The organism is Paenibacillus sp. FSL P2-0173 (assembly GCF_038008045.1).
Taxonomy (GTDB): Bacteria; Bacillota; Bacilli; order Paenibacillales; family Paenibacillaceae; genus Paenibacillus; species Paenibacillus polymyxa_B.
Genome location: NZ_JBBOYK010000001.1, coordinates 1,726,569 through 1,784,239, shown reverse-complemented (window position 1 = coordinate 1,784,239; position 57,671 = coordinate 1,726,569). Strand labels below are relative to the sequence as shown.

The 57,671-nt window shown below is 46.9% G+C and carries 43 protein-coding genes and 1 riboswitch (2 of these 44 cut by a window edge); of the genes, 35 read left to right on the top strand and 8 right to left on the bottom strand.

Going from position 1 to position 57,671, the window contains the following annotated elements:
• The 6 genes from MKX30_RS07805 to MKX30_RS07780 all read left to right on the top strand — a co-directional run.
• Positions 1–213: the 3' portion of a DUF1292 domain-containing protein gene (locus tag MKX30_RS07805; protein ID WP_013311522.1), read on the top strand. 93 nt of this gene lie to the left of the window's left edge; 213 of the gene's 306 nt are visible here — the last part of the coding sequence; its start codon lies beyond the left edge, outside the window; its stop codon occupies positions 211–213.
• Positions 214–307: 94 nt separating this feature from the next.
• Complete coding sequence (gene mltG / locus MKX30_RS07800; RefSeq protein WP_069079958.1) at positions 308–1,336, top strand: endolytic transglycosylase MltG; 1,029 nt, start codon at positions 308–310, stop codon at positions 1,334–1,336.
• Positions 1,337–1,347: 11 nt separating this feature from the next.
• On the top strand, positions 1,348–2,277 hold the full coding sequence (locus MKX30_RS07795) for a peptidase U32 family protein (protein WP_023989901.1): 930 nt from the start codon (positions 1,348–1,350) through the stop codon (positions 2,275–2,277).
• Positions 2,278–2,309: 32 nt separating this feature from the next.
• The gene (locus tag MKX30_RS07790) at positions 2,310–3,641 is read left to right on the top strand and encodes a peptidase U32 family protein (RefSeq protein WP_013311519.1); all 1,332 of its coding nucleotides are present in this window, start codon (positions 2,310–2,312) and stop codon (positions 3,639–3,641) included.
• Between the two features lie 224 nt (positions 3,642–3,865).
• Entirely contained in the window at positions 3,866–6,115 is a 2,250-nt protein-coding gene (locus MKX30_RS07785; protein ID WP_341062705.1) for a methyl-accepting chemotaxis protein, read from the top strand.
• Between the two features lie 310 nt (positions 6,116–6,425).
• Complete coding sequence (locus MKX30_RS07780) at positions 6,426–8,201, top strand: peptidoglycan D,D-transpeptidase FtsI family protein (protein ID WP_339200719.1); 1,776 nt, start codon at positions 6,426–6,428, stop codon at positions 8,199–8,201.
• Here MKX30_RS07780 and MKX30_RS07775 read toward each other — a convergent pair.
• Positions 8,189–9,343, bottom strand: coding sequence for an AI-2E family transporter (locus tag MKX30_RS07775; RefSeq protein ID WP_023989897.1), 1,155 nt, complete (start codon positions 9,341–9,343; stop codon positions 8,189–8,191). The two genes, MKX30_RS07780 and MKX30_RS07775, sit on opposite strands and share 13 nt — an antisense overlap.
• Before the next feature lie 179 nt (positions 9,344–9,522).
• Here MKX30_RS07775 and MKX30_RS07770 point away from each other — a divergent pair, with 179 nt between their 5' ends.
• Positions 9,523–10,908, top strand: a complete 1,386-nt coding sequence (locus tag MKX30_RS07770) for a polysaccharide deacetylase family protein (protein ID WP_068941984.1) — start codon at positions 9,523–9,525, stop codon at positions 10,906–10,908.
• Positions 10,909–11,007: 99 nt separating this feature from the next.
• On the opposite strand, the gene ilvD is transcribed toward MKX30_RS07770, so the two are convergent.
• The 3 genes from ilvD to MKX30_RS07755 all read right to left on the bottom strand — a co-directional run bounded on the left by ilvD (position 11,008) and on the right by MKX30_RS07755 (position 14,499).
• Positions 11,008–12,696 carry a dihydroxy-acid dehydratase gene (gene ilvD, locus MKX30_RS07765; protein WP_023989895.1) on the bottom strand — a complete coding sequence of 563 codons (1,689 nt, stop codon included), beginning with the start codon at positions 12,694–12,696 and terminating at the stop codon, positions 11,008–11,010.
• Positions 12,697–13,039: 343 nt separating this feature from the next.
• On the bottom strand, positions 13,040–13,288 hold the full coding sequence (locus MKX30_RS07760) for a KGG domain-containing protein (protein ID WP_023989894.1): 249 nt from the start codon (positions 13,286–13,288) through the stop codon (positions 13,040–13,042).
• A 176-nt stretch (positions 13,289–13,464) separates the two neighbouring features.
• Positions 13,465–14,499 carry an acyltransferase family protein gene (locus MKX30_RS07755; RefSeq protein ID WP_071558366.1) on the bottom strand — a complete coding sequence of 345 codons (1,035 nt, stop codon included), beginning with the start codon at positions 14,497–14,499 and terminating at the stop codon, positions 13,465–13,467.
• A 312-nt stretch (positions 14,500–14,811) separates the two neighbouring features.
• On the opposite strand from MKX30_RS07755, the gene MKX30_RS07750 reads away from it, so the two are divergent.
• The 4 genes from MKX30_RS07750 (at position 14,812) to mgrA (ending at position 18,223) form a co-directional block, all read left to right on the top strand.
• Positions 14,812–15,618: an alpha/beta fold hydrolase gene (locus tag MKX30_RS07750; protein ID WP_023989892.1), complete on the top strand. Its 807-nt coding sequence runs from the start codon at positions 14,812–14,814 to the stop codon at positions 15,616–15,618.
• Positions 15,619–15,632: 14 nt separating this feature from the next.
• Complete coding sequence (locus tag MKX30_RS07745) at positions 15,633–16,403, top strand: HAD family hydrolase (RefSeq protein WP_069079961.1); 771 nt, start codon at positions 15,633–15,635, stop codon at positions 16,401–16,403.
• Positions 16,400–17,140 (top strand): NAD-dependent protein deacylase, encoded by a 741-nt coding sequence (locus MKX30_RS07740; RefSeq protein ID WP_134902635.1) that lies wholly within the window; start codon positions 16,400–16,402, stop codon positions 17,138–17,140. Before MKX30_RS07745 ends, MKX30_RS07740 begins: the two co-directional genes overlap by 4 nt.
• Positions 17,141–17,224: 84 nt before the next feature.
• Complete coding sequence (mgrA, locus tag MKX30_RS07735) at positions 17,225–18,223, top strand: L-glyceraldehyde 3-phosphate reductase (RefSeq protein WP_028542446.1); 999 nt, start codon at positions 17,225–17,227, stop codon at positions 18,221–18,223.
• Positions 18,224–18,350: 127 nt separating this feature from the next.
• On the opposite strand, the gene MKX30_RS07730 is transcribed toward mgrA, so the two are convergent.
• Positions 18,351–19,217, bottom strand: a complete 867-nt coding sequence (locus tag MKX30_RS07730; RefSeq protein WP_023989889.1) for an AraC family transcriptional regulator — start codon at positions 19,215–19,217, stop codon at positions 18,351–18,353.
• Between the two features lie 220 nt (positions 19,218–19,437).
• Between MKX30_RS07730 and MKX30_RS07725 the strand changes: the two genes are divergently transcribed.
• The 10 genes from MKX30_RS07725 (at position 19,438) to ptsP (ending at position 32,333) form a co-directional block, all read left to right on the top strand.
• The gene (locus tag MKX30_RS07725) at positions 19,438–20,616 is read left to right on the top strand and encodes a galactokinase (protein WP_341062704.1); all 1,179 of its coding nucleotides are present in this window, start codon (positions 19,438–19,440) and stop codon (positions 20,614–20,616) included.
• Between the two features lies 1 nt (position 20,617).
• Positions 20,618–21,607: a UDP-glucose 4-epimerase GalE gene (gene galE / locus MKX30_RS07720; RefSeq protein WP_023989887.1), complete on the top strand. Its 990-nt coding sequence runs from the start codon at positions 20,618–20,620 to the stop codon at positions 21,605–21,607.
• Positions 21,608–21,624: 17 nt separating this feature from the next.
• Positions 21,625–23,268 (top strand): UDP-glucose--hexose-1-phosphate uridylyltransferase, encoded by a 1,644-nt coding sequence (locus MKX30_RS07715; RefSeq protein WP_028542450.1) that lies wholly within the window; start codon positions 21,625–21,627, stop codon positions 23,266–23,268.
• A gap of 184 nt (positions 23,269–23,452) precedes the next feature.
• On the top strand, positions 23,453–24,616 hold the full coding sequence (locus tag MKX30_RS07710) for an iron-containing alcohol dehydrogenase (RefSeq protein ID WP_028542451.1): 1,164 nt from the start codon (positions 23,453–23,455) through the stop codon (positions 24,614–24,616).
• A gap of 174 nt (positions 24,617–24,790) precedes the next feature.
• The gene (locus MKX30_RS07705) at positions 24,791–25,309 is read left to right on the top strand and encodes a membrane protease regulatory membrane protein (RefSeq protein WP_023989884.1); all 519 of its coding nucleotides are present in this window, start codon (positions 24,791–24,793) and stop codon (positions 25,307–25,309) included.
• A 48-nt stretch (positions 25,310–25,357) separates the two neighbouring features.
• The gene (locus MKX30_RS07700; protein WP_028542452.1) at positions 25,358–26,893 is read left to right on the top strand and encodes a flotillin family protein; all 1,536 of its coding nucleotides are present in this window, start codon (positions 25,358–25,360) and stop codon (positions 26,891–26,893) included.
• Between the two features lie 190 nt (positions 26,894–27,083).
• A complete protein-coding gene (gene glcT / locus MKX30_RS07695; protein ID WP_023989882.1) occupies positions 27,084–27,944 on the top strand; it encodes a glucose PTS transporter transcription antiterminator GlcT in 861 nt (286 codons plus the stop codon).
• A 252-nt stretch (positions 27,945–28,196) separates the two neighbouring features.
• Entirely contained in the window at positions 28,197–30,242 is a 2,046-nt protein-coding gene (gene ptsG / locus MKX30_RS07690) for a glucose-specific PTS transporter subunit IIBC (RefSeq protein ID WP_023989881.1), read from the top strand.
• Between the two features lie 110 nt (positions 30,243–30,352).
• The gene (locus tag MKX30_RS07685; protein ID WP_013372579.1) at positions 30,353–30,628 is read left to right on the top strand and encodes an HPr family phosphocarrier protein; all 276 of its coding nucleotides are present in this window, start codon (positions 30,353–30,355) and stop codon (positions 30,626–30,628) included.
• Entirely contained in the window at positions 30,621–32,333 is a 1,713-nt protein-coding gene (gene ptsP / locus MKX30_RS07680) for a phosphoenolpyruvate--protein phosphotransferase (RefSeq protein ID WP_023989880.1), read from the top strand. Before MKX30_RS07685 ends, ptsP begins: the two co-directional genes overlap by 8 nt.
• A gap of 118 nt (positions 32,334–32,451) precedes the next feature.
• Here ptsP and gcvPB read toward each other — a convergent pair whose 3' ends face one another.
• The 3 genes from gcvPB to gcvT all read right to left on the bottom strand — a co-directional run bounded on the left by gcvPB (position 32,452) and on the right by gcvT (position 36,529).
• On the bottom strand, positions 32,452–33,948 hold the full coding sequence (gene gcvPB / locus MKX30_RS07675) for an aminomethyl-transferring glycine dehydrogenase subunit GcvPB (RefSeq protein ID WP_341062703.1): 1,497 nt from the start codon (positions 33,946–33,948) through the stop codon (positions 32,452–32,454).
• Positions 33,945–35,300 (bottom strand): aminomethyl-transferring glycine dehydrogenase subunit GcvPA, encoded by a 1,356-nt coding sequence (gene gcvPA, locus MKX30_RS07670; RefSeq protein WP_023989878.1) that lies wholly within the window; start codon positions 35,298–35,300, stop codon positions 33,945–33,947. The genes gcvPB and gcvPA overlap by 4 nt, the downstream gene beginning before the upstream one ends.
• Before the next feature lie 128 nt (positions 35,301–35,428).
• Complete coding sequence (gene gcvT / locus MKX30_RS07665) at positions 35,429–36,529, bottom strand: glycine cleavage system aminomethyltransferase GcvT (RefSeq protein WP_069079966.1); 1,101 nt, start codon at positions 36,527–36,529, stop codon at positions 35,429–35,431.
• A 177-nt stretch (positions 36,530–36,706) separates the two neighbouring features.
• A riboswitch (glycine riboswitch) is annotated at positions 36,707–36,805 on the bottom strand.
• 393 nt (positions 36,806–37,198) lie between these two features.
• Here gcvT and gcvH point away from each other — a divergent pair.
• From gcvH to MKX30_RS07595, 14 genes are all read left to right on the top strand, one after another.
• Positions 37,199–37,597, top strand: a complete 399-nt coding sequence (gene gcvH, locus MKX30_RS07660) for a glycine cleavage system protein GcvH (protein WP_023989876.1) — start codon at positions 37,199–37,201, stop codon at positions 37,595–37,597.
• 377 nt (positions 37,598–37,974) lie between these two features.
• Positions 37,975–39,453 (top strand): PTS mannitol transporter subunit IICB, encoded by a 1,479-nt coding sequence (locus MKX30_RS07655; protein WP_023989875.1) that lies wholly within the window; start codon positions 37,975–37,977, stop codon positions 39,451–39,453.
• Positions 39,454–39,519: 66 nt separating this feature from the next.
• Positions 39,520–41,598: a BglG family transcription antiterminator gene (locus tag MKX30_RS07650; protein WP_023989874.1), complete on the top strand. Its 2,079-nt coding sequence runs from the start codon at positions 39,520–39,522 to the stop codon at positions 41,596–41,598.
• Positions 41,595–42,029 (top strand): PTS sugar transporter subunit IIA, encoded by a 435-nt coding sequence (locus MKX30_RS07645; protein ID WP_028542458.1) that lies wholly within the window; start codon positions 41,595–41,597, stop codon positions 42,027–42,029. Before MKX30_RS07650 ends, MKX30_RS07645 begins: the two co-directional genes overlap by 4 nt.
• Positions 42,026–43,171: a mannitol-1-phosphate 5-dehydrogenase gene (locus MKX30_RS07640; protein WP_028542459.1), complete on the top strand. Its 1,146-nt coding sequence runs from the start codon at positions 42,026–42,028 to the stop codon at positions 43,169–43,171. The genes MKX30_RS07645 and MKX30_RS07640 overlap by 4 nt, the downstream gene beginning before the upstream one ends.
• Positions 43,172–43,385: 214 nt before the next feature.
• The gene (locus tag MKX30_RS07635; protein ID WP_081047498.1) at positions 43,386–45,539 is read left to right on the top strand and encodes a DUF454 family protein; all 2,154 of its coding nucleotides are present in this window, start codon (positions 43,386–43,388) and stop codon (positions 45,537–45,539) included.
• Complete coding sequence (gene cydC / locus MKX30_RS07630; protein ID WP_053325946.1) at positions 45,532–47,187, top strand: thiol reductant ABC exporter subunit CydC; 1,656 nt, start codon at positions 45,532–45,534, stop codon at positions 47,185–47,187. Before MKX30_RS07635 ends, cydC begins: the two co-directional genes overlap by 8 nt.
• A gap of 303 nt (positions 47,188–47,490) precedes the next feature.
• Positions 47,491–50,025, top strand: a complete 2,535-nt coding sequence (pulA, locus tag MKX30_RS07625; protein WP_341062701.1) for a type I pullulanase — start codon at positions 47,491–47,493, stop codon at positions 50,023–50,025.
• 231 nt (positions 50,026–50,256) lie between these two features.
• Positions 50,257–50,898 carry a 50S ribosomal protein L25 gene (locus MKX30_RS07620; RefSeq protein WP_028542463.1) on the top strand — a complete coding sequence of 214 codons (642 nt, stop codon included), beginning with the start codon at positions 50,257–50,259 and terminating at the stop codon, positions 50,896–50,898.
• A gap of 287 nt (positions 50,899–51,185) precedes the next feature.
• The gene (locus tag MKX30_RS07615; RefSeq protein ID WP_053325944.1) at positions 51,186–52,682 is read left to right on the top strand and encodes a methyl-accepting chemotaxis protein; all 1,497 of its coding nucleotides are present in this window, start codon (positions 51,186–51,188) and stop codon (positions 52,680–52,682) included.
• 182 nt (positions 52,683–52,864) lie between these two features.
• The gene (locus MKX30_RS07610) at positions 52,865–53,851 is read left to right on the top strand and encodes a S66 family peptidase (RefSeq protein WP_053325943.1); all 987 of its coding nucleotides are present in this window, start codon (positions 52,865–52,867) and stop codon (positions 53,849–53,851) included.
• Between the two features lie 49 nt (positions 53,852–53,900).
• Entirely contained in the window at positions 53,901–55,562 is a 1,662-nt protein-coding gene (locus MKX30_RS07605; RefSeq protein WP_175405291.1) for a sensor histidine kinase, read from the top strand.
• Positions 55,559–56,323: a LytR/AlgR family response regulator transcription factor gene (locus MKX30_RS07600; RefSeq protein WP_013311480.1), complete on the top strand. Its 765-nt coding sequence runs from the start codon at positions 55,559–55,561 to the stop codon at positions 56,321–56,323. The genes MKX30_RS07605 and MKX30_RS07600 overlap by 4 nt, the downstream gene beginning before the upstream one ends.
• 190 nt (positions 56,324–56,513) lie before the next feature.
• A protein-coding gene (locus tag MKX30_RS07595) for an L-lactate MFS transporter (protein WP_023989863.1) crosses the window boundary here: on the top strand, positions 56,514–57,671 show its 5' portion. Its footprint extends 96 nt past the window's final position; the window shows 1,158 of its 1,254 coding nt (coding positions 1–1,158); its start codon is at positions 56,514–56,516; its stop codon lies off the right edge, out of view.

The following is a 57,671-nucleotide window of genomic DNA, read 5'->3' as shown; positions in this document are numbered from 1 at the left end:
GCGATTCGCATGGAATTGGAAGCAGAGTTCAAGGTAGGTGAGCAACGGTACGCCGTATTGCGTAGACCTGGGGCTGCTGTTGGCGAACATGAACTTTACCATGTAAGCTCATCCACAGACGGCGAAATTTCCATCACCACCATTGAAGATGATGATGAGTGGGAAGATATTTCCGAGCTGTACGACGAATGTACGTTGCCGGAAGAACTGTAAGTCTGGATAACGATGAGATCAAACCTGAAAGGGCGGACCAGTCCGCCCTTTTTGGCTGTGAAGGAGTTGGGTGGATGTGAAGCGAAGGACAAGGATGTTTACGTTATTTCTACTGCTTATCATTATAGCAGGAGGTGCAGCCCTCTATATCTGGAATGCCATGCAGCCTGTTCAGCCCCAAACACAACCCGTTGCTTTTACGGTGGTGCAGGGAACAGGAACATCGGCTATTGCAGATACGCTGGAGCAAAAGGGACTTATACGTAATGCGCTCGTGTTTAAGGCTTATGTAAAATTCAAACAGCAAGGAAGCGGATTTCAGGCCGGAAAATATGAGGCGAAGCCTGGCGCAACCTTTGATCAGTTGATTACTAAGTTATCGGCTGGAGATGTTGTCAAAGAGGAAATGATTCGTTTTACAATCCCGGAAGGTTTTACGATTAGACAGATGGCTGATAAGCTGCAAAAGGAAGGACTGGCAGACCGGCAGCAATTTTTGCAGCTGGCCAACGATCCGTCCGCTTTTGACGTCGCGCTAGTGCGGGACATTCCAAAGCAGGCGGGGCTTCGCTATGCGCTGGAGGGCTATCTTTTCCCGGAAACCTATGAGCTGAAAAAGGGTAGTACGGCCAAAGATATTATACAGGTGATGCTAGAACAGACACAAAAGCGGTTGGAAACTGTTTCCGATTTGGATGCGAAGCTGAAACAGCGGGGTGAAACGCTGCATCAACTGCTGACAGTTGCTTCTCTCGTAGAGCGCGAAGTGGTTGTGGAAGATGAGCGGTCTGTAGTAGCTGGCGTCATTTATAACCGACTCAAACAGGATAAGAAGCTGGAAATTGATGCTACAGTTCAATATATGCTGGATAAGCAAAAGGAACGGCTGTATTACAAGGATTTGGCTGTGGAAAGCCCTTATAATACGTATATGCATCAGGGACTTCCACCAGGGCCGATTGCAAGTCCCAGTCTGAAATCAGTGATAGCGGCTTTACAGCCGAAAGCTACAGATTATTTGTTTTACGTGACCAAAAAAGATGGGACACATGAACATTTGTTTGCCAAAACGTATAAAGAACATTTGCATAACATTCAGGTAAGTAACCGTAAGACAAATTAGGAGGTGAGCCTATGGCTTACAAACCCGAACTACTGGCAACTGCCAGCTCTCCGGAGGATGCCCGCCATATGCTGGAGGCTGGAGCTACTGCATTACTTATTGGAGATGACCGCTTTGGAATGCGGCTGCCGGGACATTTTACACCGGACCAAATCCGTGAAGTGGTGGAAGAGGCACGGAAGCATACGGCGCAGGTATACGTATCCATGACGAATTTGATGACGAACGAGCTATTACCACTCCTTCCCGAATATGTGCAGACCCTAGCTGGATGCGGCATAGACGCCATTGAGTTTAATGATCCCGCAGTGCTCATGGCCGTGAAGGAGTACGCCCCGCATCTTAAGCTGTTCTGGAACGGTGAGATGATCTCCACCAACTTCGCAACCGCCAACTATTGGGGTGAAAAAGGAGCTTCCCGGGTCATTTTGGCTCGTGAGCTCAGTATGGATGAAATTACCGAAATGATACCAAAGTTAAACATAGAAGCACAGGTTCAGGTACATGGCATGACCAATATTTATCACTCCAAGCGTAAGCTTGTTCAAAGTTATATGCTGCACCAGGGACGTAATGTAGAAGGCGATTTGGGTAGAGGGCGCGGCTTGTTTCTGATTGAAGCAGAGCGGAAGGAAGAGAAGTTCCCCATCTACGAGGATATTAATGGGACACATATTATGAGTTCAGATGATTTTTGTATCATGGAGGACCTGCATATTCTGATGGAGGCGGGCGTGCATAGCTTTAAGATCGAGGGCTTATTGAAACCTACGGCTTACAATGAGGCGGTTGTTCGTGCTTATCGTAAAGCCATAGATAATTATACAGCTGACCCGGATGCTTATGCTTATGATGAAAGCTGGCTGGATGAAGTTCGCCGTCTTCAAGATCCGGAACGGGAACTTTCCTTCGGATTTTTCTATAAAGAGCAGGTTTATTAATTTTAAAATGAATTCACAGAGGGGGGAACGTCATGGGGACGATAACCAAAACGAGAAAATATATAGGTAAACGGAATCGTCTGGATAAGCCGGAGCTATTGGCTCCTGCCGGAAATCTGGAAAAGCTGAAGTTTGCCGTTCACTATGGCGCGGATGCTGTATATATTGGTGGACAAAAATATGGTCTGCGTTCTAACGCCGATAATTTCAGTTTTGAAGAAATGCGCGAAGGTGTAGAATTTGCTAACAAGTACGGTGCTAAGGTGCTTGTAGCCACCAATATCTATGCCCATAATGAGGATATTGCCGGAATCGAAGAATACTTGCGCAATCTGTACGAGGCAGGAATTCATGCCGTTATCGTCGCTGATCCGGCTATTGTATCCGTGGCATTGCGTGCTGTTCCTGGATTGGAAGTGCATTTGAGTACACAGCAGTCCACACTGAACTGGCAAGCGGTAAAGTTTTGGAAAAACGAGGGACTACCGCGTGTGGTACTGGGACGTGAGACCAGTTTGGAGGAAATCGAAGAAATTAAAAAGCATGTGGACATCGAAATCGAAGCATTCGTCCATGGTGCGATGTGCTCTTCATTTTCCGGCCGCTGCGTGTTGTCCAATCACTTTACAGACCGTGATTCCAATCGTGGGGGATGTTGTCAGTCTTGCCGCTGGAAATACGATTTGTTTGAGGATGCCCGCCCAGGTGAGGTTTGGATATCTGAGGAAGAGGCACAGGAGAGCAATGCACTGAAACAGTTCCAGCTCGGTGTTAACCAGCTTCCACTGTTCGAAGAGAGCGATAATGCCTTTTCTATGGGTTCCAAGGATCTGTGTATGATTGAAAATGTCCCTGATCTGATTGATGTAGGTGTAGACAGCTTTAAAGTGGAGGGACGTATGAAGTCCATTCACTATGTGGCTACCGTCGTGAATGTCTATCGTCAAGCGATTGATTCCTATATGGCTGATCCTGAAAATTATGTGCTCAAACCAGAATGGATTGAAGAAATTAACAAGGCAGCCAATCGTCCGTTGAATACAGGTTTTTTCTACGATACACCGGATCATGAAGATCATATTTATGAGCCGGAAGAAAAGGCAGTCCCTTATGATTTTGCCGGACTGGTCATGGACTACGATGCCGCGAGTGGCATTGCAACCATTCAACAACGGAACCATTTTAAACCAGGGCATGAAATCGAATTTTTCGGTCCGAACGGAACATTCTTTAAACAAACGGTCGGAACGATCTGGGATGAGGAAGGCAACGAATTGGATGCTGCTCGTCACCCGCTTCAACGAATTAGAATGAAGGTAGATCAGCCCGTATCGTATTTTGATATGATGCGTAAAAAGAAGTAAATAAGCCTTAAGTCACAGGTGAAAAGATTCAAAAGCCTCTCCTATCGGTTGGAGAGGCTTTTTTTTGAATAGTTTTCTAGGAAAAAAGTTTCACAAAATTTAGTTGATACTCAAAGGAAAGCTACATTCCTTGTCGAATAGTTCCGATAGAAGTTATATAGATAATAGATACATAATGGATGACGTGGAATTAGAAACTAATTATATGGTGGTAGGTGAGAGAAATGGGTTTACGGAAAAAAGAGGGGAATACAGCAAAAAGGCAACCCAAGAAAACGGATCAAATGCAGGGTTTGAAAGGCAGTAAAGTGACAACGGATAAAGAGGAACAAAAGGTTGCGGTGTCTTCGAAGGTTGCCCCCTGGGTAGCTGAGGCGACTCGTAAAGGTACACACAATTTAAAGCGTTTACTTAAGCCAGAAAGGTACAGTAAAGATTTCATGCATTTGGTCAAAAACTATAATCCGATACGTTCGGTTGGAATGAAGTTGTTTCTGATCTTTTTTGCGGCAATTATGTTATTTGTGGTCAGCTTGGGGATGCTCTCATACTACAAGGCTAAAAGTACGATTGAGCAAAATGCAGCTACGGCTTATCAGCAGACCGTCCAGCAAACTTCAGAAAAGCTTGATATTATTCTAGAGCGCTTTCAAGACACGTCGACACAGGTATTTTTCGATACTGAATTAAGTGATCAGTTGCAAAAGGCAGTAAAGCAAGATAAAAATCCCTTTGCATCTTTTGTTGCTATGGGCGAAGTGAATAAGAAGCTAACGAATCTTGCTTTTACGAATAAAGCGATTGATTCAATGTACTTGTACCCGGAAGAAACCAATTTAGCTGCTATGGGCACCGGAACACAAAAGGATGTACGGCAGGAAGAGTGGTTTAAGGATATTTTGAAAAACAAAGGAATTGTTTGGCTACCTACGCAGGTGAATGACAATGGTAGCAAGACCTTTCGTCTGGCACGCTCCATGAACAGCATGTCCGGGTTGGGAGGGACTTATGTTCTGGTTATGGATTTAAAGTCCAGTGCGGTGGAGGACGAGTTAAAAGGTATTAATTTGGGTTCAGGCAGTATGATTAGTCTTGTGACAGACAAGGGTGAGTTTGTAGGTTCTAACAATGAGGGCTTGGCAGGAGGAAAGACAAAGCTGGATTACGTGTCCAAGCTTGAAGGGATCGAAGGAAATCAAATTATGGAGCAGGAAGCAGACGGCAAAAAGCAAAGTGTGCTTGCGGTTCATAATACACTGGGAACTTCCAAGTGGATTCTCGTGGGTGTAGTACCTGTATCTGAGCTGGTGAAAGACGCTAAGGGGATACTAACTACAACCTGGATATTTGCCGCAGTGGCTGCACTCATTGCATTGTTCATTGGCCTGTGGATCGTGCGTCTCGTGGCTCGTCCATTGACACATCTGAAGGATTTAATGGTCGAAGGCGCCAAAGGCAACTTGCAAATCCGAACGAACTATAAGGCTCAGGATGAAATTGGGCAGTTGTCAGAAAGCTTTGATACGATGATGGAGCAAATTACATTGCTGGTAGAACAGACGAATGCCTCAGCTCAGGAGGTTCTGAATACAGCGACGGAACTAGGCGATGCCTCGAAGAAGACAGCCATTTCAGCCAAAGAAATTGCAGCAGCAACGGAAGAGATTGCTCATGGCGCCGCCAGTTTGGCAACAGAGGCTGAACGTGGCAGCGGACTTACCGGGAATATATCTCAGCAAATGGATACGGTTATGGCTTCCAATCATGAAATGAGTCTGGTCGCACAAGAAGTTGAACAATCCAGTGAACAAGGGACCATTCAGCTGAAAAATCTATTGAGCAAGACTAAGGTTACGGAAGAAACTACGCATGCTCTGGTGGGCAAAGTAGATGAACTGAAGAAGACAACTTCCGATGTCTTTAAGGTGCTGGACGTATTACAGGATATTGCTAAACAAACGAACATTCTATCACTGAATGCGACGATTGAAGCAGCACGAGCGGGGACGGCTGGGCGTGGTTTTATGGTGGTAGCTAATGAGGTTCGGCAGTTGGCTGAACAATCACGTCAAGCTATTCGTACGGCTACAGGCATTACTAACAACATCGTCAATGAAATGAATGAAACGGTACAGGCATTATCTGAGGTGTACCCGCTGTTCCGGGAACAGATGGGAGCCGTGCAGGAAACAACGGACATTTTCCAATCGGTTCAGCAGCAAATGGGAGAGTTCGCGCTACGATTGGGAACGGTCACTGCCTCCATTCATCATCTGAGTGAATCGCAGACCACTTTGTCCGAGGCAATGACCAATGTAAGTGCGGTAGCCGAGCAATCCTCAGCTACTTCGCAGGAAGTCGCTTCGCTCAGCACTGAACAGGCTAATATTGGTAATCAACTGGTAGGTTTGTCGGATAAGCTGGAAGGAGTATCAGTGAACTTGAAGGAACAGCTTTCGCGGTTTACGGTGTAGATATAACAAAACCATGGAAATCAGGATTGTCACTGATCTCCGTGGTTTTGTACTTTTTATTAGTAGATGTGCTTAAAAATCCCTCAAGAAGGAAAGCAAAAGATGAATACAAACACAAAGGTAGCTTGGGTTGTACTGGCCATTACCATTTTTATTACGGTTTTTTATTCGTTAGACGAGTTTTTAAATTGGAGCCCAGAAGCAGACATCACAAGATACAAATAAATTCGGAAACCCATTCACGTTAAAAGTTGAGTGGGTTTTCTTTTTCAACTACAGGACATACTACTGGAAAAAAGATGAAAGAAGGATGGGTGTGCCGAGGCGTGGTAGCAGTTTCATACGAAAACGTCGAATTGCATATATGGGCTTGGGGGTGATGGCGCTACTGCTGATTTTATTATTCCGACTGGCTTGGATTCAGGGGACAGCGGGCATTCATATGTCCGTCTATGGGGGGCATTCGCTTAAGGAAATGTCAGCACGTCAGCGACAGGAGGGCATTTCTATCGACTCTGGACGTGGACAGTTTACGGACCGGCATGGGCAACCCTTGACTGGCGGAGTCGTATGGGCGCCAGTGCTTTTTCCCGATGTAGATGGCAAAGCGGCTTTACATGGCGAAGAACTGGCCAAGCTACTGCGTACGAATAAAAAGCAACTACTGACACGATGGAAAGGGCTGCAATCCCCGCTCATATGGCGAGATGGGCGCGGAGAGCCCGTACAAATCAATCCGAATGAAGCAGGCAAGCTGCTGAAGCTAGCCCCTTCGCTTATTGAGCTTGTACCTTATGCGAAACGTTACAGGGATTTGCCCAATGGCAGGCAATGGCTTGGCTTTCTGTATGAACGTGCCGACCGAGCGAGTGAACTGCCGATGGGGGCAGCCGGGCTGGAAAGAACGCTGGAGCCGCTGCTGAGCGGCGTCGGTGAAACGTTCGTCTCCCGATTTGTAGATGCGCAGCGTCGTCCATTGACTCATATACCGTTGCGTGTCAGTGCTCCATCCAATGGTCACTATCCTTTACAAGTGCAGACTACAATTGATCTACCTATACAGGAACAGATTGAAAAGCTGACGGAATCTAGTCATTTGGCAGAAGGGGCGGTGGTAGTGCTCGATGCAGGCAACGCGGATTTACTGGCGATGGTGTCTCGCCCTTTTTATAATCCCGGTCATGTTGATCCGCAGAAAAAAACAGACTGGTCTAATCGTGCCCTCAAGGCGATAACGCCTGGATCCATTTTTAAGTTGGTTACGGCTGCTGCTGCACTTGAATCAGGTGTTGTCCAACCGCAGGAACAATTCCATTGTCATGGAACTTATGGCAAGTACGGTTTGGCTTGCTGGAAAAAAGAAGGACACGGTACCCTGAACCTGGAGGAAGGGCTTGCCGTATCCTGTAATAGTGTATTCGCTCATCTCGGCGAACGGCTTAATCCTGAGCAAATTCAGGCCACAGCCTCTGCACTGGGATTGAGCCGAACTGTGGGCTGGCAGGAGCGGAATCTTGCAGGACTACCTCAATTCAGACCGCTGGATCACGAAGAAAAGGGAGCCGTATTCGGCTCCCATACGAACGCGTATGATCCGGGCGTACGTGTACAGACAGCTATCGGTCAGCGCGATGTGCTGGTAACGCCTCTCCAAGCTGCCAATCTCATCGTCACCTTGCTGCACGAGGGTCAAGTACATGCACCACGCATTGTCAAACGCATTAGCTACGCAGACGGTAGCACCTTACTGGAACTACCTGCTCATGCTGCATCTTCACCCGAGGGCAGCCGCTCGATTCACACATCGACGGCTCGCACGCTTCGTGAAGCAATGGAAAAGGTTGTGACACAGGGAACTGGTGCCTCCTTGCGTAATAAATCATGGATTCTGGCCGGCAAATCGGGTACGGCCCAAGCTTTAAAGAACGGTCAACCTATCAATCACCAGTGGTTTATAGGCTATGGTCCGATAGAGCGGCCTCGTTATGCGGTCGCCGTCCTTGTGCAAAATGCTTCAACACATTCTGCAAATCAAGCTACAGCACTGTTTGGTCAAGTAATGGATCTGTTAGCTCAATCCTCTTGAGTACCACGAGTAGCTTCACGATCTTCCTCCTGGATTTTTACGATAAACGGGGGCTCGTCAAATTCCTCTGTCGGAAACCGAATCCATTTCTGCAGATAGCCTTGCTGCCACAATTCCTTGAGCAAAATGATCAGAATGGGAGACAGGATTAATCCGGCCAGTCCAAAGATGGACAACGATATAATGGCAAAGGAAAGCATCAGATAGGCAGATGAAACACCGATGGAATTACCAGTGATTTTAGGCTCTGCCAGCTGGCGGACGATCACCGTCACAGCCATGACAATAAGCAGGCCTACAGCCAGGCCGGTATTGCCTGTGATGAACAGATACACGGCCCACGGAATAAAAATAACAGGCACACCCAGCAAGGGCAGAATATCAAACAAAGCTGCCACGAGCGCCAATGAGAGGGCATTATCCACTTGCAAAATGAGTAAACCTATAAATACGAGAACAAAGGTAATCCCTACCAGTAGAGCTTGAGCCTTGAGAAAAGCGGAGATAGCTTTAAGTACGTGATTTTTTAGAAAAAGGTAAGCAGTTTTTAGTGTCTTGGGTGTTTTACTACGAGCAATGCCCTTCCAAAGATTAATTTCCATACTTAAAAAGAACGCTAAAATGATGGCAATGGCAAAGTTGCCCATAAAAACAGTGAAAGAACTGAGGAACTGTATGAAAAAGGATAATCCTAGCTGTGCCCACTTCGTAGCAATGGTGGTGGCAGTCGCAAAATAATCATTCACACGTTCAGTAACACTCGGAGGTAAAGCAGCGATTTTATCTTGAGAAAGATGAAGATATCGCGTGAATTCCGCTTGGATAATCTGAGTATATTGTGGGAGGTTTTGCGCGACTTTCGTAAATTGCGTAACCAGAATCAGGCCCAATCCGAAAAAAATAGCAAGTAAGAGGATGATAAATAGCAATACGGAGAGTGCGGAGGCAAAAGGCTTTTTCATTCCTTTCCGATGAAAATAACGGGCAGCAGGTTCAATGCACCAGAACACGACGAACGAAAGGAACACAGGTGCGGCAAGTTGATACAGTTTGCTGGATACGAACATAATTAAATACACGGTTAATACGATCAAACCGATATCAAAAACGGTACGCCAATATTTTTTGTACAAGGGAAGCATATGTATACAACGACTCCTTTTAGATTTTTATTTATTGTACACTAAATTGGACCTCAATGCTGACCATATGCAATAGCGAAATCTCGGCATGTTTGCTTCATTGTGATAATATATAAGTAAGTGAGTTTTCCTCAGGAAGCCTGCTTGGGGAGTTCAGAATAGAAAAGTGGGGATAAAACGTGCAGACTTTGCTGTTATGGATGTTTTACATTTCAACTTTTTATGCTTTTATTCCGGCGCTGGTTAGTCGTATATTTGGTTTCCGGGTGTTCAGGCGCGGCAAAAGTGAGCAAGAATATGCACTCACCTTTGATGATGGCCCTGATCCAGTGTATACATCACAGCTGCTTGATTTACTGAAGCGTTTTGATGCCAAGGCTACTTTTTTTGTTGTTGGGATAAATGCAGAAAAACACCCTGAGCTTCTGAAACGCATGCATGATGAAGGTCATCTAATCGGTATTCATAATTATGTGCACAAATCGAATTGGCTTATGAGGCCTGTTACCGTCAGAAGACAAATTGCTCAGACAGAGTCAGTCATTCGTCGAGTAACTGGCGAGGGAACGACCTTTTATCGCCCACCTTGGGGGATAGTGAACTTTTTTGATATTTCCAACACCCATGGTCGTCGAATCGTATTATGGTCCTCCATGTTCGGGGACTGGAAGGCCAGCATCGGAGCGAAACAATTAGCGGAGAGAATGCTCAAAAAGCTGAGGGGTGGCGAAGTGATGCTGCTCCATGACTGTGGTACGACATTGGGGGCAGACGTGGAAGCGCCCCAGAATATGCTAATCGCACTGGAGAAGCTGCTGAGGGTCGCCCAAGAACGACAATTACGCAGCGTACGGGTGGATACCTTGTTTTGCCGTCAGTCTGTCAATAAACCTACTGCCTCCGAGATGTCCAGTACGGGCTGGTTAAAAAGAACGCTGGTATTTGGATGGCTCCAGTATGAGCGGCTATTCCATGTTTTGTTTCGTCTTCGTCCCGTAAGCAAGGAGGATACGATCTTTTATTATCGTCGCCGTATCTATCATGGGCCAAATGTAAATATGGAGAACAGCAGGTGGTTAGAAAAAGGGGACCCGATAATTGAGCTTCATTTTGATAATAGAAAGTTATTTCAATTGGGTTCGACGGCAAAGTCGATGGTACATCTAGCTATTCAATTAATTCGGATTGTAAAAAAACAACTTCCTGATCTGGCCCAACGCATTGTACATGATTCTGAAATGAAGGGTGTAAAGGCGATATACGCAGTAAGTATGATTCATCGGGGACCAGAGAAGTTGGGATTTCAAGTTCGGGAGCTTCCCAAAGGACTGTTTAAGCATGTGTCCACTGTATATCTAAAGCTGTTATTTCGTGTTATCCATCCTTTGGGTTCAGAGCAATTGAGTGAAAAAAAAGATGTAATGGTACCGAAACTGATTGTGATGCCAATGGATACCTTGTTTGACCGTTTTCATCAGGGAGGCTTACACCGCTCAGACGAAGCTCTTGAGCAAACAGCACAGCGAGATGATGTCCATACACTCAACAGCGAAATGACTGAATAGGCTAACCCTAATGACCTAATAAAAAAATCCTCTCGATCCTTTGTTAGGGTCGAGAGGATTTTTAGCTGTTTATAAAGTAATCCTATCTTGGCAACGCATTTAGATTTTCATAATTCCGCCGTTACTTGCGTTCGTTACCAGCTTGGAATAACGTGCCAGGTAACCCGTTTTTACCTTCGGCTCGAAGCCTTTCCAGTTGGCGCGACGACGTTCGAATTCTTCGTCCGTAATGTGGAGCTCAATCTTACGATTGTTCAAGTCCAGCTCAATGATATCGCCGTCCTCAACAAAAGCGATAGGTCCGCCTTCTGCTGCTTCGGGGGAAATATGACCGATGGAGATACCACGGGAAGCACCTGAGAAGCGTCCGTCTGTAATCAGACCCACCTTGGCACCAAGCCCCATGCCCACGATTTGTGAAGTTGGAGCGAGCATTTCAGGCATACCAGGTCCGCCCTTTGGACCTTCATAACGGATAACAACAACGTGTCCTTCATTAATTTTACCGTTGGCGATACCTGCCAGTGCATCTTCCTGTGAATCAAAGCAGATAGCAGGACCTTTGTGATAACCACCAACCGAAGGATCAACTGCACCGACTTTAATGATGGAGCCTTGCGGTGCCAGATTACCGAATAATACAGCTAGGCCGCCACGTTCAGAATAAGGGTTGTCCAGTTTATGGATGACGTTAGTATCCAGAATTTCCTGACCTTCTACGTTTTCACGAATGGTTTTTCCGGTCACAGTAATACAGTCTCCATGCAGTGCGCCCGGTTTCTTCAACAATTCATTCAGCACTGCGCTTACGCCGCCTGCATTATGGACATCCTCAATATGATAGTCGGAAGCAGGTGCCAATTTGGACAAATGAGGTACGCGGTTTGCGACTTCATTAATACGTTCGATAGGGTAGTCAACTTCTGCTTCATGGGCAAGTGCCAATGTATGCAATACTGTATTCGTGGAACCGCCCATTGCCATATCCAATGCAAATGCATTATCAATAGCCTCTTTAGTCACGATATCACGTGGTTTAAGATCAAGCTTAATCAATTCCATCAATTGGCGTGCAGATTGTTTAACGAATTCTTTACGTTCTTCTGCTACTGCGAGAATGGTGCCGTTACCCGGCATAGCCAGACCCATCGCTTCTGCGAGACAGTTCATGGAATTCGCTGTGAACATCCCTGAACAGGAGCCACATGTCGGACAGCCATATTGTTCTAATTCAAGCAAGCTTTGATCGTCGATTTTACCAGCCTGATATGCACCTACGCCTTCGAAGACGGAGGTCAGGGAAATAGAGCGTCCGTTCTTGTCTTTACCAGCTTTCATAGGACCGCCGCTGACGAAAATAGTTGGAATGTTAACGCGCAATGCGCCCATCATCATGCCAGGGGTAATTTTATCACAGTTAGGAATACAAACCATGCCATCAAACCAGTGAGCGGAAACGACAGTTTCCAGAGAGTCAGCTATAATTTCGCGGCTTGGCAGAGAATAACGCATACCGATGTGACCCATGGCAATGCCGTCATCTACACCGATGGTGTTAAACTCGAAAGGTACACCGCCTGCCTCACGAATGGCTTGCTTGACAATTTTTCCGAATTCCTGCAAATGGACGTGGCCCGGTACGATATCAATATACGAGTTGCATACCGCAATAAACGGTTTGTCAAAATCTTCTTCCTTGACACCCGCTGCGCGCAGCAAGCTGCGGTGAGGAGCGCGGTCAAAGCCTTTTTTAATCATATCGGAACGCATTTTCGTCTTAGCTGTCATGATGCTGGTTTCCCCCCAAAGTATAAAAATAGTATGGCGTTCAATGGACGCCGTAATAGCGCAGATGTTTTCTAAAGAGTCTATCATAGATGTGAGCTTTTTTCTACATATATGAAGATTTTGAAAAAGTACTAGTAGGGTTCTGTAATCAACAATATATAGACATGAGCAGTTTTATTTGTCTATATATTGCATTTAGAAGAGTTAGAATTTGATTATATTAGAAATATGTATACTGACATGTTTGCGTATCAGGTAAAATATGAAAGAGCCCATTCCGCAATAAAGCGAATGGGCTCAAGCTTGTTTTATGTTAAAGGAGGGCGGAGGATGACATTACACCTTAATTTCTGCCGCCTTTACGACCGATGTCTCTGTAGAAATTTTTGTCATGCGACTCAGCTGTAGCATCGCCGCCTTTTTTGCCGATTTCCTGATAAAATTCTTTATCGTGAGAGTTTGCGGTTGCTTCCCCGCCCTTTTTACCAATCTCCTGATAAAATTCCTTATTGTGCTTCTTGGAAGTAGCTTCTCCACCCATACGACCTGCTTCTTCGCGACTCATTTTCCCCTGATTTTGATTACGTGCCATTACAAATCACTCCTTAATAAAAAAGTTGTTTTTTGTTGCGCGCATCCTTTACTTACCACATCACGCCTGTATGAAACAGGCTCCAAGTGGAGTAAAGAGGGGGTAGACTCGCTTACATGTTCGTCTGTGAGTGGGTTGTCGCGTGTTCAATGTTAAATAAAAAATGGATAAAAAGATTACGCGGACCGTCTAAAAGGATAAGGAGCTGGCTTTAGCATCCACTCTACCTGTGGCTCAATCAGAGGTCGTGTTGCAGTTCGAACCCAAGGCATGGTCAACATACAGCACAGACCTGCAGCACACACTACAATCAACATGACTTCCACTGGAGTATCTATATATTCGTAGACTCCCTTTGCAACGACGGTACGGACGATCAAGCCATGGAGTAAAAAGACATATAGTGTCCGTCTTCCCATCTCGGTTATTCGTCCTGTGACAGCTGGAACAAAGCTTAGGAACGCCATGGATGCTATCCATTGAACTCCATAAATGCCGATGCGGTAAATTCCTGCGTACCATTCGGTATGGCCCAATTCACTGTAAGTCATGTTGCCATACAGCCAGCCTGCTGGGATGCCGAAATACGACGTTCCCGCCAGTACCATAAGCAGAAGAGATACAACGCCAGCGATTATGCGGACTGGAGCTGTGAAGAACCGCCGAACGTCTGCATAATCCAAATGATAACCTGCTACAAAGTAAGGCAAATAAACAAAGGTTCTGCATACGCTCAGCCATATACCATCCACAGGGAGATACCCGACGAGGATACCCAGCAGCACGGATATACCCAATTGGAGGACAGGTGGTATTTTCTGAAAAGACAGCATCAGCAGTCTCCAACAGATATGGCTGGCAAGGAACCAGAGTAGCAGATAAGGAGCAAAGAACGAATGATGGATATGGGGAACGTGGAAGAGTGCAACATCCAAGATCGAATAGAGCGATTGAAAAATAAGATATTGCATACCGATCTGAAGCAGAACTTTTCGGCCTGCTGATCCGGTCAAAGAAGTTTGGGCAAAGTAGCCTGTAACGAGTACAAACAACGGCATATGAAACATGAATATCCAGCTGAACCATTGTTGGGCAATATGAAGTGAACCGACTAGAGGCTCCAGAGCATTCCCTGCAAATACGCATATGATCAACAGAAATCGCAAATTGAGAAAGAAGCTTTCCCCTTGTACATCATGGCTTGTCGTCATGTGTTTCCCTCCGAACGGCTTCTGCCGACTAAACTATTTAAAAAATAATTCTTTACAAGGAACAAGGTACGATACTCTGGACATTATCATTGTGATTTTATTCACATTAGTAAGCGTTATCATAACCTTATTGTGTGGCGAAAGCTTGAACACCGGACAAAGATGGGCTAAGACGTGGAAATGTATACTGATTTGACCCTGTATGTGCAACGATGTTACCCTAACAAGGCTAGTTACGCTGATGAATACAGCGGTACATTTTATATTCAAATTACGAATTACGAGGTACGAAAGGCGAAAGGAACTTTTACAATGAGAAGAAGAACAAGAAGATCATACAATTCATATGGGACACGTGGTCCTCGGAAAATATGGAAAGTTCTCTTAGGCATCCTGATTGTTATTGCACTGATCGCAGGGTGGGGAGCATGGAAGGTATTTACGCCTTATCAGCCTGACGAGACGGCTGCTGCTGCATTAGCTGAAGTAGCGGATGCTGTGAAAGTAAATGAACAAGAACATTGGGTCGGTTTTGAGCCTGCAAAAAGAAGCGGAGCCGGAGTCATTTTGTATCCAGGTGCGTTGGTGAAGCCCGAAAGTTATGCGCCCTTGGCACGCCGTCTGGCGGAAAAGGGTCATCATGTGATCATTGCAAAAATGCCACTCAACCTTGCATTGATCTCCCCGGATTTAGCGAATGAAGTGCTAAAGGCATATCCGAAAGAAGCGTTTGTTATTGGAGGCCATTCGTTAGGCGGTGTGATGGCGGCCCGATATGCAGCTGCACATCCTGATCAGGTCAAAGGTGTATTTTTCCTTGCTTCCTACCCAGATAACAAGGGTAATTTAAAGGATAAAAATCTGCCCGTTATTTCTCTACTAGGAAGTGATGATGGAGTCGTCCAGATGGAAAATGTTCAAAGTGGAAGAACTTATTTACCAGCCAACACGCTGTATTTTACAGTCGAAGGGGGGAATCATGCCCAATTCGGCAGTTATGGTGTCCAAAAAGGGGATAACCCTGCGAAAATTAGCGCTGTCGAGCAATGGAATCAGACGGTAACGGCTTTACAGGACTGGATGAAAGAGAGTGTGGATGGGGCTCCTAAGAACCAGTAAAGGAGGTGTGCTGCATGTCTGAGCTGATCGTGCAGGGGGAGCGGTACCCATGCCGTGGTATTTTATTGGATAAAGATGGAACGTTGCTGGATTTTATTCAGTTGTGGGGCCCCTGGGCTCGTTCTATACTGGATATGATGGAGCAGCATCTTACCGTGGCGGGTGCCGGTTTTACGGTGGAAAAAGGTACCGTTCTAGGTACTGTTCACGATCTAGAGGGACGTGTGATCGGTTACGATCCTTCTGGCCCACTAGCCATGGGGACGGTGGACGAAAGTACGGGGGTACTGGCTTGGCAGCTTTATACTGCTGGTGTACCGTGGAATGAGGCTGTGCGGATTGTCCGCGACTTTAATAAAACGGCGATGGCTGATATTCGGCGACATCGGGCAGCGAAGGTGTTTCCAGGATTGCGGACGTTGCTTGAGCAAAGCCGCCATGCCGGGCTGAAGCTGGCGGTTGTGACCTCTGACAGTACAGAGGCTGCACAGGAGCATTTGGAGTGGATGGGGCTGACATCCTATTTTGACGAGATTATCGGACATGATAGGGTTACATACGGCAAGCCTGACCCGGAAATGGCTGAAAAAGCCTGCGCGTTACTAGGATTGTCGCCGGCGGACGTGGTAGTCATCGGAGACAGCAATGGGGATATGCAGATGGGCAAGCGTGCCGGAGTACGGCTCGCTATTGGATTTGCGCCAGAAGCAGAACGTTCTGGTCATTTGCTGGATGCGGATAAGGTTGTTCGTGGATATGAAGAGCTGGAGGTGCGTAGGGTATGAAAGTTAATACGTTGGCGGAATGGATACAGCAATCGCAGAATATTGTTTTTTTCGGCGGAGCAGGGACATCGACGGAAAGCGGTATTCCGGATTTTCGTTCGGCAGCAGGCCTGTATCAAAGTGAGGAGAAATTGCCTTATTCCCCTGAGGTTATGCTTAGCCGTTCATTTTTTGTGAAGCATCCTGAAGTGTTCTTCGACTTCTATCGTAGCAAAATGCTGCATCCCGATGCGGAGCCGAACGGTTGCCATCATTTCCTCGCGTTATTGGAAAAGCAAGGCCTCCTTAAAGCGGTTGTGACACAAAATATTGACGGATTACACCAGGCGGCAGGTAGTGTGAATGTACTAGAACTTCATGGCTCGGTGCATCGCAACCACTGTATGGAATGCGGACGCTTTTACAGTCTAGATGAAGTGATGAACAGCTCTGAGGTTGTACCCAAATGTCCGATAGATGGAGGAATTATCAAACCGGATGTCGTTTTATATGAGGAGGAGCTGAATCAGGATACCATTATTCAATCCGTTCAGGCTATTTCGCAGGCTGATTTGCTGTTAATTGGAGGAACGTCGCTGACAGTACATCCTGCTGCGGGCTTGATTACTTATTTTCGTGGTAAACATACGGTGCTGCTGAATACAGATCCCACCTCGTATGATCATAAGGCGGATCTTTTGATCACCGATCCAATCGGTAAAGTTATGGAAAAACTTGCTCATCAATTAGGTCTGTAATCGTTTTCTTGTCAACGCCTGGATAAAAGCGCTATGATGATGTTGTGATGGACATTACAATGTTTCGAGAGAGGCTGGGATAGCATGGTTTATTTAGCTGGCGAAGATCGTTATGAAAGTATGAAATATAACCGTACAGGGAGATCAGGTCTAAAACTGCCCGCTATTTCGCTGGGCTTGTGGCATAATTTTGGCGGGATTAACAACGCGGAGAATGGCCGTAGCATGATTACTCGCTCCTTTGATCTAGGAATTACGCATTTTGATTTAGCTAATAACTATGGCCCTCCTGCGGGATCAGCTGAGGAATTTTTTGGACAAGTCCTAGCCAGTGATATGAAACCGTACCGGGATGAGTTGGTCATCTCCACCAAAGCGGGCTACAATATGTGGGCAGGGCCTTATGGTGACTGGGGATCTCGCAAGTATATGATATCTAGTCTGGATCAGAGCCTGAAGCGGATGGGGCTGGACTATGTCGATATATTCTACTCTCACCGATTTGATCCTAATACGCCGCTGGAAGAAACGATGGGAGCACTGGATCATATCGTACGTTCAGGCAAAGCGCTGTATGTGGGTGTGTCCAATTATAGTGCGGAGCAAACAGCAGAAGCAGCTCGCATTCTGAAGGAGCTGGGAACACCGCTTCTGATTCATCAGCCGAAATACTCCTTGCTCGACCGCTGGATTGAAAACGGATTACAAGATGTACTGGACGAAAACGGGGTAGGCAGCATTGCCTTTTGTCCGCTGGCTCAGGGATTGCTGACCAATAAATATTTGAACGGAATCCCCGAGGATTCACGTGCAGCGAGTACATCGGTTTTCCTGAATGAGAACCATGTAACGCCAGAGACACTTCGCAAGGTACGCGCCCTGAATCAGATGGCTGCTGCACGCGGACAAAGTTTGGCTCAATTCTCGCTGGCCTGGGCTCTGCGCGGCGAACGTCTGACCTCTGTCTTGATTGGGGCAAGCCGTGTAAGCCAAATTGAAGAAAATGTTGCTACCTTATCCAATCTGGACTTTTCTCAGGAGGAACTGGATCGAATTGATTCGATTCTGAATGCCGGGAACTGACAGGACGGCGGCACAGCCTAATGGTGAAAGTTAATCTGTAGTCATCGGCCTAATTTCGCATCCTTTTATACAATATATAACCAACAGCCCGCATCCGTTTGAAGGATGTGGGCTGTTTAAGCCTGCTTTACGACTGTGGGTATTGCTTAACCTTGCTTCGGTACTCGGTTGGAGACTGACCGCAGAAGCGCTTGAATTGACGTGAGAAATATAAGGCATCGGTTAGTCCGACCGAAGCGGCCACTTGCTCTACCGATAATTCAGGACGCTCACGCAGCAGTTGACGTGATTTGTCGATTCTTAGCTTAAGCAGATAGGTGACGGGGGAGATGCCCGTTTCCTTTTTGAATATCCGTGACAAATATGCACGATTATAACCAAGTCCTTCAGACATTTGCTCAATGGAAACGGGATGTGCGTACTGAGTGGACATATATTGCACCATCTGCTTGACTGTACGTTGAATTTGCGAATCCGCCCCGGACGGATCAGTCCAGTCACTCAGGTAATTGCCTGCTTCCCCCATAATCAGATACAAATAGCCCAAGGCTGATAGATGAGAACTAGATTTTCTGCTATAAAAGGCCAATTGCATTTGCTCCAAATAACCGGGGATGGGACTTTGATCGGAAGCATGAAAGACAGGCTGGTGAACACGTAGCCCGGCCTCCTGCACCACCTGCTCAGTATGGTGCCCGGTAAACGCAGACCAACGATAACGCCACGGTTTCTCTTCATCAGAGGTATAGCTCACCAGCTGACCGGGATGAATAAGGAAAAAATCGTTTTCTTCAAGCTGATATGTGTGCTGTTCCGTTCGGAAGATACCTCTGCCCGATTCTACAAAGTGTAGCAGATAGTAATCATAGATTTTCGGCCCCACGGCATGACCGGATTTGGTTTGGCTCTCTCCTGCAAAAAGCACATGCAGCGGGCTATTTTCATAAAACACCGGATTAGAGGCAACGGCATAACTATATGAATGCGCTTGCAAAATAGGGTCATCCTTCCTGCATTTGTGAATGGTTTAGCGGATGCGGTATACTTACATTGTACATATCCAAGTCACATTTATCCATAGCTTAAACACATGGATGCATTACATCGTGTGACGCTTTCATTTATACTGAAATCATAAGAGATGTCAACCTGATTAAGATGTTACAGGGAAATCAGGAGGGCCTTTACTAACGGTATATGAGGTGGATGCGGATATGAACTCTACTGAATTAAAGAAACATTTTATTGAAAAATATGGTGAAAGCAGCAATGAACTGCGGATATTTCATGCACCTGGACGTGTCAATCTGATTGGAGAGCATATCGACTATAACGGTGGTTATGTACTCCCGGCTGCGCTGGAATTCGGAACGACGCTAATCCTTCGTGCGCGCAATGATGATGAAATTCATTTTGCTTCAACAAACCTGTCGTATGAAGTGTCTATCCCCCGTGGAGAAATAGGTAAAAACAAAACGGATGAGTGGGTGGACTATCCGGTGGGTGTGCTGGTGGAGTTGGCTGAAAAGGGAGTTTATCCGTCTAACGGATATGACCTGCTCTATCATGGAGAAATACCGAATGGTGCTGGATTATCCTCCTCAGCCTCCATTGAGGTTGTTACAGGATACGCGTTTCTCACGATCGAAAAACAGGAAACAGATACGGTCGAAATCGCTTTGTTGTCCCAGCGGGCAGAAAACAATTACGTTGGTGTCAATTGCGGCATTATGGACCAGTTCGCTGTAGCGAACGGAGCAGCTGATCATGCAATTCTGCTGATGTGCGATACGTTGGAGTACCGTAAAGTGCCATTCCGCACGGGGGCTTATAAGCTCGTGATCGGCAATACAAACAAGCGTCGCGGTTTGGTGGACTCAGCCTATAACGAGCGTCGTAGTCAATGTGCCGAAGCACTGTCCATTTTGCAGCAGCAGGAACCGTCACTGGAATACCTCGCTCAGCTGGATGAGGCGCGTTTCGGAGAGCTTCAGCATCACATCGCGGACGAAACAGTGCGTCGGCGGGCACAGCATGTGGTGGAGGAAAACGCTCGTGTGTTGGCCTCTGTTGATGCTCTCGCGGCGAATGAACTTGCAGCTTTTGGTCAGTTAATGAATGCTTCTCATGATTCATTACGCGATTTGTATGAGGTCAGCTGCACGGAGCTGGACGTCATGGTTGAAGAAGCACGACGCATTCCTGGCACGCTGGGTGCTCGTATGACAGGAGCCGGATTTGGAGGTTGTACGGTTTCATTGGTTCATGAGAACGATGTGGAACGTTTTGTGAAGGAAGTCGGCGAAGCTTATCAGACCCGCACAGGGCTGGAAGCCAGCTTTTATGTATGCAAGGCAGGAGACGGAGTTAAAGAACTGAAGGAGGACGAATAACATGGCCATTTTAGTCACAGGTGGAGCTGGATATATCGGTTCACATACCGTAGCAGAATTGTTGGATCTGGGAGAAGAAGTTGTGGTGCTGGATAATTTGCAAACCGGGCACAAAGCAGCATTGCTTGGAGGCAAGTTGTATGAAGGGGATTTGAGGGATAAAGAATTACTGTCCAAACTGTTCTCTGAAAATAGTATCGACGCAGTTATCCATTTTGCAGCCAACTCGCTGGTTGGAGAAAGTATGCAAAATCCTGGTAAATATTATGACAACAATGTATTTGGCACGCTGAGCTTGCTGGAGGCAATGAAGGATGCTGGAGTGCGCCGAATCGTGTTTTCCTCTACTGCGGCTACCTACGGCGAACCGGAAAAGGTACCGATTGAAGAGGGAGACCGTACAGAGCCAACCAACGTGTATGGTGAAACAAAGCTGATGATGGAGCGCATGATGTCGTGGTTTGATAAAGTTTTAGGCATCAAATATGTGTCTTTACGGTATTTTAATGCGGCTGGTGCGCATGAGAGCGGCAAGATCGGTGAAGATCACCGACCAGAAAGCCATCTGATCCCGTTAGTGCTCCAGACAGCCTTGAAACAGCGTCCACACATCGCTGTGTTTGGTGAGGATTATGCGACACCTGACGGCACGTGTGTTCGGGATTACATTCACGTGAGTGACCTGGCGGATGCTCATGTGCGTGCAGTAAATTACTTGCGCGAAGGCAATGACAGCAACGTATTCAACCTGGGCAACGGGCAGGGCTTCTCTGTGAAAGAAGTTATTGAGACGGCACGCAAGGTCACTGGGCTCGACATTCCAGTTGTGACAGAGCCACGCCGCGCAGGCGATCCAGCGATATTGGTTGCATCTTCTGACAAGGCTCGTTCGGTGTTGGGCTGGAGTCCAGCACGTACCCAACTAGAGGACATTATTAGCGGAGCATGGGGATGGCATCAATCGCACCCTCACGGCTACGGCGACGAATAGACGGGAGACGATGACATATGAGCGAGCGCCAATCTGCAGATAAAGGCCAAGGCCGGGAACATTCCCGGCATCTGGCCCATGACATCGACGAAACTGTGCAGCAATCGGCTCTATATGCGGTGGAGCAACTGGTTGCATTCGCACAAAACAAGGGCTTGATCGGTCCGCAAGATACAGATTACAGCCGTAATCTGCTGTTGGAGCAGTTTGGGTTTTCGGAGCCTTATTCAGGTGGGGAAGCAGGGGGCGTTATGGCCCCCGAAGCTCTCCAGCCTGTGCTTAATGTATTGATAGATTATGGTTTTGCCATAGGACTTATCCCTGAAAACACAGATACGTATCGCGATTTGCTTGATTCCAAAATCATGGGACTGCTGATGGCGAGACCGTCTGAAGTCATCCGTGACTTTCATCAAACGGAGGCTGAACGTGGCATAGAGGCGGCGACAGATGCTTTTTATCAATTATCCATCGTTTCGAACTACATTCGAATGGATCGGGTTGCCAGCAATGTGTACTGGAATCAGTCGACATCTTACGGAGATATGGAAATCACGATTAATTTGTCCAAGCCAGAAAAAAGTCCTAAAGAAATTGCGATGGCGAAGCTTTTGCCGCCGCCTGTTTATCCCAAGTGTCAATTATGCCGTGAAAACGTCGGATATGCAGGAAGGGTAAATCATCCGTCCCGTCAAAATTTGCGCATCATTCCGGTGGAATTGAATGGGGAACCGTGGTTTTTTCAATATTCACCCTATGTGTATTACAACGAGCACTGCATTGTGTTCCATCATGATCATGTACCGATGAAGCTTACGAAGGATACACTGCGCCGATTGCTGGCCTTTACGAAAGCGTTTCCGCATTATTTTATTGGCTCCAATGCGGATCTGCCGATTGTCGGCGGATCGATCCTGACCCATGATCATTTTCAGGGTGGTCGTCATACATTCCCAATTGAAAAAGCGGGTGTGGACGGCATATACCATAATGAAGCGTTCCCGCAGGTTACAGCGGGGATTGTAAACTGGCCGATGTCGGTCATCCGTTTTACGTCAACAGATGCCGAGGCGTTGTTGGAAGCGGGAAATGCTGCTTTTGAAGCCTGGAAAGTTTATAGTGATCCTGTAGCTGATGTCCTCTCTCATACAGAGCAGGAAGGGGAAACGATTCCGCATAATACCGTGACGCCGATTGTGCGCCGTGATGCCGAAGGCAGGTACCAGATGGATCTCGTACTGCGTAACAACCGAACGAGTGAAGAGTATCCGGAAGGTATTTTCCATCCTCACCGCGAGATGCATCACATCAAGAAGGAAAATATCGGTCTGATCGAAGTTATGGGACTTGCCATATTACCGGGGCGGCTCAAGGATGAACTGGATGGAATTGCAGATATTTTGTGTGGGGATGACAAGCTGGCTGTGGCTATGCAGCAGGAAGGACATCCACTGTTTAAGCATGCAGACTGGATTTATCAGTTAAACACCCGGTTCGGTCGTTTGCCTGACAAGGAGACGGCTGTTCGTACCGTACAAAATGAGGTTGGACTGAAATTCAGTGAAATTTTAGAGCATGCAGGAGTGTATAAACGAAATCCGTCCGGTCAACAGGCCTTTGGTCGTTTTATGAAACAATTGGGATATACTTTGGGAGAATAAAATTGCTTGCGCAGCACATAATACTCTACGAGAACCCTCCCAAGATATGACATGGAACCATGCTCCTCAAGGAGTGTGGTTTTTTTCTGAAAATAAAGCAGATTTGTTTCCTGTAACCGAAAAGGTTATAATAGAGTAGTTTCTTAACATTAAACTTTAGAACTATTGGAGGCGAGCGTTTGCGATGAAAGCATTCGAATTTTATAATCCTACACAATTGATCTTCGGTAAAGGACAATTGGAGGCTCTCAAGCGTGAAGTTCCTAAATATGGTAAACGTGTACTGCTTGTATATGGCGGCGGCAGCATTAAGCGCAGCGGTTTGTACGATAATGTAATAAGTTTGCTTGGTGAAATCGGTGCAGAGGTAACGGAACTGGCTGGTGTAGAACCGAATCCTCGCTTATCTACAGTACATAAAGGCGTTGAATTGTGTAAAACACATCAAATCGACCTCGTTCTGGCTGTAGGCGGTGGTAGTGTGCTGGATTGCTCCAAAGCCATTGCTGTTGGTGCAAAATATGATGGCGACATGTGGGATTTTGCAGAGCGTAAAGCGGCACCACAGGCAGCATTGCCACTAGGTACGGTTTTGACCATGGCAGCTACCGGTTCTGAAATGAATGCGGGTTCTGTTATTACAAATGAAAAAACACAGGAAAAATTGGGCTGGGGCAGCGTATTTGCGTTCCCTGCGTTTTCTATTCTTGATCCTGTGAACACATACTCTCTGCCGCAAAATCAAACCGTTTACGGAATCGTAGATATGATGTCACATACGCTGGAGCATTATTTCCATTTGGAATCCAATACTCCGGTCCAACTTGGCTGGTGCGAAACGATTTTGCGTACGGTCATGGATGCGGCTCCAGGTCTGGTCAACGATCTGGAAAACTACGAGCTGCGTGAAACGATTATGTATTGTGGTACGATGGCGCTGAACGGCTTCCTAAACATGGGGCTGACAGGTGACTGGGCTACTCACAATATCGAACATGCTGTGTCTGCTGTTTATGATATTCCACATGGTGGAGGACTGGCTATTCTGTTCCCGAACTGGATGAAACACAATCTGCATGTGAAGCCTGAACGCTTCAAGCAACTGGCCGTCAATGTGTTCCATGTAAACCCAGAAGGCAAGAGCGATGAAGAAGTGGCGCTGGAGGGTATTCAGGCGCTGCGTGATTTCTGGAACTCGATTGGTGCACCAAGCCGTCTGGCTGATTACGATATTGATGCGTCCCAAATCGATGTTATGGCTGATAAAGCTGTGAAATTTGGATCTTTTGGTGGCTTTAATAAGCTCAATCGCGAAGATGTAGTCGAAATTTACAAAGCATCTCTGTAAACCGACATTTGTATCATTTTAAGCACGTTTGTGCGTCATTAGACGTACGAACGTGCTTTTTTGGGTTTGATTTGGGATTTTGGAGGAAAATTTTGAAACTTTTTAAGGTTGAATACGTAAACATAGTTATAGACTGGAAACCAGACTGAAAAGGTACATGGAAGGAGGAGTCGCATGGAAACCATATTTTGGTGGTTATTGGCAGGGGGCGCTATCTTTACCGTAGTCAGTGTGCTGATTGGAGATGTACTCGGTGGTTGGCTGGATGGTGCATTGGAGCTACCGGGCCTCGATTGGTTCAGACCTGTCGTTTTACTTGGAGCCATGACCGCTTTTGGCGGGGCTGGAGTACTGCTGACAAAGTATACCGGGCTGAGCATGGGGTGGGTCGTCGTGCTTGCTTTAGGGATTGCGTTTGTCATCGGAATACTCGTGTTCTTTGCGTTTATCAAACCCATGGCGAATTCGGAGGTATCCAGCGGCTTCTCCATGCGTGAGCTGACTGGCCGGATCGGTGAGGTCACCATTCCTGTACCTGAGGTTGGTTACGGGGAGGTTATGATCCGCTTGGGTGCAGGCAACACCATACATACAGCATCTAGCTTCGATCACAAACCGCTTGCTGCGGGAACCCGTATCGTCGTGGTTGAGGTCGCAGAGGGCGTCGTCCGCGTAGCGTACCTGGACACATAGACGGCGCATTCGCTTAACTTGAAGGGAGCGTGATCGGGAGTGTCAAATTTGCAAGATATTGTGTTGGTCCCTGGGATTGTTGTCATCGTTATCGTTATATTAGGGATCGCTTTTTGGGCCCGTTACAAAACGGTAGGACCGGATGAAGGGATGATCGTGACGGGCTCTTTTCTGGGAAATAAAAATATTTCCGAGGATGACTCTGGACGCAAAATTAAAATTGTACGCGGCGGGGGGGCCTTCATTTGGCCAATTTTCCAGCAGTCCGAATTCATCTCTCTGTTGTCCCATAAACTGGACGTAACCACACCGGAAGTGTATACGGAGCAAGGAGTTCCCGTGATTGCGGATGGTGTGGCGATCATCAAGGTCGGCAGTTCTATTGAGGATGTGGCTACAGCAGCCGAGCAGTTCATCGGGAAGCCACTGGAGGCTCTTAGGGGAGAGGCTCAGGAAGTGCTGGAGGGACATTTGCGCGCAATCCTCGGTTCGATGACAGTGGAAGAAGTTTATCGTAATCGGGATCGGTTTGCGCAGGAAGTGCAGGGCGTGGCTGCTCGTGATCTGAAAAAGATGGGCTTGCAAATCGTTTCATTCACCATCAAAGATGTGCGTGATAAGCACGGATATCTGGATGCGCTTGGTAAGCCGAGAATTGCCGCTGTGAAACGGGATGCTGAGATTGCAGAAGCCGAGGCTGTGCGGGATGCCCGGATTCAGAAGGCGCGTGCGGAACAGGAAGGCCAGAAGGCCGAACTGCTGCGGGATACCAACATTGCGGAGGCAGCCAAGGAGAAGGAACTGAAAGTGGCTTCGTTTAAGAAAGAACAGGATACAGCGAAGGCAGAAGCCGATCAGGCTTATCACATCCAGGAGGCCCGTGCCAAGCAGACTGCTGTCGAGGAGCAGATGAAGGTCGAGCTGGTGCGCAAAGAACGGGAAATTGATCTTCAATCCAAGGAAATACAGGTACGTGAAAAGCAATATGATGCGGAAGTGAAAAAGAAGGCAGAAGCCGATCGGTATGCGGTCGAGCAAGCGGCGGAAGCAGATAAATCGCGTAAAATGCGTGAGGCTGAATCGCTGCAATACTCGATTGAGACACAGGCTAAAGCGTCAGCTGAACAAAAACGTCTCAACGGGCAAGCAGAAGCGGATGCCGAACGCGCCAAAGGTACGGCAGACGCAGATGTCATCCGTTTGCGTGGACTTGCAGAAGCGGAGGCCAAGGAAAAACTGGCGGAGGCGTTCCAGAAGTTTGGAGAGGCCGCCGTGCTCGATATTATCGTAAAAATGTTGCCTGATCTGGCTGGACGTATTGCCGAACCGATTGCGTCCATTGATAAACTCACCGTAGTTGATACGGGAAAAGGAGAAGGAGCAGCGCGTGTCAGCAATTATGTCACCGAACTGATGGCTACGGCACCTGAGATGCTGAAGAGTGTATCAGGCATTGATGTGGAGCAGTTAATCAAGGGGCTGACGACTGGGAAAAAAGGCCTTCATTCCGTGCCGTCCTCCGGTGAAGGGAATAAGCAGCATCTTCCAGCCTCGGTGGAGGCAGCACTAACAGATAAAGAATAACGGTAAGTCTTTGGGGAGCATCTACCCCTAACCAAAAGACCGCTTTTCATCACAGCATTTCCCGGCAATGTGATGAAAAGCGTTTTCTTTTTATTGACCTTTAGCCGAATATTTGGTACTTTAACGTGGATTCCTCTGAGCTTCATGCTATAATTCTTAGGATCAAGGTTCTGATAAAAGAGGTGCGGATGTGAGCAGCCTAAAAGTGGCCAAAGCGCTGAATAACAATGTGATTATAGGGATGCATCCCGAGCATGATGAGGTTGTTGTGATTGGAAAAGGAATCGGTTTCAATCGCAGACCCGGTGATCTTATGCCGTTGGATTCAGTTGAAAAATTATTTATATTAAAAAGCCATGAAGAACAGGAGCAATACAAACGGTTGCTTCCTGAGCTGGATGAAAAGCTCATTGAGGTCATCGGTGAGGTGCTTCATCTTGTTCAGCTTCAAGCTAAGAAGCCTCTAAATGAGCACATACTGATTGCTTTAACTGACCATATCGCTTTTTCCATCAACCGTCATAAACAGGGAATTACGATTCATAATCCGTTTTTGTATGAGACTAGGGAAATATATCCTCAGGAATACAAGATGGCTGAGCAGGCTGTTGCTCTAATCAGGGATAAGATGGATGTAGATCTGGGAGAAGATGAAATCGGATTCGTGGCCCTGCATATTTATAGCGCCATGACAAACCAGCATATCTCCGAGGTGAGGAAGGATTCTCGTCTGATTGCTGATATGGTTCAGGTTGTCGAGACCACACTGGATTATCGTATTCCTCTCCAATCTCTTGATTATTCTCGACTGCTGACTCATCTGAGGTTTGCGATTGAACGTGTGCGCCGGGGAGAAATTGTGCAGGAGATTTATCGATTGGACAAGCTTTTGAATGAGGAGTACCCGGAAATGTATATGCTGGCCTGGAAGCTCACGAAAATTATGGAGAAAAGACTCCGTAAATCTGTGTATCCAGCTGAGGTTAGTTATTTGACAATGCATCTGCAGCGGTTGTCCCAACGCAAAGAGCAGGGGGAGCAACAAAAGTGATAAAACCGGAATAAAAAAGTATTGCCTCGCATTTAGAGGGGTGCTATAATCAATTTTGCAATGAGGAAGACAACAACTGAACATTAAACGTGTTACTGATTCGATCAGGCATGAGTTGTTTTAAGTTATGATTGTTTACAGCCTACTGGGGCAAGCTATATCCCAAGGTTGTTTTCAAACATACTTAAATCGGCTCATGCCTTTTTTGTTGTTTTGCCTCTGTTCTAAATTTCAGAGAAGGATGTGGAAGGTATGTTTAAAAAGCTTTTCGGCGTTTTACAGCGTGTCGGTAAAGCATTAATGCTTCCTGTAGCGATTTTGCCAGCTGCGGGGCTTTTATTGGGTATCGGTAACATGCTGGTCAATCCTGATTTTCTCCAGTACATTCCGGCATTAAATGCGGGCTGGGTTCAATCGGTAGCGACGATCATGATGAATGCCGGACAAATCGTTTTTGATAATCTGGCACTGTTGTTCGCAGTCGGCGTAGCCGTCGGTCTGGCGGGCGGTGAGGGTGTAGCAGGTTTGGCTGCCATCATCGGTTACCTCGTTATGAACATTACTCTGGGTACAGCCGTGGGTGTCACACCTGGTCTGATTGCTCAAAAAATACCGGGTTATGCAAACGTGTTAGGGATTCCAACGCTTCAAACCGGGGTGTTCGGCGGGATAATCATCGGTATACTGGCCGCGGCCATGTACAACCGCTTTTTCAAAATTGAGCTTCCTTCGTATCTGGGCTTTTTCGCGGGTAAGCGTTTTGTTCCGATTGCAACGGCGGTATCCTCACTGATTGTCGGACTTGCGCTGGTTCTGATCTGGCCTCCAGTTCAACAAGGACTTAATGCAGTATCTCACTTTATGGTGTATTCCAACCCGACTTTGTCGGCGTTCCTGTTCGGTGTTATCGAACGCGCGCTGATTCCATTTGGTTTGCATCACATCTGGTATTCACCGTTCTGGTTTGAGTTTGGTGAATATGTTAACAAGGCAGGTCAAACCGTTCACGGTGACCAGCAGATCTTCTTCAGCCAGCTTCGCGACGGAGTGGCGTTGACAGCAAGTACGTTCCAAGTGGGTAAATTCCCATTCATGATGTTCGGTTTGCCGGCAGCAGCGCTTGCAATGTACCATGAAGCAAGACCAGAACACAAAAAATATGTAGCAGGTATTATGGGTTCAGCAGCATTGACTTCGTTCTTGACAGGTATTACGGAGCCACTGGAATTTTCCTTCCTGTTCGTAGCTCCACTGCTGTTTGCAGTACACTGTATATTCGCAGGTCTGTCATTTATGACCATGCAAATTTTACATGTCAAAATCGGTATGACCTTCTCAGGCGGATTTATTGACTTCCTGATTTTCGGGATTATTCCAACCCGTACGCCTTGGTGGTATGTAATTATCGTCGGTCTGATTTTGGCAGTTATTTACTACTTCGGATTCCGGTTCATCATACGGAAGTTCAACTTGAAAACACCAGGACGTGAAGAAGCTACAGATAATGTGGATGGCGCAGCAGTCGGTAGTAGTGATGAGCTCCCGCACAACATTTTGGCAGCTTTCGGTGGTTCATCGAATATCAAGCATCTGGATGCTTGTATCACACGTCTTCGGATCGAGGTTAATGAGAAATCGAACGTTGACAAAGCTCGTCTGAAACAACTTGGCGCATCTGGTGTCCTTGAAGTCGGTAACAACGTACAGGCAATTTTCGGTACACGTTCCGACACCATTAAATCTCAAATGGCTGATATCATGGCTGGACGTACACCTGCACCAGCTCCGGCGCAACCTGCTCCACAAGAGGAGAAGGAAGCTGGAGAAGAACAACAAACCATTATTGTAGAAGATATTGTAATGCCTGTTAACGGCGAATTGGTTGATATCTCGACGGTTCCCGATCCGGTATTTGCAGAACGTATGACAGGTGACGGTTTTGCGGTCGTGCCAAATGATGGAACGATTGTGTCCCCTGTTTATGGTAAAGTATTCAATGTATTCCCAAGCAAGCATGCGATTGGTATTCAATCCGATGGCGGTAAAGAAGTGCTTGTTCATATCGGGGTGAATACTGTGAAGCTTAAAGGCCAAGGATTTGACGTTTTGGTGAACGAAGGCGATCTTGTGTCAGCTGGCCAGCCTATTATGAAAGTAGACCTGGAATACGTGAAGGCAAACGCTAAATCCATCATCTCACCTGTCATTTTTACTAACCTTCCAGAAGGTTCTTCGGTAACTTTAAACAAAACTGGAGTATTGAAGGCTGGCGAAGATGGTATAATTACGATAAAATAAACTCTATGTGTTTCGGATTAGTTGATTAGGCGGCTTAGGCCGTCTGATCAATGATCTGGTATACTGCGTGTAAACAAATATTATCTTTAGGAAAGTGGGAGGAACAAATTATGCAAACAACTTTTAGAATTACGGATGAAGACGGTATCCATGCACGTCCTGCAACTGCGCTGGTAAATACAGCTAACAAATTCAGCGGTGCTGAATCTTTTGCCGAAGCTAACGGTAAAAAAGTAACTTTGAAATCCATTCTGGGTGTATTGTCCCTGGGTCTGGAACAAGGCGATACTATTAACATTATCTGCGAAGGCGCTGAAGCTGCCGAAGCACTGAAAGCTCTTGAAAATGTAATCGTTAACGAAGGGCTGGGCGAAGTTCATGCTTAAAATTTCCGGGATTGCCGCTTCGGCAGGCATAGCCATTGCCCGGGCGTTTATCTTGGAGCATCCGAATTACGCTGTAGAGAGACGCGCGGTTGGTGATGTTGAAGCTGAAATCGCGAGATTGGATGCGGCTTTGGCACAATCTCAAACCGAATTGGAATCGATTAAGGAGAAAACGCTTCAGGAGCTGGGAGAGAAAAAAGCAGAAATTTTTGCATCTCACCTGCTCATCCTGAATGATCCTGAATTGATCGATCCGGTTAAAGCTAAAATCAGAGACGAGCAGCTTAATGCTGACTATGCTTTGAATGAAGTAGCTACACAGTTCATTTCCATGTTTGAAAACATGAAAAGTGCCTATTTGCAAGAACGCGCATCGGACATGCGTGACGTAACCAAGCGGATCCTGAATCACCTGCTTGGTGTTCATTTTGTTAGTCCTGCAGAAATTGCCGAAGAAACGATTGTGCTTGCAGAAGATTTGACACCTTCCGACACAGCTCAGCTGAACCGTGAATTTGTTAAAGGTTTTGCAACGAACATCGGCGGACGTACTTCGCATTCGGCTATTATGGCTCGCTCACTTGAAATTCCTGCAGTTGTGGGAACGAAAAATATATTGTCTCAAGCTAAAAGCGGTGATTTGATTATCGTTGATGGTTTGGATGGTCACGTATTCGTGAACCCTACCGAAGAGATTGTTGCGGAATACCGTGCTAAACAGGTGGCATACGACAAGCAACGCGAAGAGTGGCGTAAGCTGCGCGGCGAAGCTACGGTTTCTGTCGATGGTGTCCATGTCGAACTGGCAGCCAATATTGGTACGCCTAATGATGTAGCTGGTGTTCTGGACAACGGTGGTGAAGGCGTTGGCTTGTACCGTACGGAGTTCTTGTACATGGGACGCGATAAGCTTCCATCCGAAGAAGTACAGTATACGGCGTACAAAACCGTTCTGGAAAGAATGGAAGGTAAACCGGTTGTAGTCCGTACTTTGGATATCGGTGGCGACAAAGAACTTCCTTATCTGGACCTGCCAAAAGAAATGAATCCGTTCCTTGGATTCCGTGCTATTCGTCTGTGTCTGGATCGCCAGGATATTTTCCGCACTCAATTGCGTGCTTTGTTGCGTGCGAGTGTGCATGGTAACCTGCGCATCATGTTCCCAATGATTGCTACGCTGAACGAATTCCGTGAAGCTAAAGCTGTTTTGTTGGAAGAAAAGGAAAAGTTGGTAACCGAGGGTGTATCCGTATCTGAAGAAATTCAGCTGGGCATCATGGTAGAAATTCCTTCTACAGCGGTATTGGCTGACCAATTCGCAAAAGAAGTGGATTTCTTCAGTATCGGTACAAATGATCTGATTCAATACACAATGGCAGCGGATCGCATGAACGAGCGGGTTTCTTACCTGTATCAACCATACAATCCATCCATTCTGCGTCTGGTGAAAATGGTTATTGATGCCGCTCACCGTGAAGGGCGTTGGGTTGGTATGTGTGGCGAAATGGCAGGAGATACAACAGCAATTCCGTTGCTGCTGGGTCTGGGACTTGATGAGTTCAGTATGAGTGCAACTTCCATTCTGCCAGCACGTAGTCAAATCTCCAAGTTGTCCCGTGCGGACATGGAAAAACTGGCTACAAAAGCTCTGGACATGCAAACAGCAGAACAGGTTGTTGAATTGGTTCAAAGCATCGAAGGTTAAGGAAGGGTATTACATTTCAAAGGTTATATCTTTTTCCAACAAAAAAATTGCTGTGTACATACAGCAGCCGGTATCTAATAGATACCGGCTTTTTTGCATGCTTTAAGTAGAATTTGTTTTAACTGCATGAGCAATTCAGTACAGGTTTGCGAGCTGCGGTAGTTTCGTCCAATCGCGTGACTGGAGTAGTATATGGTGCATTGAGCACCAGCTCAGGGTTCTCTTCTGCTTCCCGCGCAATATGAATCATAGTGTCGACAAAAGCATCAAGTGTTTCCTTACTTTCCGTCTCCGTGGGCTCGATCATGATGCATTCCTCTACATTCAGAGGGAAATAAATTGTAGGCGGATGGTAGCCGAAATCAAGCAGCCGTTTGGCTACATCAAGCGTACGCACTCCAAATTTTTTCAAGCCTCGCCCCGACATTACAAATTCGTGTTTACAATGTCCAGGGTAGGGCAGGTCAAAATGTGGAGCGAGCCGATGCATCATGTAATTGGCATTGAGCACAGCGCATTCCGATACACGCTTTAAGCCATCAGGACCGTAGCTACGGATATAGGTATAGGCACGGACGAGAATACCGAAGTTGCCGTAAAAGGCTTTAACCCGTCCAATAGAATCTCCCTGTTCCCGGTCCCAGTGGTACACCCCCTGCGGATCCCGTACGACAAGCGGCTTGGGCAAATAAGGGATGAGCCGTTGCTTTACGCCGACAGGCCCAGCGCCGGGGCCACCGCCGCCGTGCGGGGTACTCATCGTTTTGTGCAAATTGAGATGCACTACATCGAAGCCCATATCTCCGGGACGGGTAATCCCCATGATGGCGTTGGAGTTTGCCCCGTCATAGTAAACCAGACCACCCGCTTCATGCACGATGGCAGCAATGTCAGTGATTTGCTTCTCGAACAGCCCAAGCGTGTTCGGATTGGTCAGCATGAGCGCCGCGGTGTCGTTGCCTACGGCTTGACGTAACGCATCCAGATCCACCAGCCCCTCAGGGGTGGAGGGAAGGGTGACTGTTTCGAAGCCCGCGACGGTTGCGCTGGCGGGGTTCGTTCCGTGCGAGGAATCCGGCACGAGCACCTTGGTACGTCGCTCACCACGTGCTTCGTGGTATGAGCGAATCATCATCAGCCCGGTCCATTCGCCATGGGCGCCCGCGGCGGGCTGAAGCGTGACGGCATCCATGCCAGTTAACGCAGCCAAATCATTTTGGAGCGTATACAGCAGCTCCATGGCACCCTGGATGCTCTCCTCGGGCTGATATGGATGGATTTTGGCGAAGCCTGTATATCGGGCGACATCCTCATTCACTTTCGGATTGTATTTCATCGTACAGGAGCCGAGCGGATAAAATCCGTTGTCCACGCCGAAATTGCGCCGGGACAAGGCAGTATAATGCCGAATAACGTCTACTTCGTATACCTCGGGTAATGCCGCAGGTTCGCTGCGCAGCGCATAATCTGGCAAAAGCTCTGCCACCGGGCGACGGGGAACGTCGCACTCGGGAAGGGAATAGGCGATGCGACCCGGACGGCTCAATTCAAAAATGAGCGCTTGATCGTGTTCCTTCAACAGCCCTTGTTTCTGATCCTGTCCGGTGTGTGTCATAGCAATCCCCCCAAGGTGTGTACAAATTGGTCAATCTCTTCTTTGGTCCTTTGCTCCGTCACGGCAATCAACATGTGACCAGCAAGTTCCTCATAGTCCCGGCCCAAATCGTAGCCAGCGATAAATCCAGCAGCTAGCAGCTCGGCCTGGAGTTTGCTCATATCCGTACCCTCAGGCAGTCTAAGGGCAAACTCATTAAAGGTTGGTGCGTTAAACGAGGCAGTTATGCCCTTCAAGCTCAGCAATTGCTCTAAAGCATAACGGCTTTTATGCAAATTTAGCTCGGCTACTTCCTTGATCCCCTGTCTACCCATGACAGACAAGTATACAGATGCAGATAAAGCTAGCAACGCTTGGTTGGAGCAAATGTTAGAGGTGGCCTTTTCGCGGCGGATATGCTGTTCCCGCGCTTGCAAGGTCAGCACGAAGCCGCGTTTACCGTTGCGGTCTGTGGTCTGACCCACAATACGGCCGGGGATACGGCGCATATGTGCCTGAGAAACGGCAAAGTATCCACAGGTCGGACCGCCGAGAGAAGAGGAGATGCCAAGTGGCTGCGCGTCTCCTACCACAATATCCGCGCCCTGTTTGCCGGGTGTTTCCAGCAAGCCAAGTGCTAGTGGATTGGCACTGACGACCAAAAGACCTTTGTGCGCATGGATGAGGTCAGCCATCGGCTTCAGGTTTTCCACGGCTCCGAAAAAGTTGGGGCTTTGGACCAAAACAGCCGCGGTCTGTTCCGATACGGCTGCCGCTAGCGCATCAGCATCCGTTACGCCGTCCGAACAGCCGATCTCCACGATGTCCAAATCCAATCCGCGTGCATAGGCTGCCAATACCTGACGTGCCTCCGGATGGACGGACCTTGATACGATAAGCTGTTTACGGCGGGTAGCTGCGGCGGACAGTGAGCCCGCTTCCGCCAGTGCAGTCGCTCCGTCGTACATGCTGGCATTAGCTACAGCCATGCCCGTCAATTCGCAAATATACGACTGAAACTCGAAAATGGCTTGTAGCTCGCCTTGGCTTACTTCCGGCTGATAGGGGGTGTAGGCTGTATAGAATTCCGAGCGTGAAGTGATGTGCTGGATGACGGACGGAATATGATGATCATAAATTCCTGCGCCAAGGAAGCTGGCATGTGTGTCTGTATTGGCGTTGTGTCCGGCCAGCTCGGCCAAGTGGCGGGTTAAGGCTTTCTCATCGAGTCGAGAAGAGAGAGGCAGTTCCCCTTGATATCGAATGGCCTCTGGAATGTCACTGAATAAATCATCAATAGATGATACACCCACCACACGCAGCATTTCGGTTTGATCCTGTTCAGTCATAGGGAGATAACGATGCTGCTTCATAGGTTCTGACTCCTTTCGAAAAGCAAGATTTTAGATCGTAAATTAGCTAATAAAAAAGTGTGTGAGATGAAAAACCCAGAAGTTCATATCTGACATATTTGCTTTATAGAAATAAAAAGAGTTTAAGATCAGCGCGGGCGTTTATAAAAGGGTGCTGCCACCACCTCGGCACGCAGGCGTTTGCCACGAATCTCAACCTCCAACGGTGTGGAGAGGGCGCTAAAACGACTGTCCACCAAGGCGAGGCCCAGATTACGCTTCAAGGTGGGCGACTGAGTCCCCGTTGTGACCTCACCAATGTGTTGTCCTTCTGCGAATACCGGGTAATGGGCGCGTGGGATACCGCGATCAATCATTTCCAGCCCGATCAATTTGCGAGGAATCCCTTGTTCTTTCTGACGTTGCAGTGCTTCTCTACCGATAAAATCTCCTTTATTCAGCTTGACGAAGAAACCTAGACCAGCTTCGAGTGGCGAAATCGTGGCAGATAACTCCTGACCATATAGCGGCAACCGTGCCTCAAAGCGTAGTGTATCCCGAGCACCAAGTCCAGCGGGAATCAGCCCATACGACTCACCGGAACGAAGCAAACCCTCCCATACGGCTGGTGCTTCCGCAGCAGGTATATAAAATTCAAAACCGTCTTCGCCCGTATATCCGGTTCGTGAGACAAGTGCTTTTGCTCCGAACAATGGCACATTCTCATGGAAGCGGAAAGATGCCAGATTCGTAATGTCCGTATCTGCCACGGCTGCGGCAATACGTGCTGCCTCCGGTCCTTGCAACGCTAGCAATGCTATCGCATCAGACACATTCTCCATGTGAACGGATGCAGGCATATGGCGAATTAGCCAATCCCAATCCTTATCGATGTTGGATGCGTTCACAACGAGCATGTAGCGTTCCGGTCCTTTGCAGTAAACAAGTAGGTCGTCTACTACCCCTCCATCGGGGTAACACAGGAGTGAATATTGTGCCTGACCTGGTTCCAACTGGCTGACATCATTCGTGGTCACCCTTTGCAGAAAAGCTTCGGCTTCTTTGCCTTCAACCAAAAATTCGCCCATATGCGATACATCGAATAAACCCGCACGTTGCCGGACGGCCTCATGCTCCTTTTGAATGCCGCTAAACTGAACCGGGAGCTCCCAGCCGCCAAAGTCAATACAACGAACCCCAGACTGCGTCCCGTAGGACGAATATAGCGGTGTTTTTCGCAAATTAGTCATTATTCCACTCCTATCCGGTGTGATCGGCTAAACAAAAAAGACAGGCCGAAAAAAACGTATAGACGGCAGTCTACACTCTTTTTTTCAGCTCTGTCCTTGATACCAGAAAGTTACCCCGGTATGTACCGGGTTTCCCCTTGGGTGATCCGCTCCAATAGCGAATGCTCTCCAGAGATGCGTCCGGCAGAGGTCCTTTTGCCTGAGAGATTCACCTGCAATGCAGGTTTACTCCTTCGGCGCTACCTTCGGGATCAACGGTATATTACCTGGCTTTGCAGATAACAACTTGATCCGATTCGCGTGCACTTATGTCTCACAAGCGGCAACAGCTATGCGAATCTTTTTGGCAGTCTCTCCCTCCGCGTTCATCCGCGTTTGCAGTTGTCGGGGTGTTTCCCAAAGCATTTGCTATAACCCATTAATACGCAAATTCATTCAAAATGTCAATAAAAATGTCATCAAAAACAATAGAAAAAACATTTAATATATAAATAAGGATATGTAAGCGTTTGTTATAAGCTATCATATTTTTATATAGTACGCTATATGAGGTGATATGAAGTATTTTTGTTAGTATTATTGACATGAGTGTTCTTGTTGTCATAATCTTAACCTGTCTAGTACAGTGAGCAAAAGCGATTTTATTCATATGGAAGTGAGGGGAACAGAATGGGTGAAGTAAAGCAGCAACTTTGGTATACAGACGAACATGAGTGGGTTCAGCGGACAGAGAATGGAACGGTACGAATTGGTATTACAGACTTTGCACAGCATCAACTGGGTGATATTGTTTTTGTAGAATTACCTGAGGCGGGAGCAACGATTGAGCAGGGAGCGGAGATCGGTACGATTGAATCGGTGAAGACAGTATCCGACCTTTTTGCTCCGGTGACGGGAACCATACTAAAAGTGAATGAAACGCTGGAAAGTACACCTGAGCTAGTGAATGAATCTCCCTATGAAAAAGGTTGGATGATCGAAGTAGAGATGGATAAAGATGTGGAGGAAGCCTTGGGCAAGCTACTGTCTGCGGATCAGTATGAGCAGTTGATTTCCGATGAGCAATAATGGAGCATTGTAGTATGGAGTAAGAGGGTTATTTGTCTGCTCGATTTTTGTATAAAATAGTCGCTATGATTTGACGTAGCGGCTATTTTTTTGTCTTTTTGCAAACGTAATTACGTGTTTTATTCTGATTTAGAGGGTTGTCCCCATATAAGAATCATACATAATCCAGCACGGTTTTTCGACTAATTTCTATAGCTACAGGTCATATTAAGAAGAATTATGCAGGTATAATACCTTCCCGGATAATTTAAATTTAAATGTTGTCATCAACGTTCATGACGAAAGTACGTTTTCATTTCGTTGATGAAGATAGCGCTGTCATTTAGTATGAATTTTAAGAAAAGGTAGTGATGCTTACCTACAAGGAGGATTTGAATATGAGTACATTGGACGCAAAGCCAAGTTCAAAAGGAGGCACTCGTGTCGCCGTACAGCGTTTTGGCCGTTTTCTTAGCGGTATGGTTATGCCCAATATGGGAGCATTTATTGCGTGGGGGCTGATTACGGCACTCTTTATTCCGACCGGATGGTTCCCGAATGAAGGTTTTGCACAATTGGTTGACCCGATGAAAAATTATTTGTTGCCGTTACTGATCGGTTATACAGGGGGCACGATGATTCACGGACAGCGTGGAGGTGTGATTGGTGCCATTATGACGATGGGTGTCATAGTGGGAGCCGATATCCCGATGTTCCTGGGCGCGATGGTAGCTGGTCCGCTGGCTGCGTGGATATTGAAGAAGTTCGACAAGGCCATTGAAGGCAAAGTCAGATCAGGCTTTGAAATGCTGGTCAATAACTTTTCGGCCGGAATTATCGGTGCCATTCTAGCGCTGCTTGCCCATGTGGCGATTGGCCCGATTGTACAAATGATCAGTCAAGTGTTGTCGGCAGGGGTACAGTTCCTCGTGAACGCAGGGCTATTGCCGCTTGTCAACCTCATTATTGAGCCCGGAAAAGTATTATTTTTAAACAACGCGCTGAATCACGGAGTATTGAGTCCGATTGCGTTAGAGGAAGCTGCAAGAACAGGAAAATCCGTACTGTTTATGCTGGAATCCAACCCTGGGCCGGGGCTCGGTATTTTGCTAGCCTACTGCCTGTTCGGCAAAGGCTCTGCGAAGTCATCGGCTCCTGGAGCGGTCATCATTCATTTTTTCGGCGGGATTCATGAAATTTATTTCCCTTATATTTTGATGAAGCCGATTTTGATTCTTGCTGCTATAGCTGGGGGCGTTGTGGGAACCTTCTGTTTTATGTTGACAGGTGCCGGACTGGTTGCTGCTCCTTCACCGGGCAGCATCATCGCCTATTTTCTAATGACGCCAAAAGGCGGATATTTGCCAATGCTGAGCGGGGTGATCGCTGCTGCGGTCGTATCCTTTGCTGTTGCCGCAGTGTTACTCAAGACTAGTAAGCAAAAAGAAGAGGGGCTGGAGGAAGCTGCATCCCGCCTGAAAGATATGAAAAATCAAAGCAAGAGTGCAAGTGCTAACGCCACTGTAATGGAAGATAATCACGAATCTGAACGTGCTGCTGAGATTGCCGCAGCTCGAACGCTCAAGGATAAATCCGAAGTGAACAAGATCGTCTTTTCCTGTGATGCAGGTATGGGCTCAAGCGCTATGGGCGCCTCGATTTTACGCAAAAAAATGAAGCAGGCGGGTGTAGGCGTAACAGTTACGAATACGGCAATCAGTGAAATTCCACAGGATGCGGATATTGTCATTACGCAAAAAACGTTGACAGACCGGGCTAAAACAGTAGCCCCGAATGCTGAGCACATTTCCATTGACAATTTTCTGAAGAGCCCTGAATACGAAGCGCTGGTTGAACGTCTGAAATCCGATTCTTAATCCCCGTCGTATGCAGTGTACGTCTCCTGCTGGAGGGATGAGCTTGGGAAGGAACGGTATGCGCTTATGAATATTACGAAACGACAACGTGACATCGTGGAATATCTTCTGGAGCAGTCCAAAGAGGTTACAGCCGGGGAAATTGCCACGAAGATCAATGTCAGCACAAGGACGGTTCATCGGGAACTGGGCGCAGTCGAGCATTGGCTGGCTGCTCATGAGGTGAAGCTGGAGAAAAAGTCAGGGATTGGTATCTGTATAGATGCTGACCCAGCTCAGCTTGTATGCCTGCGAAGGCAATTGCTGCATACGAAGTCAGACGAATATTCGGCTGAGGAGAGAAAGATCGTGGTTCTCTGCATGCTGCTGGATACACGGGAGCCGATCAAGCTGCTGGCGCTGGCTTCGGACTTGAAAGTCACGGTAACTACGGTCAGTCATGATCTGGACGAATTGCAAGGCTGGATTGGGGAACGTGGACTCATGCTTGTGCGCAGACGGGGGTACGGGGTCGAGATTACAGGGCGGGAGACAGACAAAAGACGGGCGATTTCCGAGCTGGCTCTCGAATATTTGGATGAATCCGATCTGTTTTCAGCCCGGGAAGAACTTCGTTCTGTAACCCGTGTCGCCGACAAGTTGCTGGAGATGATTGGCAGAGATAACCTGCTGATTGTGGAAAAGGCCCTCTGGCAGCCCCATGAAAAATGGTTGGAAAACATGGTGGAAAGCAAATACATGGAGCTGCTGATTCAAATTTGCGTTTCGCTGGTACGTCTGCGACTCGGGTATGTTATAGATCCTCTTCTCTCGTATTTAAAAACAGATTCAGATGAAAATATCATGCTTCGCACAGCTATGGTGGAACGCATATGCACGGAGTTGTCAGAGGCGCTGGATATTGAATTTCCAGAGCCGGAACGATCTTATCTCAGGCTGCTATTTCGTGATGCCGAGGATCACTCTACCCGACTACTGCCGTTGGATGATCTCGTACTGTTGGAGTCGGTTCATGAGTTGATTCGTCGTGTGGAGGAAGAGACAGGCACGCCATTGGAAGAGGACCGTGTTCTGCGTGAAGGACTGATTGCCCATATGGCCCCGGTGTTCAAACGTTTGAAGGAAGGCAGGTCGATTCGTAACCCCCTCCTTCAGCAAATCCGCAAGGATTACAGCAGCTTATTCGACTCAGTGAAAAAGGCTGCGGCGGACATGACAGAAATGAAAGTACCAGATGAAGAGATCGGATTTCTCGTCATGCATTTTGGCGCTTCGCTGGAGCGGCTACGACAATTGCGGCGGGAGGTGCGGGCCATCGTAGTCTGCACGAGCGGTATTGGATCATCCAGACTTTTGGCAACAAGGCTCGCCAAAGAGCTCCCACAGATCAAAATTGTGGATAGGGCTTCATGGTACGAGGCGGCGCGGATTCCCAAGGAGGATTATGATCTGATCATTTCGACAGTAGAGCTACCGCTTGAACCGGATCGGTATCTTAAGATCAGCCCGTTGCTGACGCAGGAGGAGAGTGATCGCCTGCGTCAATTCATCCAGCATATTACACTCAATCATCCCAATGACCATCAGCAGGAACAGGCTGTTCAGCCTGGTCAGGATATAGAGTGGCTTACCGGTCTGCGGAAAAGTCTTGAGGAAATTGTACACATTGTACAGCAATTTCAAGTGTATCCGCTGGAAAATCAGGGGATGGATATGGCGGCGACCGTAGAGGCTATATGCATGTTGGAGGCGGGGCGGGGGAATGTGACAGAGCCTTCTGCGGTTGCTGCACAGCTCATGGAAAGAGAGCGCCAAGGTAGTCAGGTGATCTCTGATACCTCCATTGCTTTAGTTCATACGCGCAGCCACTATATTCGCAAGCCTTCGCTTACCTTGTATAAGCTGGCAGAGCCGCTGTTGGCGGATACAGGCGAACAGGTAGAATGCGTGCTGCTCATGTTGGGACCTCGTGAGCTGCCGAGAGAAAGCTTGGAGGTATTGAGCGAGATTAGTGCATTACTCTTGCAGGAAGACATGGTTACGCTACTGGAACACGGTAGCAGGGATCATATTGTCAATTATATATCGAGTGAGCTAGCTGAATTTTTCCACAGTAAATTAGGGACAGGGAGGAACCTACCGTGAGTATTATGACGATAGACAAAGTAAAAATGAACGCAACCGCCAAAGACAAATATGAGGCGATTCGTATGGCTGGACAAATCCTGCTGGATGCAGGACATATTTCAAGTGAGTACATTGACAAGATGCTGGAACGCGAGGAGATCGTGTCCACCTATATCGGGAACGGGTTGGCTATTCCACATGGCACCAAGGAATCCAAGATGCTTATTCAATCCACAGGCATCTCCATCGTTCAGTTTCCACAAGGCATAGATTTTGGGGAAGAAAAAGCATACATGGTAATCGGCATTGCAGCACAAGGCGGCGATCATATGGAGATTTTGACGAGTATCGCTGTGGTGTGTGCGGAGGAAGAAAATATGGATAAACTTCGCAACGCGGTGACCCCACAGGAAATTATAGATCTGTTCGAAAGTGAGATGGAGCTATGAGAGCCGTCCACTTTGGAGCAGGAAATATTGGTCGCGGCTTTATCGGATTGATTCTGTCGCGTGCAGGCTATGAGGTTGTCTTTTCAGATGTCAACGACACCCTTGTATCCGAGTTACGTCGTCGTAAACAATACACCGTAGAGCTAGCCAATGATACAAAGGATACGGAGCTGGTCACGAATGTAACGGCGATTGACGGCAGAGATGCATCCGCTGTAGCGGATGCGGTAGACCATGCTGATCTGGTAACGACCGCGGTAGGGGTTAGCATCCTCAGGCATATTGCAGCAGGTATTGCCGAGGGAATAGCGCGGCGGGTGGAGCGAGGGGCAGGCCCGCTGCATGTGATTGCTTGCGAAAATGCAATCGGAGGCAGCGCCCAACTGAAAGAGCATGTTTTTGCGCTACTGGATGAGGCGACTCGTGCCAAGGCAGAGGCTTCGGTATATTTCCCCAATGCTGCTGTAGACCGGATTGTGCCGATCCAACACCACGAGGACCCGTTACATGTGCAGGTAGAGCCTTTTTACGAGTGGGTGGTGGATCGTTCACAAATGGCACCTGAGCATGAAGAAATCGAAGGCATCCTGTACGTGCAGGATCTAGAGCCTTACATTGAACGAAAGCTGTTCACGGTGAATACGGGGCATTGCGTGGCAGCCTATCTTGGTTATACCGCAGGTTATGCTACCATCCAGGAGGCCATGAAGGATAGCAAGGTGGTGGATTCGATACAAGGGTCACTGGAGGAGACAGGAGCAGTGCTTGTGAAGCGCTTCGGTTTGGATCAAGGGGAGCATAAGAAGTACATCTCTAAAATTTTGGATCGCTTCCGCAACCCTAATCTGACAGACGATGTTACTCGGGTCGGACGTTCACCGTTGCGCAAGCTGTCTCCCAATGACCGTCTTGTACGTCCCGCGCTGCAAGCGCAGGAGTATGGCATCCCGACGGATCATCTGGCGTTAGGAATGGCTGCTGCCTGTAAATTTGATATTACGGAGGACCCCGAGGCAGTCGAGCTTCAGCAGGTGATCCGCATTGAAGGACTGGGTGTGGCGCTGACGCGTTATACTTCCATAACCGCAGATCACCCGTTACATCGGCAGATATTGGAGCAATATGATATTATAAATTCATAAAACAACGAATTATCAACATCTATTCTCGGAAATCCTCTTGAAGACAAAGCATCGACATCAACACTAACGTGTTCTGTAGAGATGTGCTTCAAGAGGATTTTTATATGCGTGATTTACATCACATAACAACCTGCTTAAATTGTTTATATTGATAATGATTATCATTATCTATAAAATGAAATCATTACTATTATAACTATTAGGGAGGATTATAGTGAAACCGATCTATATTACCTTAGGGTTTTTATTTTTGGCGCTTGGAGTTATTGGTGTAGTGCTACCGTTGCTACCGACTACACCGTTTCTGCTGCTAGCGACCTTTTTCTTTATGCGGGGGTCCGAAAGGATTCACCAGTGGTTTTCGAATACCGCTCTGTACCAAAAGCATCTAGAGAGTTTTGTTCAAACAAGGTCGTTGAAGCTGTCTACGAAAATCACCACATTGGGCTTAGCGTCAGCGATGCTGATTACAGGCTTTATTTTCACCCCTAATGTGTGGGGCAAAGCGCTCATCGTCTTGGTCATCCTTTTTAAATATTATTACTTTATATTCCGAATCGGAACAGTGAGAAACGCTGCAGCAGAAATAACGCCTTCATCTTCACTTGCCCCTACTCCGAAAAAAAGGTCTAAAATGGTCGACAGCCGTCTGCTCGGTCTAGTGGAACATTCTCGGAAATATATCGTATTGGGTGTGCTTGTGCAGTGGATCGGTCTTTTGGGGAGTATAGCCGCTGTGTTGTCTATGGCCTTTGTTATGCAGCAGGCATGGGAAGGACAAGTGACTCGCAAGCTGATTCTATCTATGACGGTCATTGTTATTACTGCTATTACAGTTCGCTGTCTGAGCAATTATGCAGCCAGTATGTTATCCTATCGTGCTTCGGTAAATGCTAAAAAAACGCTGCGCTCGCAAATTTACGGCAAGTTGCTCAAAATGGGACCCGCATATACAGATCATACCTCCACCTCGGGGGTTATACAGGTTGCTGTAGAAGGGGTAGAGCAGCTTGAAACCTATTTCGGTAGATACATGCCTCAGCTATTTTACAGTCTGCTTGCCCCCGTAACGTTATTCATCACCCTCTCTTTTGTCAGCTTCAAAGCAGCCATTATACTATTGATCTGCGTTCCCTTAATTCCAGTGTCGATCATTGTCATTATGAGGATGGCTAAAAAGCTTTTTCGGAAATATTGGGGCAGTTACGTCAATCTGGGCCACAGCTTTTTGGAGAATGTACAAGGTCTGACTACGCTCAAAATGTACGGAACAGACCAGGATAAACATCAGGAAATGAACACAGCAGCGGAGGATTTTCGCAAAATGACGATGAAAGTGCTGACTATGCAGCTTAACTCCGTGGCCATTATGGATCTTATCGCATTTGGTGGTGCCGCTGCGGGTGTACTGGTCGCGGTAAGCGAATATTCTTCAGGCCATATTGGCTTGGCAGGAGCAATCATCATTGTTTTGCTGTCGGCAGAATTTTTCATTCCTCTGCGTCTGCTGGGTTCTTACTTTCATATCGCCATGAACGGAATGGCAGCAAGCGACAAAATATTTCAAATGTTGAGTACTGAGGATCTTATACAAGGACAAGAAAGCATAGAAAACACAGATATTCGACTGGAACAGGTGAGTTTCGCCTACGACGAAAGAGATACCTTACGAAATATATCCATGGATATTCCCCAGGGCAGCTTTGTTTCAATTGTTGGGGAATCAGGCTCTGGTAAAAGTACGGTAGCCGGATTGATCGTTGGGCACCACGAGGGGTATCGAGGAAGTCTGACGATTGGAGGAACCGAGCTTACCGATATTTCGGAAGAAAGCCGCATGCGTCACATGACCTGGATCGGATTTAATAGCTATATTTTTAAAGGCACAGTGGAAGCAAATTTAAAAATGGGCAATGAGCACGCGGATGAGCAACAAATGCTGGAAGCTTTGCGACAAGTGAAGCTGTATGATTTTATCCTTTCAGAAGGAGGACTGGAAGCAGAACTGGAGGAGCAAGGGGCAAATCTGTCAGGAGGACAGCGCCAACGGCTAGCACTAGCCAGAGCATTGCTGCATGATAGTCGTGTGTACATTTTTGACGAGGCCACCTCTAACATTGACAGTGAAAGTGAGGAAGGCATTATGGAGGTTATACATGCGCTGGCAGGTCAAAAAACAGTGATTCTTATCTCTCACAGACTGGAAAATGTAGTTCAATCCGACTGTATCTATGTGCTGCAAAACGGTTTGGTGGCAGAATCGGGAACGCATCATGAGCTGTTGAGCCAGCAGGGACATTATGCGGAGATGTATCTCAGTCAACACCGGGTAGAGCAGTTTGTAAAAGGAGGGGCTGTATATGCGTAGACATGGATTACGGATCATGGGCCAATTATTGGTATTGGCGGGACCTCTTTTACCTGTGCTACTCATCACGATTGTTACAGGAGTGCTTGGTTTTGTTTGTGCTATTGGCATTATAGTGTTTGGAGCCCTAGCTCTGCTTACAGCAACGGGCATCACGACAGGCTACACCATGTCGTTTTTGCTGACGGCGATCGTGGTTTGTGCCGTACTACGCGGCGTATTCCGTTATGGCGAGCAAATGAGTGGTCATTATCTCGCTTTCAAGCTGCTGGCTGTACTGCGTGATAAGGTACTTCAAGCCCTGCGCAGACTCGCTCCAGCCAAATTGGAAGGCAAGGACAAGGGGAATCTGATTTCACTCATTACGAGTGATATTGAGCTACTGGAAGTATTTTATGCGCATACGATAGCGCCTGTTATGATCGGCATCATCACTTCACTACTCATGGTGTTTTTTATCGGTTCTTATGAGCCTCTATTAGGCTGGCTTGCTGCGCTTGCTTACCTAACTGTCGGTTTATTTATTCCTTTACTCACGTCACGTATGGGCAAACGTCAGGGGATGGAATACCGAAGTAGCTTTGGCAAGCTGAGCAGTTATTTTTTGGACAGCTTACGGGGTATGAAGGAAATTGTGCAATATGGGCAAGGAGAACAACGTTTGAATGAGATTAACCGTCGTACGGATCAATTGGATGCCAAGCAGAAGGACTTGAAGCATCATGAAGGTATCACAAGAGCCATCACAGATGCGGCTGTAGTTGGATTCTCATTCTTGATGCTGCTGGCTGGATTGTACGGTATGTCTAATGGTCAGGTTGACTTTACAGGTATGCTAATTTCTGTCATTGCCCTGTTTAGTTCATTTGGTCCTGTCGTCGCACTGAGCAATTTGTCCAACAATTTGCTTCAAACGCTGGCGAGCGGGGAACGAGTGTTGAGTCTATTGGAGGAAGCCCCGGAGGTAGAGGAAAATATCGAAGGGATGAGTGTTGCCTTTACTGGGGTACAAGTAGACAAGGTGACTTTTGCATACGATGGTCAAACGGTGCTGAATGATGTAAGTCTCACGATACCGCATAAGCGGATTCTAGGCATTCAGGGTAAAAGCGGCTCTGGTAAGTCTACGCTGCTGAAGTTGATGATGCGATTTAGGGACCCGCAGCAAGGTGGAATTTTGCTATCCGGACACGATTTGAAGGAAATTGGAACCCGACATTTGAGAGGGTTACAGAGCTATGTAGACCAGCATACGTTCCTGTTTGATGATTCAATTGCAGCTAATATCAAAATCGGAAAGCCTGATGCTACACATGAGCAGGTTGTGGAAGCAGCACGTAAGGCATCAGTGCACGATTTTATTATGACCTTGCCTCAAGGGTATGACAGCCGAGTTGGAGAATTAGGGGACAGGCTGTCCGGTGGAGAACGCCAACGCTTGGGGTTGGCGAGAGCCTTTGTCCATAATGCGCCTCTCTTACTGCTCGACGAGCCTACCAGCAATTTGGACAGCCTGAACGAGGCGATTATTTTAAAATCGTTAAAGGAACAGCAGCAAGATAAAACGGTTGTCCTTGTTTCGCACCGAAGTTCTACCATGCGGATTGCAGACGATATTTTTGAAATGGATAACCGTAGATTGTCCTGACTTTTCTAACGTGTTTTTTAACGTACTTATTTAGCGATAAGTGATGAAATCTAGGAAATTATTGTTATGCTTGAGGGCAAAAGCTGTAGCCTGTTCATGGTTTTGTCATAAAATGGAGTGTGCGTTGAAATGGAAGCGTCATCCTTATTTAAATCATCCAGCTTTTCAAGCTTGTCTTATTTTGATAGCCTATTAGGTGAAGATTTTACAAAATCCTGAGGTATATTGACAAGTCATAAACATCATAAATGATGGATGAACAGAGGCTGTAAGCCGATGTACAGAAATGGGTGGTGAACAGGAATGTCAGATTTCAATCAGCTCAAAGAGCTTGAGCACACAACATATCCCATATATGAAGGCTATGATTTGGGTCTTACTTATACGCCTGTGGGCAGCAAGTTCAAGGTATGGGCACCGACTGCGCAGCAGGTCCATATAGCGTTGTATAACGATGCGGGGGTGTACGATCAGGAGGGGAACGTTCAGGAGCACAGCGGTGGTCAGGAATTTCTCATGAGCCGTGATGATCAAGGTGTATGGTCTATAGAGCTGGAAGGGGACTGGAACAAATATTATTACATGTACAGGCTGGAGTGGGCGGACAACACCATTCATTATGCTGCCGATCCATATGCCACAGGGGTATCAGCCAACGGGCAGCGTACAGCGATCATTGATTTGGCTCAAACCAACCCGGACGGATGGGAATTGGATGTGGGGCCTACACTTAAGCGGCCGACGGATGCCATTCTCTATGAGCTTCATGTACGTGATTTTTCGATGGATACCCATTTTAATACGGGGAAAAAAGACTTATTTGCTGCTCAGGGACGGTTTGAGGCCTTTACGTATACGGGATTGAAGGATACTGAGGGGAACAGCATCGGGCTGGATCATCTACTGGAGCTGGGCATTACACATGTTCATTTGCTTCCAGTAGCTGATTTTCATACGGTAAATGACTTTGCGGAATTAGATACTGAATATAACTGGGGCTATGATCCGCAGCATTATAATGTGCCGGAGGGGTCTTATTCTTCCAATCCGGCTGATCCGGAGACACGCATACGAGAGCTGAAACTGCTGGTACAGTCTTTGCATACTGCCGGCATCGGTGTCATTATGGACGTTGTGTACAACCATACTTATTCGGTGGAACAGGGGCCATTTGAGCCTGTTGTACCTGGATATTATTACCGTACAGATGAACAAGGGCAGCTCACCAATGGATCAGGGGTAGGTAATGAGGTGGCAACCGAACGTCCGATGGTGCGCAAGTATATCAAGGATTCACTACGCTATTGGGCAGAGGAATATCATATAGACGGCTTTCGATTTGATCTGATGGGTCTGATTGATACCCCAACCGTGGTGCAGCTTACGCAAGAACTTCGCTCTGAAGTGCGTTCGGATCTGCTTATCTATGGTGAGCCTTGGACGGGAGGAGAATCTCCGCAACCCTTGCTTACGCTAAAAGGAACGCAACGGGACAAAGGCTTTGCTGTTTTTAACGACAACTACCGTTCTGCTATTAAGGGGGATAGCGACGGTACTGGGAGCGGGTTTGCCACAGGTGCAGAACATCAGGAGGAACAGGTGCTCAAAGGTGCTTTTGGGGCGATTCATGATTTCACAGCTCAGCCATCGGAGACCGTCAATTATGTAACTGCCCACGATAATCTCAATCTGTGGGATAAAATTTTGACGGTAAGACAATTGCGGGAGCACTGTCGTTTTCCACAATGGGAGCAGGGGAAGCCACAGGATGGGAGGACACCTGAACAAGCTGTTGCCGAAGCAGACCCGTATTGGGAACTGGATGAAAATAACTTGCTAGAGGACGAAACCGTACGCAAGTCCCTGTTAGCTAACGGCATGGTACTTACATCTCAAGGTATTCCTTTTATTCATGCAGGGGATGAACTGCTGCGCTCCAAATGTGGAGACCATAATAGCTACCGAAGCTCAGATGTAGTCAATGCCATCCGTTGGGATAACAAGGCGAGGTTTCGCCCAGTGTTTGATTACTACCAAGGCTTAATTGCTTTGCGACGCAGCCACCCGGCATTCCGAATGGATCATCGTGAGCTGGTGGAGCAGCACATGGAAGTGCTGCAAAGCAGTGGGCATGTGGTGGCTTTTGCTTTGAGGCACCATGCTAACGGTGATGCCTGGAATCATATTGTGGTGATTTATAACGGCTCGGATGCAGAGCAGACGATAGCATTGCCTGCGGAATCGGATCGTTGGCATGTGGTCGTGGACGCACACGGGGCTGGTAATGAGACACGGTATGAAGTCGTAGGCCATCGTGTAACCGTATCACGCTGGTCGATGATGGTGTTATATGATCAGGAAGAACCTGCACGAGTCTCATTTGTGACTGAACAAGATCAGGCTAATCGTCAGGCGGAGAACGAATTGGAAGACTCGGATGAAGGGACAGATCAAGAAATTGCAGGTACAGCCATAGCGTTGACAGATGTCCAGTTTGGAAAAGATAGTAAAGTCGCCCCATTTCGCACGATTGAACTGATCTACGAGCGCGCGGATCGGCAATACACTGGCTGGAACGTATGGGTATGGGGAACGGGGCACCGCGACGGACATGTCGAATTCCGTGATTTGGATGATGGTCGTGCAGTAGCGCGTATTCAGGTGGCCCCTGATATACAGCGAATCGGCTACATTGTCCGGCTTAATCACTGGGATGCCAAGGATGTGGAGGCAGATCGATATATTGATATAGACCCGAACCAGTCTGTGATGCACGTATTGATTCATAGTGGCAGAGAAGAATATTTGCTACTGGTAAATGATAATCGGGCCGGATAGACTTGTATGCTTGGTCGCTATATACACGCAAGTAGCATTTTTCGATCATTTCGAGAAATGCTATTTTTTTATGCAAACGTGTGTCAGTTTCAGAAAAAAGGGGTAAAATAGAATTATGGACTTGTTTAGTTTTGCCAGCTTGCTGGCTTATATCCTGTAGTACGACTGGTAAACAGGCAAGATTCTTGGAGGAAAATCATTTGTAAGGTAACCTGAAGGAGGTTGTATATCATGAGTTCTAATGGAGGAAGTATTCAACTGACCGCCCAGCCGAGAACAGAGAAGAAGGGTTCGGCTATTCGTGAATTGAGGTTAAAAGGACGGATTCCAGCTGTGGTTTACGGCTCTGAGCTTGAAGGAACCCCTGTACATGTCGATGCCAAGGAATTTAATAAAGTAGTCAGAACCGGACGTTCAGAGGTGTTTAACCTCACTGTAGAGGGTGGAGAAACCATTCCAGTTATTATTAAAGATTATCAACAGCGTGACAATCAGTGGTTGCATGCCGATTTTTTGAAAATTGCCAAAAACAAACCGCTTCGCGTGCGTGTTTCTATTGATTATCAGGGTACACCTGTAGGTACAAAAACAGGCGGTATTCTGCAAGTTCAGGAAACGGAAGTAGAAGTCGAAGGTCTTCCGGCTGATTTACCATCTACCATTGAGGTGGATGTATCCGCACTGGATGTTGGCGACAAGCTGAGCGCTAGCGACTTGAAACTCCCTAAAGGAGTAACACTGCACGTCCCTGAAGAAGAACTGCTTGCTTCTATTATCGTTCCGCGTGCAGTTGAAGTGGAAAATGCTGCTGTGGAAGGTGATGCAGCGGCAACCGAAGGCGCTAAAGAGGCTTCCGAAAACAAGGAATCCTAATGTTGTCAGTTGGTATATGAACCTTTTCCAATTGCGAAGATCATCAAAAATGAATTCAAAATCGCTCCCTGCTAGGGGGCGATTTTTTGCATTCATTCATTTATTTACGATTACATACTCTTTCCCTTTAAAAGTTGTCCTGTTGTAATTTGGCGATTAAAGGGAATGTGGAGTGTTTGTACGATTTTCATTCACTACGTGTTCTGATATGACGATATATAAAGTATGGCATTTACATTTTTATTTTATAAATACCTAATATATATCTAAGGAGCGCGTACACAATCATGGACAGAACGAGTGAATTGTTGTGGCAAAGAAACAAATTGGTGATCATTATTTTTTGGATTATGGCCTTGAGCGGCATCGTCCCGGCATTATCTAATCCCTCGATGTGGGTATCTAATGGTGTAGGATTTGTAGTCGCGGCAGTTTTAACGATCCTGAATATGAAAAAGAAAGGAATCCGCCTTATTCCGTGGATTACTACGTTTTTTAGCGTATTAATGTGTATATTTTTGAACTTATCTAGCGTCGAGGTAGTGACCACCATATTAATTTGCTCTTTGTTTTTGCTGTATCCTTCTTACCGATATTTTCTGGTAGCTATGACCTTAAATCTCTGTAATATTTTTGTGCAAATAACAATCGGTACGCCCCCAGTTCCCCCAGCTACCGGTTCTTTGCGCTATGTGCATGAGTTTATTATTGTTTTACTTATTGGTTTGCTACTGTTAGTGGTATCGGTGTTAAATCAAAAGCAGTTTAAGAAAAGTGAAGAGCAAAATAAAGATATCGATGCTACAAGGCAACGAATTGAATTTCTGTTTGAGCAAGTTAAACAAGCAGTGGCTGGATTGCATAACTTTACAGAACGATTCAGGAATCAAGTGGATGCTACGGGCAGCGTGACGCATGAAGTCGCTATCGGGTTTCAGGAGGTTGCCAAAGGGGTAGAAATGCAAGCTTCGAATATCACCGAGGTTACGGATAACTTGGCCCAATCTGACCGGCACGTGCGAGAGGTAGCTGATCATTCCCGAGAACTGAAGCAGCTTTCCGAAGATACGAAAAATGCCGGGGACAGAGGGAGCAGTCAACTGCTGGCATTAACGTCTCAAATCAAGGATTTGGGTCAGGTCATGAGTCGTACCAAAGAAGAACTGGACGAGTTTAAAGTACAAAGTGATAGCATGTCTGCCATGCTTAAAGATATTACTCAAATCTCAAAACAAACTAATTTGCTGTCCTTGAATGCATCCATTGAGGCCGCCAGAGCGGGAGAGCATGGAAAAGGATTTGCCATCGTAGCTGGAGAAGTGCGTAATTTGGCTGAAATGGTAGGGAACACCTCGGTGGCGATGGAAGGTATCTTGACTCAACTGAGAACTCAGATGGATTCTGTCGTTAACCAATTTGATATGGGACAGCAAAGGCTACAGCAAAGTATGGAATCGGCACATTCGACCGAAATTGTACTGGAGGATATCCTGCAAAATGCCAATAAAGTGCTGCAGCAGGCCGTAGATGTGGAAAACAGTACGAATAGCATGCAGCAATACTCATCTCAGGTTGTTCAAGAAATGACGGAATTTTCAAGTGTAACGGAACAAGCGAGTGCAGCGTCAGAACAAATTTTGGCTGGAGTAGAGGAGCAACGAAATATAACCTCCAATATGGTGACCGGGTTTAGTGAGCTGGAGGCGTTGATTATCCAATTAAAAGAACTGGTACATGATCAGAAGGAGGACAACATTCCTACCGAAATCAGCAAAAGCAAATAACCGAAATGCTTCATTATCGGACTAGAGATCCGGGGATTATCGCTATCTAGCGGTACTCTCCGGTTTTTTACTGTGTTTGAAGAAGGGAAATGAAGATGGGATTTCTAGAAGCTATAATTAGATGGAAGTTGATGGTATAATTTGTGGCAGTTTAAATGCTTTGTAACTAAGGGGGGATGACCATGATCATAGGAAAGCAAGCACCCAAATTAAAAGTTGGAGACGAGATACGCATTCTTTCGCCGTCCAGAAGCTTGTCGATCGTTTCTGAGGAAAATCGCTTGATTGCCCAGCAACGACTGGAGGAGCTAGGGTTTAAAGTGAGTTTTTCGCAACATGTGCTGGAAAATGATGATTTTACATCTTCCTCGATAGAGTCCAGAGTCGCAGACTTGCACGAAGCTTTTGTCGATCCAAAGGTAAAGGGCATCCTGACTTCAATTGGGGGCTATAATGCCAATCAGCTCCTTACCCATCTTGACTATGAACTGATTGGAGCTCATCCTAAACGATTATGTGGTTATTCGGATATAACAGCGTTAAGCCATGCGATTTATGCAAAAACGGGGCTTATCACGTATGCAGGACCTCATTTTTTGACGTTTGCCATGTTGCGAGGAAATGATTATACGACGGCGTATTTTCAAAGGTTGATGTTGGAAGAGGGCAGCATTCAAATCCAGTCTTCGTCGGAGTGGAGTGACGATACTTGGTATCTAGATCAGGATCAAAGAAGCTTTTACCGCAATGCGGGTCCGTATGCGATTCATGAAGGTGAAGCAACGGGTACGATTGTGGGCGGAAACTTGTGTACCCTGAATTTGTTGCAGGGGACTCCGTATATGCCGAGTCTGGAAGGAAGCATTCTATTTGTTGAGGATGATTACGAAAGCTCTCCCGCTACGTTTGATCGGGATTTGCAATCACTGTTGCACCAGCCTGGATTTGATCAGGTTAAGGGGATCATCATAGGACGATTTCAGCAGGCGTCGCATATGACAGAAGAATTGCTGCGGCAAATCATTAGCTCGAAAAGAGAATTGGCCTCCATTCCAGTGATTGCAGATGCTGATTTTGGTCATACTACGCCGCAGTTTACATATCCGATTGGTGGGAAGGCTAGCATCCATGCCCGTAATGGCAGGGTGAGTACTGAAATATGTGAATAATTAACACAACTTATGTAGGCATATCCGTTTTTATTTGGGAGGAACGCAGGTGAACGCCTTGTTGGAAATGCTGATGCAGCTATTTGAGCGCGCAGCGTTGTTACTGATTTGTTTATTTTTTATTACACGTATCCCGCGCTTTAAGGAAACCTTGCAAAAGAACAGCCATTCTCCGGCAGAGCTGGCCATATTAACATTGATCTTTTGTATGTTTGCGCTGTTCGGCACCTACACCGGGATTGAAGTCGAAGGTTCGCTTGTTAACGTTCGAATCATTGCAATTATGGCAGGCGGTATTTTGTTCGGACCATGGGTTGGGATCGTTACAGGTATTGTATCAGGTATCCATCGTTATCTAATTGATATCGGGGGAGTGACCTCGATTCCGTGTCTGATTACGAGTATTTTGGCAGGTGTGGTGTCAGGATACATCGGCCGCCGGGTCAACCGTTCCAAGAGATGGCTAGTCGGTATCGCCGCAGGTATGGTCTGCGAAGCATTAACGATGCTGCTCATTCTGGTAATGGCACAACCCCATAACCTTGGAGTGGACATCGTTTCTAAGATTGGTCTACCGATGATTATCGGAGAAGTCAGTATCGGTTTAATCGTTCTGTTGATCCAGAGTGTGGAGGGGGAAAAGGAGAATATCGCGGCCAGACAGGCCAAGCTGGCACTGGACATTGCCAATAAGACGTTGCCTTATTTTCGCTCCATTAATGCGGAATCCTTGCATACCATTTGCTCGATCATAAAAGAAGATATCAAGGCAGACGCGGTGGCCATTACGGATACCAGAGATGTGCTGGCCTATGTCGGTTTTGGCGAAGAGCGTTATCACATCGGAGATGAGATCATTAGCGATGTGACTAAAACGACGATCCGTAGCGGTAAAATCACGATCCGCAACCATATTGCAGACGATAAAACACCCCAAATCCAGTCTCTGCTCATTATCCCGTTAGAGGAGCGCGGAGAAGTAACCGGCACGTTGAAGATATATTATCGCAAAGCTTATAAAATCACGTATCCGTTGCAGACGATGGCGATTGGCTTGTCTCAAATCATTTCCACGTTAATGGAAGTGTCGCGTGTGGAGCAAATTAAGGAAGCAGCGAATAAAGCCGAGCTAAAGGCGCTCCAAACGAAAATTAATCCCCATTTTCTGTTTAACGCGCTGAACGCCATTGCCTCTACGACACGCACCAAGCCGGATAAGGCACGAGAGCTGATCATTAATTTATCGGGCTATCTGCGCTATAATTTGGAGCTGAATGATGATTTGATCGAAATTCATAAAGAGCTTCAGCAGGTGTCTGATTACGTGGAAATTGAAAAAGCACGCTTCGGCAACCGACTTCAGGTAGAGTATGTAATGGATGAGGTGTCTGTGCGTATTCCAAGTCTTATTATCCAGCCCCTGGTTGAGAATGCGATTAATCACGGAATCCTCAAGAAAAAGGGGTCAGGTACAGTAACTATTTCTGTAAAGGATCGTGGAGAAAAGGTGCGTATTTCTGTGGCAGATACCGGGGTAGGTATACGCGATGATGTTGTGGATAACCTGTATCATGATCGGGTTCCGGCTAAACAGATCGGCTTGTACAATGTGCACAGACGGCTCAAGCTTATGTACGGCGAAGGAGTTATTATTCTGAAGCATGAACCGGGCACCGAAGTTTATTTTGACATACCAAAGGAGAAGTCATGAAGGCCATAATTGTAGAAGACGAGCTTCCGGCGCGTGAAGAGCTGGAGTATCTTATTCAGACTCATAGCAACATTGAGGTGACCGATAGTTTCGAGGATGGGCTAGATGTGTTTCGGTTTCTGCAAGATCAGGAGACGGACGCGATCTTTCTGGATATTAACATTCCTTCATTGGACGGGATGCTGCTGGCACAGAACATAAGCAAATTTGCCAAAAAGCCCTATATTATTTTTACGACCGCCTATAAAGAACATGCGGCGCAAGCCTTTGAGCTGGAGGCGTTCGACTACATCCTCAAACCATATGATGAAAAACGGATCGCATCTATGCTGCGTAAGCTGGAAAATGCTTATGAGCAGCAGAACGTTCCAATACAGGAACCTGTCCAGACTGCGCAACCCCGAGCTGCTGAAGCCAGCACCGTTGCAGCTCCAGGTCGTATTAATCTGCTGAAAAATGACAAAATCATTGTGACGGATGCGAACGATATTTACTATGCGTGTGCGCAGGAAAAGGTGACCCGTGTCTTTACAAGGCACGAAGAATATACGATGCCGATGAGCATTTCGGAATTTCATGCCCGGCTGCCGCAGCAGGACTTTTTCCGCTGTCACCGTTCATACACGGTGAATCTATCGCAGATCCGTGAAATTGTACCTTGGTTCAACCATACGTATCTCCTGCGTTTGCGTGGACTAGAAGCAGAGATTCCGGTGAGCCGTAGTAAAGCCAAGGAATTTCGGCAAATTATGCGACTTTAAAGGCATTTCATTCCGCTATATGTGCATTTCATTCCTCAAACGATTTCTGGCTAACATGCAGGGTTATAATAATCGATGTAGAGAGAATCCTTACAGACTTGCTCCTCCACAGGCGCAAAGCGTACTGGATTCCCGGTTATCATGATAACAAACTGACGCTGTAGAGCCGGAATGAAAAGAGGAGATTTATATGAAAACAAACAGCGGAAATCGTTGGCTTGTCGTGCTTGGAACGATAATTGTCCAGATGGGATTAGGAACCATTTACACATGGAGTTTATTTAATCAACCGTTGGTGGACCGCTTTGGCTGGAACCTCAGTTCGGTTGCCATTACATTTTCAATTACCAGTTTTGCACTGGCGTTTGCTACATTATTCGCAGGCAAACTACAGGATAAATGGGGACTACGTCGTTTGATTTTGTGTGCAGGTGTCGTGTTAGGAGCAGGGCTTATGCTCAGTTCGCAGGTAACATCGCTGTCCCTGCTTTACATTTTGGCGGGTATTGTCGTAGGTTTTGCGGATGGAACGGCATATATTACATCATTGTCGAATCTGATTAAGTGGTTTCCTGAGAAAAAAGGACTTATTTCCGGTATTTCGGTTGGGGCATATGGAACAGGCAGTCTTATATTCAAGTATATTAATGGTTCGTTGATTCAGTCCGTTGGCGTATCACAAGCGTTTTTATATTGGGGAATGATCGTGCTGATTATGATTGTGGGTGGTTCTTTCCTGGTAAGAGAAGCTGTAGTCGTGAACAAGCCTTCGGTACAAAATGGGGTTGTACAGCGAGATTACACCGTCAAAGAAATGCTGCGCACCAAGCAGGCATATCTGTTGTTCGTAATGTTCTTTACCGCTTGTATGAGTGGTCTCTACCTGATTGGGGTAGTCAAAGATATCGGCGTACGGATGGCCGGCCTAGATGTAGCAACAGCTGCTAATGCGGTCGCTATGGTCGCTATTTTTAATACGGCGGGTCGGATCATTTTAGGTGCGCTATCGGATAAAGTAGGTCGTCTGAAAGTAGTAGCGGGTGCGTTGCTGACAACGGCGGTCGCAGTCACAGTGCTGAGTCTGGTACCGCTGAATTATGGTTTATTCTTTGCCTGTGTAGCAGGAATTGCTTTTTGCTTCGGCGGCAACATTACAGTCTTTCCTGCCATTGTAGCTGATTTCTTCGGTCTGAAAAATCAAAGCAAAAACTATGGTATTGTGTATCAAGGCTTTGGCCTCGGTGCGCTGGCGGGGTCATTTATTGCAGCCTTGCTCGGTGGATTCATCCCGACCTTTACCACGATTGCTGTGCTGTGTGTCGTATCGTTCCTAATTGCCCTCACCATT

Bases quoted from the DNA above. Each gene is read 5' to 3' on its own strand.
- MKX30_RS07760 (WP_023989894.1), bottom strand. From the start codon at position 13,288: ATGGCACGTAATCAAAATCAGGGGAAAATGAGTCGCGAAGAAGCAGGT.
- cydC (WP_053325946.1), top strand. From the start codon at position 45,532: ATGCGTAGACATGGATTACGGATCATGGGCCAATTATTGGTATTGGCG.
- MKX30_RS07610 (WP_053325943.1), top strand. From the start codon at position 52,865: ATGATCATAGGAAAGCAAGCACCCAAATTAAAAGTTGGAGACGAGATA.
- MKX30_RS07795 (WP_023989901.1), top strand. From the start codon at position 1,348: ATGGCTTACAAACCCGAACTACTGGCAACTGCCAGCTCTCCGGAGGAT.
- MKX30_RS07600 (WP_013311480.1), top strand. From the start codon at position 55,559: ATGAAGGCCATAATTGTAGAAGACGAGCTTCCGGCGCGTGAAGAGCTG.
- pulA (WP_341062701.1), top strand. From the start codon at position 47,491: ATGTCAGATTTCAATCAGCTCAAAGAGCTTGAGCACACAACATATCCC.
- MKX30_RS07750 (WP_023989892.1), top strand. From the start codon at position 14,812: ATGAGAAGAAGAACAAGAAGATCATACAATTCATATGGGACACGTGGT.
- MKX30_RS07710 (WP_028542451.1), top strand. From the start codon at position 23,453: ATGAAAGCATTCGAATTTTATAATCCTACACAATTGATCTTCGGTAAA.
- MKX30_RS07615 (WP_053325944.1), top strand. From the start codon at position 51,186: ATGGACAGAACGAGTGAATTGTTGTGGCAAAGAAACAAATTGGTGATC.
- galE (WP_023989887.1), top strand. From the start codon at position 20,618: ATGGCCATTTTAGTCACAGGTGGAGCTGGATATATCGGTTCACATACC.
- MKX30_RS07725 (WP_341062704.1), top strand. From the start codon at position 19,438: ATGAACTCTACTGAATTAAAGAAACATTTTATTGAAAAATATGGTGAA.
- gcvPA (WP_023989878.1), bottom strand. From the start codon at position 35,300: ATGAAGCAGCATCGTTATCTCCCTATGACTGAACAGGATCAAACCGAA.
- MKX30_RS07785 (WP_341062705.1), top strand. From the start codon at position 3,866: ATGGGTTTACGGAAAAAAGAGGGGAATACAGCAAAAAGGCAACCCAAG.
- ptsG (WP_023989881.1), top strand. From the start codon at position 28,197: ATGTTTAAAAAGCTTTTCGGCGTTTTACAGCGTGTCGGTAAAGCATTA.
- MKX30_RS07705 (WP_023989884.1), top strand. From the start codon at position 24,791: ATGGAAACCATATTTTGGTGGTTATTGGCAGGGGGCGCTATCTTTACC.
- gcvT (WP_069079966.1), bottom strand. From the start codon at position 36,529: ATGACTAATTTGCGAAAAACACCGCTATATTCGTCCTACGGGACGCAG.
- mgrA (WP_028542446.1), top strand. From the start codon at position 17,225: ATGGTTTATTTAGCTGGCGAAGATCGTTATGAAAGTATGAAATATAAC.
- mltG (WP_069079958.1), top strand. From the start codon at position 308: ATGTTTACGTTATTTCTACTGCTTATCATTATAGCAGGAGGTGCAGCC.
- gcvH (WP_023989876.1), top strand. From the start codon at position 37,199: ATGGGTGAAGTAAAGCAGCAACTTTGGTATACAGACGAACATGAGTGG.
- ptsP (WP_023989880.1), top strand. From the start codon at position 30,621: ATGCTTAAAATTTCCGGGATTGCCGCTTCGGCAGGCATAGCCATTGCC.
- MKX30_RS07780 (WP_339200719.1), top strand. From the start codon at position 6,426: ATGGGTGTGCCGAGGCGTGGTAGCAGTTTCATACGAAAACGTCGAATT.
- MKX30_RS07775 (WP_023989897.1), bottom strand. From the start codon at position 9,343: ATGCTTCCCTTGTACAAAAAATATTGGCGTACCGTTTTTGATATCGGT.
- MKX30_RS07715 (WP_028542450.1), top strand. From the start codon at position 21,625: ATGAGCGAGCGCCAATCTGCAGATAAAGGCCAAGGCCGGGAACATTCC.
- MKX30_RS07620 (WP_028542463.1), top strand. From the start codon at position 50,257: ATGAGTTCTAATGGAGGAAGTATTCAACTGACCGCCCAGCCGAGAACA.
- MKX30_RS07655 (WP_023989875.1), top strand. From the start codon at position 37,975: ATGAGTACATTGGACGCAAAGCCAAGTTCAAAAGGAGGCACTCGTGTC.
- MKX30_RS07755 (WP_071558366.1), bottom strand. From the start codon at position 14,499: ATGACGACAAGCCATGATGTACAAGGGGAAAGCTTCTTTCTCAATTTG.
- ilvD (WP_023989895.1), bottom strand. From the start codon at position 12,696: ATGACAGCTAAGACGAAAATGCGTTCCGATATGATTAAAAAAGGCTTT.
- gcvPB (WP_341062703.1), bottom strand. From the start codon at position 33,948: ATGACACACACCGGACAGGATCAGAAACAAGGGCTGTTGAAGGAACAC.
- MKX30_RS07745 (WP_069079961.1), top strand. From the start codon at position 15,633: ATGTCTGAGCTGATCGTGCAGGGGGAGCGGTACCCATGCCGTGGTATT.
- MKX30_RS07740 (WP_134902635.1), top strand. From the start codon at position 16,400: ATGAAAGTTAATACGTTGGCGGAATGGATACAGCAATCGCAGAATATT.
- MKX30_RS07685 (WP_013372579.1), top strand. From the start codon at position 30,353: ATGCAAACAACTTTTAGAATTACGGATGAAGACGGTATCCATGCACGT.
- MKX30_RS07650 (WP_023989874.1), top strand. From the start codon at position 39,520: ATGAATATTACGAAACGACAACGTGACATCGTGGAATATCTTCTGGAG.
- MKX30_RS07790 (WP_013311519.1), top strand. From the start codon at position 2,310: ATGGGGACGATAACCAAAACGAGAAAATATATAGGTAAACGGAATCGT.
- MKX30_RS07640 (WP_028542459.1), top strand. From the start codon at position 42,026: ATGAGAGCCGTCCACTTTGGAGCAGGAAATATTGGTCGCGGCTTTATC.